The 53,625-nt window shown below is 67.0% G+C and carries 55 protein-coding genes (1 of these 55 running past the window's edge); 14 read left to right on the plus strand and 41 right to left on the minus strand.

The genetic code is table 11. The features are described from left to right. From PIJ50_RS11680 to PIJ50_RS11695, 4 genes are all read right to left on the minus strand, one after another. On the minus strand, positions 1-905 hold the 5' portion of the coding sequence (locus PIJ50_RS11680) for an aspartate aminotransferase family protein (RefSeq protein ID WP_271975458.1). The gene continues 469 nt to the left of window position 1, outside the view; 905 of the gene's 1,374 nt are visible here — the first part of the coding sequence; it begins with the start codon at positions 903-905; its stop codon lies off the left edge, out of view. Positions 906-920: 15 nt separating this feature from the next. Beyond that, positions 921-1,733: a GNAT family N-acetyltransferase gene (locus tag PIJ50_RS11685; RefSeq protein WP_271975459.1), complete on the minus strand. Its 813-nt coding sequence runs from the start codon at positions 1,731-1,733 to the stop codon at positions 921-923. A gap of 115 nt (positions 1,734-1,848) precedes the next feature. After that, entirely contained in the window at positions 1,849-2,955 is a 1,107-nt protein-coding gene (argE, locus tag PIJ50_RS11690; protein WP_271975461.1) for an acetylornithine deacetylase, read from the minus strand. Further along, positions 2,939-3,301, minus strand: a complete 363-nt coding sequence (locus PIJ50_RS11695) for a cupin domain-containing protein (RefSeq protein WP_271975462.1) — start codon at positions 3,299-3,301, stop codon at positions 2,939-2,941. The genes argE and PIJ50_RS11695 overlap by 17 nt, the downstream gene beginning before the upstream one ends. A gap of 211 nt (positions 3,302-3,512) precedes the next feature. Here PIJ50_RS11695 and PIJ50_RS11700 point away from each other — a divergent pair, with 211 nt between their 5' ends. Together PIJ50_RS11700 and PIJ50_RS11705 are read left to right on the plus strand one after the other, a co-directional pair. Further along, a complete protein-coding gene (locus PIJ50_RS11700) occupies positions 3,513-4,178 on the plus strand; it encodes a haloacid dehalogenase type II (protein ID WP_271975464.1) in 666 nt (221 codons plus the stop codon). 3 nt (positions 4,179-4,181) lie between these two features. Continuing rightward, positions 4,182-5,471 (plus strand): NAD(P)/FAD-dependent oxidoreductase, encoded by a 1,290-nt coding sequence (locus tag PIJ50_RS11705; RefSeq protein WP_271975465.1) that lies wholly within the window; start codon positions 4,182-4,184, stop codon positions 5,469-5,471. Here the strand turns inward: PIJ50_RS11705 and PIJ50_RS11710 are convergent. Beyond that, positions 5,468-6,409, minus strand: coding sequence for a GNAT family N-acetyltransferase (locus PIJ50_RS11710; protein ID WP_271975466.1), 942 nt, complete (start codon positions 6,407-6,409; stop codon positions 5,468-5,470). The two genes, PIJ50_RS11705 and PIJ50_RS11710, sit on opposite strands and share 4 nt — an antisense overlap. A 290-nt stretch (positions 6,410-6,699) precedes the next feature. On the opposite strand from PIJ50_RS11710, the gene PIJ50_RS11715 reads away from it, so the two are divergent. Continuing rightward, positions 6,700-7,854, plus strand: a complete 1,155-nt coding sequence (locus tag PIJ50_RS11715; RefSeq protein ID WP_271975467.1) for an ROK family transcriptional regulator — start codon at positions 6,700-6,702, stop codon at positions 7,852-7,854. Here PIJ50_RS11715 and PIJ50_RS11720 read toward each other — a convergent pair. Together PIJ50_RS11720 and coaD are read right to left on the minus strand one after the other, a co-directional pair. Continuing rightward, a complete protein-coding gene (locus PIJ50_RS11720; RefSeq protein ID WP_271975469.1) occupies positions 7,851-8,876 on the minus strand; it encodes a sensor histidine kinase in 1,026 nt (341 codons plus the stop codon). The two genes, PIJ50_RS11715 and PIJ50_RS11720, sit on opposite strands and share 4 nt — an antisense overlap. Continuing rightward, entirely contained in the window at positions 8,873-9,355 is a 483-nt protein-coding gene (gene coaD, locus PIJ50_RS11725) for a pantetheine-phosphate adenylyltransferase (RefSeq protein ID WP_271975471.1), read from the minus strand. The genes PIJ50_RS11720 and coaD overlap by 4 nt, the downstream gene beginning before the upstream one ends. A 133-nt stretch (positions 9,356-9,488) precedes the next feature. On the opposite strand from coaD, the gene PIJ50_RS11730 reads away from it, so the two are divergent. After that, positions 9,489-9,899, plus strand: a complete 411-nt coding sequence (locus PIJ50_RS11730) for a hypothetical protein (RefSeq protein ID WP_271975473.1) — start codon at positions 9,489-9,491, stop codon at positions 9,897-9,899. On the opposite strand, the gene uvrA is transcribed toward PIJ50_RS11730, so the two are convergent. Both uvrA and PIJ50_RS11740 read right to left on the minus strand, forming a co-directional pair. Beyond that, the gene (uvrA, locus tag PIJ50_RS11735) at positions 9,900-12,758 is read right to left on the minus strand and encodes an excinuclease ABC subunit UvrA (RefSeq protein ID WP_271975475.1); all 2,859 of its coding nucleotides are present in this window, start codon (positions 12,756-12,758) and stop codon (positions 9,900-9,902) included. It abuts the gene before it with no gap. An 80-nt stretch (positions 12,759-12,838) separates the two neighbouring features. Continuing rightward, positions 12,839-13,285, minus strand: coding sequence for a hypothetical protein (locus PIJ50_RS11740; protein WP_271975477.1), 447 nt, complete (start codon positions 13,283-13,285; stop codon positions 12,839-12,841). 75 nt (positions 13,286-13,360) lie between these two features. Between PIJ50_RS11740 and moaA the strand changes: the two genes are divergently transcribed. Next, positions 13,361-14,347 carry a GTP 3',8-cyclase MoaA gene (gene moaA / locus PIJ50_RS11745; protein WP_271975479.1) on the plus strand — a complete coding sequence of 329 codons (987 nt, stop codon included), beginning with the start codon at positions 13,361-13,363 and terminating at the stop codon, positions 14,345-14,347. A gap of 3 nt (positions 14,348-14,350) precedes the next feature. On the opposite strand, the gene PIJ50_RS11750 is transcribed toward moaA, so the two are convergent. From PIJ50_RS11750 to PIJ50_RS11770, 5 genes are read right to left on the minus strand one after another with little or no spacing between them, the layout of a single operon-like run. Next, positions 14,351-14,878, minus strand: a complete 528-nt coding sequence (locus PIJ50_RS11750; RefSeq protein ID WP_271975480.1) for a nucleotidyltransferase family protein — start codon at positions 14,876-14,878, stop codon at positions 14,351-14,353. After that, on the minus strand, positions 14,875-15,735 hold the full coding sequence (locus PIJ50_RS11755; protein ID WP_271975482.1) for an XdhC family protein: 861 nt from the start codon (positions 15,733-15,735) through the stop codon (positions 14,875-14,877). The genes PIJ50_RS11750 and PIJ50_RS11755 overlap by 4 nt, the downstream gene beginning before the upstream one ends. Beyond that, on the minus strand, positions 15,736-17,913 hold the full coding sequence (paoC, locus tag PIJ50_RS11760; protein WP_271975483.1) for an aldehyde oxidoreductase molybdenum-binding subunit PaoC: 2,178 nt from the start codon (positions 17,911-17,913) through the stop codon (positions 15,736-15,738). Positions 17,914-17,917: 4 nt separating this feature from the next. Continuing rightward, positions 17,918-18,868, minus strand: a complete 951-nt coding sequence (locus PIJ50_RS11765) for an FAD binding domain-containing protein (protein WP_271975485.1) — start codon at positions 18,866-18,868, stop codon at positions 17,918-17,920. Next, the gene (locus PIJ50_RS11770; RefSeq protein ID WP_271975487.1) at positions 18,865-19,401 is read right to left on the minus strand and encodes a 2Fe-2S iron-sulfur cluster-binding protein; all 537 of its coding nucleotides are present in this window, start codon (positions 19,399-19,401) and stop codon (positions 18,865-18,867) included. Before PIJ50_RS11770 ends, PIJ50_RS11765 begins: the two co-directional genes overlap by 4 nt. 245 nt (positions 19,402-19,646) lie before the next feature. Here PIJ50_RS11770 and PIJ50_RS11775 point away from each other — a divergent pair, with 245 nt between their 5' ends. From PIJ50_RS11775 to PIJ50_RS11790, 4 genes are read left to right on the plus strand one after another with little or no spacing between them, the layout of a single operon-like run. Then, entirely contained in the window at positions 19,647-20,024 is a 378-nt protein-coding gene (locus PIJ50_RS11775; protein WP_271975489.1) for a response regulator, read from the plus strand. A gap of 60 nt (positions 20,025-20,084) precedes the next feature. Next, on the plus strand, positions 20,085-20,867 hold the full coding sequence (gene surE / locus PIJ50_RS11780; RefSeq protein WP_271975491.1) for a 5'/3'-nucleotidase SurE: 783 nt from the start codon (positions 20,085-20,087) through the stop codon (positions 20,865-20,867). After that, on the plus strand, positions 20,864-21,517 hold the full coding sequence (locus tag PIJ50_RS11785; RefSeq protein WP_271975493.1) for a protein-L-isoaspartate(D-aspartate) O-methyltransferase: 654 nt from the start codon (positions 20,864-20,866) through the stop codon (positions 21,515-21,517). The genes surE and PIJ50_RS11785 overlap by 4 nt, the downstream gene beginning before the upstream one ends. A gap of 37 nt (positions 21,518-21,554) precedes the next feature. After that, positions 21,555-22,601 carry a M23 family metallopeptidase gene (locus PIJ50_RS11790; protein ID WP_271975495.1) on the plus strand — a complete coding sequence of 349 codons (1,047 nt, stop codon included), beginning with the start codon at positions 21,555-21,557 and terminating at the stop codon, positions 22,599-22,601. Here the strand turns inward: PIJ50_RS11790 and PIJ50_RS11795 are convergent. The 5 genes from PIJ50_RS11795 to PIJ50_RS11815 all read right to left on the minus strand — a co-directional run bounded on the left by PIJ50_RS11795 (position 22,595) and on the right by PIJ50_RS11815 (position 25,914). Then, on the minus strand, positions 22,595-23,431 hold the full coding sequence (locus PIJ50_RS11795; RefSeq protein ID WP_271975496.1) for an ATP-binding protein: 837 nt from the start codon (positions 23,429-23,431) through the stop codon (positions 22,595-22,597). The genes PIJ50_RS11790 and PIJ50_RS11795 overlap by 7 nt on opposite strands. Beyond that, positions 23,428-24,288, minus strand: coding sequence for a twin-arginine translocase subunit TatC (tatC, locus tag PIJ50_RS11800; RefSeq protein WP_271975497.1), 861 nt, complete (start codon positions 24,286-24,288; stop codon positions 23,428-23,430). The genes PIJ50_RS11795 and tatC overlap by 4 nt, the downstream gene beginning before the upstream one ends. Then, positions 24,285-24,809 carry a Sec-independent protein translocase protein TatB gene (gene tatB / locus PIJ50_RS11805; RefSeq protein ID WP_271975498.1) on the minus strand — a complete coding sequence of 175 codons (525 nt, stop codon included), beginning with the start codon at positions 24,807-24,809 and terminating at the stop codon, positions 24,285-24,287. The genes tatC and tatB overlap by 4 nt, the downstream gene beginning before the upstream one ends. A 12-nt stretch (positions 24,810-24,821) precedes the next feature. After that, positions 24,822-25,040, minus strand: a complete 219-nt coding sequence (locus tag PIJ50_RS11810) for a twin-arginine translocase TatA/TatE family subunit (protein ID WP_271975499.1) — start codon at positions 25,038-25,040, stop codon at positions 24,822-24,824. Between the two features lie 97 nt (positions 25,041-25,137). Then, complete coding sequence (locus tag PIJ50_RS11815; RefSeq protein WP_271975501.1) at positions 25,138-25,914, minus strand: SDR family NAD(P)-dependent oxidoreductase; 777 nt, start codon at positions 25,912-25,914, stop codon at positions 25,138-25,140. A 50-nt stretch (positions 25,915-25,964) separates the two neighbouring features. Between PIJ50_RS11815 and PIJ50_RS11820 the strand changes: the two genes are divergently transcribed. Together PIJ50_RS11820 and PIJ50_RS11825 are read left to right on the plus strand one after the other, a co-directional pair. Further along, the gene (locus tag PIJ50_RS11820) at positions 25,965-27,563 is read left to right on the plus strand and encodes a peptide chain release factor 3 (RefSeq protein WP_271975502.1); all 1,599 of its coding nucleotides are present in this window, start codon (positions 25,965-25,967) and stop codon (positions 27,561-27,563) included. A gap of 173 nt (positions 27,564-27,736) precedes the next feature. After that, positions 27,737-29,128, plus strand: coding sequence for a DEAD/DEAH box helicase (locus tag PIJ50_RS11825; RefSeq protein ID WP_271975504.1), 1,392 nt, complete (start codon positions 27,737-27,739; stop codon positions 29,126-29,128). Positions 29,129-29,244: 116 nt separating this feature from the next. On the opposite strand, the gene PIJ50_RS11830 is transcribed toward PIJ50_RS11825, so the two are convergent. The 22 genes from PIJ50_RS11830 to PIJ50_RS11935 form a co-directional block, all read right to left on the minus strand. Beyond that, on the minus strand, positions 29,245-30,921 hold the full coding sequence (locus tag PIJ50_RS11830) for a ribonuclease J (RefSeq protein WP_271975507.1): 1,677 nt from the start codon (positions 30,919-30,921) through the stop codon (positions 29,245-29,247). Beyond that, positions 30,918-31,694 (minus strand): type III pantothenate kinase, encoded by a 777-nt coding sequence (locus PIJ50_RS11835; RefSeq protein ID WP_271975509.1) that lies wholly within the window; start codon positions 31,692-31,694, stop codon positions 30,918-30,920. Before PIJ50_RS11835 ends, PIJ50_RS11830 begins: the two co-directional genes overlap by 4 nt. Beyond that, positions 31,678-32,430, minus strand: coding sequence for a biotin--[acetyl-CoA-carboxylase] ligase (locus PIJ50_RS11840; RefSeq protein ID WP_271975511.1), 753 nt, complete (start codon positions 32,428-32,430; stop codon positions 31,678-31,680). Before PIJ50_RS11840 ends, PIJ50_RS11835 begins: the two co-directional genes overlap by 17 nt. Positions 32,431-32,433: 3 nt before the next feature. Further along, positions 32,434-33,870, minus strand: coding sequence for an NADH-quinone oxidoreductase subunit NuoN (gene nuoN, locus PIJ50_RS11845; protein WP_271975513.1), 1,437 nt, complete (start codon positions 33,868-33,870; stop codon positions 32,434-32,436). A gap of 9 nt (positions 33,871-33,879) precedes the next feature. Next, positions 33,880-35,418 carry an NADH-quinone oxidoreductase subunit M gene (locus tag PIJ50_RS11850; RefSeq protein ID WP_271975515.1) on the minus strand — a complete coding sequence of 513 codons (1,539 nt, stop codon included), beginning with the start codon at positions 35,416-35,418 and terminating at the stop codon, positions 33,880-33,882. After that, positions 35,418-37,370, minus strand: a complete 1,953-nt coding sequence (nuoL, locus tag PIJ50_RS11855) for an NADH-quinone oxidoreductase subunit L (protein ID WP_271975517.1) — start codon at positions 37,368-37,370, stop codon at positions 35,418-35,420. The genes PIJ50_RS11850 and nuoL overlap by 1 nt, the downstream gene beginning before the upstream one ends. A gap of 4 nt (positions 37,371-37,374) precedes the next feature. Next, positions 37,375-37,680, minus strand: coding sequence for an NADH-quinone oxidoreductase subunit NuoK (nuoK, locus tag PIJ50_RS11860; RefSeq protein ID WP_271975519.1), 306 nt, complete (start codon positions 37,678-37,680; stop codon positions 37,375-37,377). Position 37,681: 1 nt separating this feature from the next. After that, a complete protein-coding gene (locus PIJ50_RS11865; RefSeq protein ID WP_271975520.1) occupies positions 37,682-38,290 on the minus strand; it encodes an NADH-quinone oxidoreductase subunit J in 609 nt (202 codons plus the stop codon). A 7-nt stretch (positions 38,291-38,297) separates the two neighbouring features. Further along, positions 38,298-38,795, minus strand: a complete 498-nt coding sequence (gene nuoI, locus PIJ50_RS11870) for an NADH-quinone oxidoreductase subunit NuoI (RefSeq protein ID WP_271975521.1) — start codon at positions 38,793-38,795, stop codon at positions 38,298-38,300. Between the two features lie 2 nt (positions 38,796-38,797). Beyond that, a complete protein-coding gene (nuoH, locus tag PIJ50_RS11875; RefSeq protein ID WP_271975523.1) occupies positions 38,798-39,835 on the minus strand; it encodes an NADH-quinone oxidoreductase subunit NuoH in 1,038 nt (345 codons plus the stop codon). A 9-nt stretch (positions 39,836-39,844) separates the two neighbouring features. Then, positions 39,845-40,255: a YNQ4 family lipoprotein gene (locus tag PIJ50_RS11880; protein ID WP_271975524.1), complete on the minus strand. Its 411-nt coding sequence runs from the start codon at positions 40,253-40,255 to the stop codon at positions 39,845-39,847. Continuing rightward, positions 40,252-42,261: an NADH-quinone oxidoreductase subunit NuoG gene (gene nuoG / locus PIJ50_RS11885; RefSeq protein WP_271975526.1), complete on the minus strand. Its 2,010-nt coding sequence runs from the start codon at positions 42,259-42,261 to the stop codon at positions 40,252-40,254. Before nuoG ends, PIJ50_RS11880 begins: the two co-directional genes overlap by 4 nt. A gap of 25 nt (positions 42,262-42,286) precedes the next feature. Then, positions 42,287-42,619 carry a hypothetical protein gene (locus tag PIJ50_RS11890; protein WP_271975528.1) on the minus strand — a complete coding sequence of 111 codons (333 nt, stop codon included), beginning with the start codon at positions 42,617-42,619 and terminating at the stop codon, positions 42,287-42,289. Beyond that, positions 42,616-43,911 carry an NADH-quinone oxidoreductase subunit NuoF gene (gene nuoF / locus PIJ50_RS11895; RefSeq protein WP_271975530.1) on the minus strand — a complete coding sequence of 432 codons (1,296 nt, stop codon included), beginning with the start codon at positions 43,909-43,911 and terminating at the stop codon, positions 42,616-42,618. Before nuoF ends, PIJ50_RS11890 begins: the two co-directional genes overlap by 4 nt. Positions 43,912-43,915: 4 nt before the next feature. Beyond that, entirely contained in the window at positions 43,916-44,134 is a 219-nt protein-coding gene (locus PIJ50_RS11900; RefSeq protein WP_271975532.1) for a DUF5337 family protein, read from the minus strand. After that, complete coding sequence (gene nuoE / locus PIJ50_RS11905) at positions 44,134-45,045, minus strand: NADH-quinone oxidoreductase subunit NuoE (protein WP_271975535.1); 912 nt, start codon at positions 45,043-45,045, stop codon at positions 44,134-44,136. Before nuoE ends, PIJ50_RS11900 begins: the two co-directional genes overlap by 1 nt. Further along, positions 45,045-46,265: an NADH-quinone oxidoreductase subunit D gene (locus PIJ50_RS11910; protein ID WP_442900734.1), complete on the minus strand. Its 1,221-nt coding sequence runs from the start codon at positions 46,263-46,265 to the stop codon at positions 45,045-45,047. The genes nuoE and PIJ50_RS11910 overlap by 1 nt, the downstream gene beginning before the upstream one ends. 1 nt (position 46,266) lies before the next feature. Beyond that, a complete protein-coding gene (locus PIJ50_RS11915) occupies positions 46,267-47,100 on the minus strand; it encodes a sulfotransferase (RefSeq protein ID WP_271975537.1) in 834 nt (277 codons plus the stop codon). After that, positions 47,097-47,699, minus strand: coding sequence for an NADH-quinone oxidoreductase subunit C (locus PIJ50_RS11920; RefSeq protein ID WP_271975538.1), 603 nt, complete (start codon positions 47,697-47,699; stop codon positions 47,097-47,099). The genes PIJ50_RS11915 and PIJ50_RS11920 overlap by 4 nt, the downstream gene beginning before the upstream one ends. Before the next feature lie 12 nt (positions 47,700-47,711). After that, a complete protein-coding gene (locus tag PIJ50_RS11925) occupies positions 47,712-48,245 on the minus strand; it encodes a NuoB/complex I 20 kDa subunit family protein (protein ID WP_271975539.1) in 534 nt (177 codons plus the stop codon). After that, entirely contained in the window at positions 48,236-48,601 is a 366-nt protein-coding gene (locus PIJ50_RS11930; RefSeq protein WP_271975541.1) for an NADH-quinone oxidoreductase subunit A, read from the minus strand. Before PIJ50_RS11930 ends, PIJ50_RS11925 begins: the two co-directional genes overlap by 10 nt. A 199-nt stretch (positions 48,602-48,800) precedes the next feature. Beyond that, positions 48,801-49,457, minus strand: coding sequence for an HAD-IA family hydrolase (locus tag PIJ50_RS11935; protein WP_271975543.1), 657 nt, complete (start codon positions 49,455-49,457; stop codon positions 48,801-48,803). A 93-nt stretch (positions 49,458-49,550) separates the two neighbouring features. Between PIJ50_RS11935 and glmU the strand changes: the two genes are divergently transcribed. From glmU to PIJ50_RS11950, 3 genes are read left to right on the plus strand one after another with little or no spacing between them, the layout of a single operon-like run. Continuing rightward, positions 49,551-50,894: a bifunctional UDP-N-acetylglucosamine diphosphorylase/glucosamine-1-phosphate N-acetyltransferase GlmU gene (gene glmU, locus PIJ50_RS11940; protein WP_271975544.1), complete on the plus strand. Its 1,344-nt coding sequence runs from the start codon at positions 49,551-49,553 to the stop codon at positions 50,892-50,894. 3 nt (positions 50,895-50,897) lie between these two features. Further along, positions 50,898-52,706, plus strand: a complete 1,809-nt coding sequence (gene glmS, locus PIJ50_RS11945) for a glutamine--fructose-6-phosphate transaminase (isomerizing) (RefSeq protein WP_271975546.1) — start codon at positions 50,898-50,900, stop codon at positions 52,704-52,706. Then, on the plus strand, positions 52,703-53,368 hold the full coding sequence (locus PIJ50_RS11950) for a DNA alkylation repair protein (RefSeq protein WP_271975548.1): 666 nt from the start codon (positions 52,703-52,705) through the stop codon (positions 53,366-53,368). Before glmS ends, PIJ50_RS11950 begins: the two co-directional genes overlap by 4 nt. Positions 53,369-53,625 lie beyond the last annotated feature (257 nt).

Below are 53,625 nucleotides of genomic sequence, written 5' to 3' on the forward strand. Positions count from 1 at the left end.
ACGTGGTCGCGCATGAACACCGCGCCCATCGGTACATAGCCGGAGGTGAGGCCCTTCGCGACCGTCATCAGGTCGGGAACGATCCCCTCCTCCTCGGACGCGAAGAGGGGGCCGGTGCGGCCGAAGCCGGTGATGACCTCGTCGGCGATGAACAGGATCTCCATCTCGGCGCAGACGTCGCGCATGGCCTTGACCCAGCCCTTCGGCGGAACCAGCACGCCGCCCGACCCCTGGATCGGCTCCAGATAGAAGGCGGCCACGCGTTCGGGGCCCAGCGCCTCCACCTTGGCGCGCAGCTCCGCGACCGAGGCGTCGATGATGGCCTGCGGGTCCCTTCCCACCGGATTGCGGTAGATGTAGTGCGAGGAGATCTTGTGCTGCCAGTCGTAGGGCACGCCGAAACCGTCATGGAAGCCCGGCAGCGCCGTCAGCCCCGCGCCCATGGTGGTTGACCCGTGATACCCCTGCTGGACCGAGATGAACTGGTCCCGCTGCGGCTGCCCCTTGGCGTGCCAGTAATAGCGGACAAAGCGGATGGTGCTGTCCACCGCGTCCGACCCGCCCAGGGTGAAGTAGATGTGGTTCAGATCGCCCGGGCTGCGGTCGGCCAGCACTGCGGCCAGCCGGATCGGCGCCTCGGCCCCCAGGTCGAAATAGCCGGTGGCGTAAGGCAGCCGGCGCATCTGGTCGGCCGCGGCCTCCACCACGCTTTCGTGCCCGTATCCCGCGTTCACGCACCACAGGCCGGCAAAGCCGTCGATCAGCGTGCGGCCCTGGGCGTCCGTCACCGTGGCCCCTTTCCCCGATGTCAGGACGCGGACGCCCCGCGCCTCGTGCCCCCGGAACGAGGAGACGGGATGGATCAGGTGGCGGCGGTCAAGCTCGACAAGCGAATTGGTCAGCATGGGAAACTCCGTGGATCAGCCCAGGGCCTGCGAGACGAGGGCGTAGGTTTTGGCGGTGGCGGCGGGCATGGGACGGGCGTTCTTCACCATGGCGGTGCCGCCCCCGGCGGGGGCAAGGCCCAGATCCGTGGCAAGGGGCACCAGCCCCGGATCGCGCAGGTCGACGCGCAGGAAGCGTCCCTCGTGGCGGCGGGCGGCCTCGGTCAGCAATGCGCGCGCGGTGTCCGGATCGTCGGCCACGATGGGGCCGACCACATCCCCGCGCCCGAAGGGGCGGATCAGCGCAAAACCTCCTTCGGCCAGCAGAACCTCGCCCTCTTCCGCGATGCGGCGCAGAAGGGAGTCGCGCTGCAGGCCGCTGGCGGCCGTGTCCAGGGCGGCGTGCCGGGCCGCGTCGTCGGGCGTGCCGCTGCGCACGGCAAGGGCCGGAACGCCGCCCTGGGCAAGGCCCTGATGCTGGTGAACCCGGCCGACGCTGCGAAAGCCCAGCTTTTCATACAAGGGCAGCCCGTCGGTCGTGGCCACAAGGCGCATCTCGCGCTCCTCGGCCAGCGCCATGGCGGCGTCCATCAGGCGGCGGCCCAGACCGCGGCCGCGCATCGCCTCGTCCACGATGATCATGTTCAGCGTGGCGACATCCCCCAGAAGAGAGCAGAGCGCGGTGCCCACCACCTGCCCGTCCGCCCGCGCGACGACCCCGCGCGAAGTGGAGAGCGTCAGCGCCCAATCCTCGGCCCGGTGGGGCCAGCCGGCCTGAACGGACAGGCGCCGCGCGTCCGGCAGGTGGGCGGGGGCGAAGGGTTCGATGGTGATCGTGTCGGTGGTCATGCGGCCTCCCCTTTTCCCGACTGTGGCACAGGGCGAACGGCAGGATGCGGCATGCGGCAGGCCGCTGCCGCAATTTCGCGCCTATCCGCCCGTCTGCACCGCAGAAAATGCCGCATCATGCCGACAGCCGTTCGCCCAACGTCCGCAGCATCCGGCCGGTCGCCTCCAGTTCCGGGCGCGTCAGATATTCCTCAGGGCGGTGGGCGCGGGCGATGTCGCCGGGCCCGCAGATGATCGAGGGGATTCCGGCAGCCTGATACAGCCCTGCTTCCGTGCCGAAGCTGACGGCGCCCAGCGCGGTGTGGCCGGACGCCGCTTCGGCCAGCGCGGCCAGCGGATGATCCCGGTCCAGCGCCAGCGCGGGATAGAAGGACAGCCATTCGACCTCCAGCCCGCCCGCCGCATCCACCACGGGTTCTAGGATCGCCTTCGGATCGACGCCGTGGATGGCGCGCGCTTCCAGCGACGCTTCCGCCCGGTCGGGGATGATGTTCACGGCCTGCCCGCCGCCCACGGTGCCGATCTGAAGGCTGGACCACGGCGGCGCGAAGCGTGCGTCCTGCGGCCCCCCTTGCAGCGCCACCGCCTGCGCGGCCGCCGCCTGCAACGCGGGCAGCAGCGCGTGGATCGCGTTCACCCCCAGATCGGGGCGCGAACTGTGTCCCGACCGCCCCTGCGCCACCAGACGCAGCGCGGCCTTGCCCTTGTGGGCCAGCACGGGCACCAGACCGGTCGGTTCCCCCACGAAGCAGCCGACGGGGCGCGCGCAAAGATCGGGCAGCGCCACGATCAGGTGCGGCACGCCGCGGCAGCCCGCCTCCTCGTCATAGGACAGGGCGATGTGGATGGGGGAGGACAGGCGCATCCGCAGCAGGTCCGGCACGGTGGCCAGAACGGCGGCGACGAAGCCCTTCATGTCGCAGGCGCCGCGCCCGATCAGGCGGTCGCCGTCCGTCCGCAGGGTGAAGGGATCGGCGCGCCATTCGGCCTCCCCCGCCGGAACCACGTCCACGTGGCCCGACAGGATGTGGCCCGGCACCGAGGGATCGCCGATGGTCGCGAACAGGTTCCAGCGGTCGCCTTCCGGCCCCGCGATGCGGTGGCAGGGCACGCCAAGGTCGCGCAGATACCCTTCGATGAACCCGACGATGTCACCGTTGGGCGTGCCGACGACGCTGGGAAACCCAACGAGGCGGGCCAGAAGATCAGTCGGCGAAGACATAGATCTTCCGCACCGTTTCGATCGTCTTCCAGACGCCGGTGAAGCCGGGCTTCATCAGGAACGTGTCGCCGGCCGTGAAGCGCCGGGTCTCGCCCCCGTCCTCGGTCAGTTCGACCACACCGGACAGGATGTGGCAGATCTCCAGCGCTTCGCCCTTGGCCGAACGGGTGGTGCCGGGGGTCGCCTCCCAGACGCCGGTGCGGATCTTCGACCAGTTGCCCAGCGGCACCTCGTCCAGCGCCCAGGTCTTGAACGTGGGCGCGCCCTCGATCAGCTTTTCGGGAACGGCCACATCCTCGCGCGGGGCGAAGGTGGGATGGGTGTCGATGGGGATCAGAAGGGCCATGGCGGATGCTCCGTCCTTTTGAAGGTGTGTGTGGGGCCCAGCATGGCCGCACCGCCCCGCCCCGTGGCACCGTTCTTCCGGGCGCGGCGGCACGGCCTGCCGTGATCCCCGGCGAATACGCAATTTCCTGCCTCTGACAGGGCGACTGCCGCACGCCCTGTGGCCCGGGTGGCGCGAAGATGACAGGAACATGACCTTTCAGGAGCGCGCGATGACCTTCCGTCCCAAATTCATCACCTTCGACTGCCACGGCACGATGATCTTCTTCGACATGGCCGGTGCGGCACGCGACCATTACGGCGCGCAGCTGTCCGGCGCGGCCATGGACACCTTCATCGCCGACTTCTCCGCCTATCGGCTGGACGAGGTTCTGGGCGCCTGGAAACCCTATGCCGAGGTGGTGCACAACGCGCTGGAACGGACCTGCAAGCGCAACAACGTCGCCTTCGATCCCGCCGTGGCCGAAGACATCTACAACCGCGTGCCGACCTGGGGCCCGCATCCCGACGTGCCGGCGGGCCTGGCCCGGATCGGGGACAAAATCCCGCTGGTGGCGCTGACGAATTCCATGAACGTGCAGATCCCGCACAACATCGCCCGGCTGGGCGCCCCCATCGCCCATACCTTCACAGCCGAAAGCGCGGGTGCCTACAAGCCGCAGATGCAGGCCTTCGAATATATGTTCGACCAGCTGGGCTGCGGGCCCGAGGATGTGCTGCACGTCTCCTCCTCGTTCCGCTACGACCTGATGACGGCGCACGACCTAGGCATCCGCAACAAGGTCTGGATCAACCGCGGCCATGAACCTGCCAACCCCTATTACGGCTATACCGAAGTGAAGGACGCGTCCGGTCTGGCCGCGGTCGTCGGGCTCTAGGACATGGAATACGCATCCTACTGGCACGCCACCTCCACCCCCTTCGCCCATGCGCAGACGGAGCCCGTGGGCGGAGAGGTGGACGTGGCGGTGATCGGCGCGGGTTTCACCGGCCTGAACGCGGCGCTGAAACTGGCCAGGGCCGGCCTGCGGGTGGCGGTGCTGGAGGCGGGTCATGTGGGTGCGGGCGCCTCGGGCCGCAATGGCGGGCACCTGAACAACGGCATCGCGCATGGCTATGCCAGCGCGAAGGCCCATCTGGGCGCCGACCGCGCGCACGCCCTGTATCACGCCTATGACCGGTCGATCGACCTGATCGAGGCGACGGTGCGCGAGGAAGGCATCGACTGCGACTTCCGCCGGTCGGGCAAGCTGAAGCTCGCCTCCAAGCCCAGCCATGTGGACGGGCTGCGCGCCAACTTCGAGCTGATCCACCGCGAGGTCGATCCCGACACCCGCTGGCTGGACAAGTCCGACCTGAAAGGGGAGATCGGGTCGGATAGCTTCCATGGCGGGATGCTGTATGAAAAATCGGCCATGGCCCATATGGGCCGATACGTGAACGGTCTGGCCGAGGCCGCGCACCGCCACGGCGCCCGCATCTGGGAAGGCACCCCCGTCACCGACCGGAACAGGACGGCGGGCGGCTGGGAACTGGTGACCCCGCGCGGGCGCATCCGCGCCGCCCGGGTGATTGCCGCGACGGACGCCTACAGCGGAACGGTGAAGGGCGCGCCGCTGAAGCATTTCCGCCAGCGCATCATTCCCGTCGGCTCCTTCATCATCGCCACCCGCCCGCTGACCGAGGCGGAGGTGGCGGCCACCCTGCCCGGCGACCGGACCTGCGTCACCTCTCTCAACATCGGGAACTACTTCCGGCTGTCGCCCGACCGGCGGCTGATCTTCGGCGGGCGGGCAAGGTTCTCGGCCGTGTCGGACCAGACCTCGGACGCGAAGTCGGGGCGGATCCTGCAACGGTCCATGGCCAGCATCTTCCCGCACCTGGCCAATGTGGAGATCGATTATTGCTGGGGCGGGCTGGTGGGGATGACGAAGGACCGCTTCCCGCGTGTGGGAGAGGCGGACGGGATGCTCTATGGCATGGGCTATTCCGGCCATGGCGCGCAGATGTCCGCCCTGGTGGGGCAGGTTCTGGCCGACATGGCGATGGACATCCGCGACACCAATCCCTTGGAGGGGCTGGAGTGGTCCGCCATCCCCGCCCACAGCGGCAAGCCTTGGTTCCTGCCGGTGGTGGGGCTGTGGTTCGGGCTGAAGGACCGCCTGTCCTAGCCCAGCGAATGCGCGGCCAGCGCATAGGTCACGGCCCCTTCCGTCGCACGGCGGTGGGGGCCGATCCGCATCTCGGTCACTGTGTCGAAGTCGATCAGGCCCGCCCCGCGAAGGAAGTCGACAAAGGCCGGGCTGGTCACGGGCGTGTCCAGACGGGTGAAGCGTCCCGTGTTCCGCGCGATCAGGGGCGCCGCCAGCCGCAGGGCCATGTCGTCGTCCTCCGCCACCAGCGGGCCGACCACGGTGCCGCGCCCGAAGGGGCGGGACAGCGCATAACCGCAGAGCTGCCCTTTCCGTTCGGCCACCATGCCATGCGAAAGGGGCAAAAGCGCATCAAGCACCCGCGCGCGGGTGGCGCCGAAGGCGTGGGTGTCCAGCGCCCGGATCGCAACCTCATCCCCCGGCCGCGCGGGACGGATCCGAAGGCCCGGCAGGTCGGCGGGCGGGTCGAAGGCGGTGGCGATGCCCTGCTGCTGGCGGATCAGCCCCACCGGCACGAAACCCGCCGCCTGATACAGCCGATAGCCGGAGCGTGTCGCGCTCAGCCTCAGGTCCCGCTCTTCGGTCGCGTGCAGCAGGTTGCGCAAAAGCCAGCGCCCCGCGCCGCGCGATTGCAGGCGGGGCACCGTCACCATCATGCCCAGCATCGCGAAATCCTCGCCCATCGGGAACCACATGGCCGAACCAAGGGCGCGCCCGATCTCGTCCGTGGCCAGATACCCCTGCCCCAGCGACAGGAAGAGGTCGAGGTCATGGTCGCGATGAGGCCAAAGGACGCTGACCGTCAGCTCGTGCAGCGATCGCCGTTCGGCAGGGCCAAGCGGCCGGGTACGCGCGTCATAGGCGTCAATCCTCAGCTGAGGCGAGAGGTCCCGCTCCGGCGCCGGCGCCGGCGCGCCCCGGTCGCGGATCTCGGGGACGGGATCGTCGCTTGTCATGGCGGGCGGGTCCTTCACGGCTTCGGCGATGCGGCCATTATCGCCGCGCCTTTGCCCCATTTGGTGCCGTATGCGCCCTTGCCACGCACAGATTATGCCGTGTTGGCGGATATATCACAGCGGGGGCCCCACAACGGCCGACTGTGCATTTTTTGTTGGACCGGCAAGTTTCCGCCTATATGTTATCACGCGTCGAGCGTGGTAAAAATATTTATTCTGCTGCTTCACAAGTGAGCTCGCAACGCTTTGATATCTGCGGCCCAATTCCAGAAGCAACAGTCAGGGATGTGATGGTTTACGATCCGAGCCGGCTCATCGACCGCAGGTTCCACCGTCACCCCGACGGCCCCGTCGTGTCAACGAACGAACGTCATGTCCTTCGCGCCCTTCAGCGCGAACCGGGCCTGTCGCGCGCCGACCTGACAGGGCAGTTCGACCTGACCCAGCAATCCCTGCACCGCATTGTGGAGCAGTTGGCCAATCGCGGCATGATCCGCATGGGCCCGCCCAAAAGCAGCAGCGGCCGGGGCCAGCCCAGCCCGACGCTGTTTCTGCAGCCCTCCTTCGCGCACAGCTGGGGCATCTCGCTGAATGCGGAAACGCTGGGGATCGCGCTGATGGATTTCGCGGGCAACCTCGTGGCCGACGAACTGCATGTGCTGCGCAGCCACAGCCAATCGGCGGTGCTGACGCTGGCTTCGCAGCGGATGGCCGAGTTGTCCCTGCGGCATCGTCTGGACCGCGAGGCTTGCCTTGGCGTGGGCTTCGGGATCGTCGGCTATTGGGTGGAAGGGACGCGCTTTGCCCCGCCCCTGACGCTGCGCGACTGGGCGATGGTGGATCTGGGGCCGCTTCTGTCGGGCTGGTTCAACCGCCCCGTCTGGGTGGAGAACACGGCCAACACTGCCGCCGTAGCCGAGGCGTTCCTAGGCGCGGGCCGCCGCATTCCGACCTTTGCCCATATCTCCATGAACCACTGGCTGGGCAGCGGGCTGATCCAGAATGGGGAATTGTGGTCCGGCGGCAACAACAACGCGGGCGAATTCTTCAGCCTGTATGAAAGCGAACCCCGCGTCCGCCACCCGGCCCTGAAGCGGCTCATGGAGCTGATGCACGATGACGGGCTAAAGGTGGACACCATGTCCGACATCCTGCAAGGCGTGGATGCAAGCCGCCCGGCCGTGACCCGCTGGATCACCGAAGCGCTGCCGGGCTTCAATCGCCTGTTGGCGGCCCTCTGGTCGGTTTTCGATCCGCAGGCCGTGGTGCTGGGCGGCCAGCTTCCGCCCGTGCTGGCGCAGATGCTGATCGACGGGGCCAAGCTGCCGATCCTGCGCCGCTACGACATCCCGCGCCGGGCGCCGAAGCTGCTGATCTCGGATCTGGGGCCTAATGTGGCGGCGCTGGGGGCGGCGGTGTTTCCGCTGCGCGTGTCGGCCTTCTAGACCTCTTTCGGAAAGACCAGTTCCGACAGTGTGCCGCCCGTAGGGCTGGCCGCCATGCGCAGCCGGCCGCCCATCTGCTGGGCGAACTGGCGCGCGATCGTCAGGCCGAGGCTGGAGGACTCCTCCACCCGGAAAGTATCCGGCAGGCCGTGGCCGTCATCCTCGATCCGCAGCACGACATCGCCGCCCTCCTGCGACAGGCGCAGGGCGATCCGGCCGCTGCGGTCGCCGGCAAACCCATGCTCGATCGCGTTGCTGAGGAGTTCGGTCGCGATCAGCCCCAAGGGCACCGCGTGATCGCGGGGGATGGCCAGCCGGGGGCAATCGAGCGTGACGCCGATGCGCCCCTCGGCCCCGGCGGTGGCGATCATGTCGTCCGTCATGTTCTTCAGAAAGGCACCGAAATCGACCTCCTGCGCCGTGGGGTCGTGCAGCAGGCGCTTCATCCGCGACACGGCGTTGATGCGGGCGACGGCGTCGTCCAGCGCCTTGCGGGCCACCTCGTCCCGGACGGCGCGGCGCTGGATGGACAAAAGGCCCGCCACCGTAGCCAGGTTGTTGGACACCCGGTGCTGCAATTCATGGAACATCAGGCGGCCCTGTTCGGCCATGGTGGCGCTACGGCGGCGCTCCTCCTCCAGATCCTGCACGGCGCCGGTCATGATGTCGATCAGCAGGATGTCGGTGATGGCGATGAACGCAAAGAAGCCCATCGCGGTCAGGGCCGCCGGCGACAGGTTCAGGGTGCCGGGTTCGGACACGAACAGCAGCCACGACGCGAAGAAGGACGCGACCGACACCGCGATCCCGGGCCACCGTCCGCAGAAGAAGGCCGTCAGGATGATCGCCGGAAAGAAGGTCAGAAAGGGAAAACCAGAGGCCAGCGCGCCGTTCAGCGTCCAGCGCAGCGAAACCGCGATCGCAAAGGACAGGGCCGCGAACCCCCACCGGAATGCCGGCCCCCGCTGGACGAGGATCAGGTGGCTGACCGTGCGGAACACCCGCGATACGCCGGGGGTCATGCGAAACGGTGGCGCAGCGCGTTGGCCACGGCCGGGGTCACAAATTTCGACACGTCGCCGTTCAGGCGCGCGATCTCCTTGACCAGCTTGGACGCGATGGCCTGCCGCCGCGCGTCGGCCATCAGGAACAGGGTCTCAATCTCGTCGTCCAGCTGGCGGTTCATGTGGACCATCTGGAATTCGTATTCGAAATCGGCCACCGCGCGCAGGCCGCGCACGATCACCTGCGCGCCCACGTCGCGGGCGCAGTCGATCAGCAGGTTCTCGAACGGGTGCACCACGATCTCGGCGTCGACGAAGCGGTCGGCCTCGGCCTGCACCATGGCCACGCGCTCCTCAAGGCTGAACAGCGGGTTCTTGTCGCGGTTGATCGCGACGCCCACCACCAGCCGGTCCACGAGGCGCGAGGCGCGCTGCAGGATGTCGATATGCCCCAGCGTGATCGGATCGAAAGTGCCCGGATAAAGTCCTATCCGCATGTCGTGCCGTCCCCCCTTTGGTGTCCGAGGGAAACAGGATTGCGCGGATTTCCGCAAGACGGAAACAAGCCCCCTGACGGAATCCGCGCCGACCTGCGTTATATGCCTCGCGACGACATGTGAGGACATTTCGATGAAACGCACCATCCTGGCACTTCTGGCCGCCTCTCTGGCCACCCCGGTGCTGGCTGACCCAAAGGACCACCACGACCGGCGGGACCCGCCCGGGCACACCCGCATCCCCCCGGGGCATGACAAGGACCGCAAGTGGGACCGCGACCACGACCGGCACAATGATCGCGACCGGCAGCATGCGCGCGAGCATGACCGTGACCGGGATCGACGCCACGACCGTGGTCTGCATGTCGGCGAATACGCGCGCCACGGCCACGCCCTGTCACGCGACCAGCTGCGGCGGCTTCCGCCCCTGCCCCGGGGTCAGGAATATCGCCGCATCGACGACAACATCGTGCGCATCGACAGCGACACGCTGAAGATCGTCGCCGTTCTGGGCCTTGTCAGCGCGCTTCTGGCGATGCGCTGATCATTCAGCCGCCACGCGCCGGGGCTTCAGCATCGGTGCGAGGTAGCGGCCCGTGTGGCTCTCGGCCACGCGGGCCACGTCCTCGGGCGTGCCCTCGGCCACGATCCGGCCACCGCCGTCGCCGCCTTCGGGGCCGATGTCGATGATCCAGTCGGCGGTCTTCACCACGTCAAGGTTGTGTTCGATCACCACCACCGTGTTGCCCTGATCGACCAGCTCGTGCAGCACCTCCAGCAGCTTCTTCACATCTTCGAAATGCAGGCCCGTGGTGGGCTCGTCGAGGATGTAGAGCGTGCGGCCCGTGGCCCGGCGCGACAGTTCCTTCGACAGCTTCACGCGCTGCGCCTCGCCGCCCGACAGCGTCGTCGCCTGCTGACCCACCTTGATGTAGCCAAGGCCCACGCGCACCAGCGCGTCCATCTTCTCGCGGATGGATGGGACCGCCTGGAAGAAGCCCTGCGCGTCCTCCACCGTCATATCAAGGACTTCGGCGATGCTCTTGTCCTTGAACTTGATCTCCAGCGTTTCGCGGTTGTAGCGGGCGCCCTTGCAGGTTTCGCAGGTCACGTAGACGTCGGGCAGGAAGTGCATTTCGATCTTGATGACGCCGTCGCCCTGGCACGCCTCGCACCGCCCGCCCTTTACGTTGAAGCTGAACCGCCCGGGGCCGTAGCCGCGCGCCTTCGACTCCGGCAGGCCCGCGAACCAGTCGCGGATCGGGGTGAAGGCGCCGGTATAGGTCGCGGGGTTGGACCGCGGCGTCCGCCCGATCGGGCGCTGGTCGATGTCGATGACCTTGTCCAGATGCTCGAACCCCTTGATCGTCTCGCAGGGGGCGGGCGTCTCATGCGCGCCGTTCAGCTTCAGGGCCGCCGTCTTGTACAACGTCTCGATCGTCAGGGTGGACTTGCCGCCGCCCGACACGCCCGTCACGCAGACGAACTTGCCCAAGGGGAATTCGGCCGTCACGTCGTGCAGGTTGTTGCCGGAGGCCTTCACCACCGTCAGGCTCTTGCCGTTGCCCTTGCGCCGTTCGGGGTTGACCGGGATTTCGCGCCGGCCGCTCAGGTACTGGCCGGTGATGCTGTCGCGGTTCTTGATGATCTGCGCCGGCGTGCCATGCGCCACCACCGAACCGCCATGCACGCCCGCGCCCGGACCCATGTCGAAGACGTAATCCGCCTCGCGGATCGCGTCCTCGTCATGCTCCACCACGATGACCGAGTTGCCCTGGTCGCGCAGGTTCTTCAGCGTGGTCAGCAGGCGGTCATTGTCGCGCTGGTGCAGGCCGATGGAAGGTTCGTCCAGCACATACAGCACGCCCGTCAGGCCCGACCCGATCTGGCTGGCCAGCCGGATGCGCTGGCTTTCCCCGCCCGACAGCGTGCCGGCCGCACGGCTCATCGACAGATAGTCGAGGCCGACGTTCACGAGGAAGCCCAGACGCTCACGTATCTCTTTCAGGATGGCGCGGGCGATCTCGTTCTTCTGGACGCTCAGCGCGGCGGGAACGGTGTCCATCCACGCATAGGCGTCCTTGATGGACATCTGCACCACCTGCCCCACATGCAGGCCCGCGATCTTCACGGCCAGCGCTTCGGGTTTCAGGCGGTAACCGTGGCAGGTGCCGCAGGGACGGTTGTTCTGGTAGCGCTCCATCTCCTCGCGCGACCAGGCGCTGTCCGTCTCGCGATACCGCCGTTCCATGTTGGGGATCAGCCCCTCGAACGTGCGGGCGATCTGGTAGACACGGCCCGCCTCATCATAGCGGAAGGTGATCTCCTCGGCACCCGAACCGTGGATAAACACGTCCTGCACCCGCTGGGGCAGGTCCTTCCACTTCGTCTTGCGGTCGAAGCCGAAATGGGCCGACAGCGCCTCGATCGTCTGCGTCACGTAGGGGGATTTAGACTTCGCCCAAGGCGCGATGGCCCCCTGCGCGATGGACAGGTTCTGGTCGGGCACGATCAGGCGCGGGTCGAAGAACAGCTCCACCCCCAACCCGTCGCAGGCCGGGCAGGCCCCGAAGGGCGCGTTGAAGGAAAACAGCCGCGGCTCGATCTCCGGGATGGTGAATCCCGACACCGGACAGGCGAACTTTTCCGAGAAGGTCGTGCGCTCGGCCTCCTCGCCCTCGGGCGCCGCCGTCTCAAAGATGGCGATGCCGTCGGCAAGGTTCAGGGCGGTGCGGAAGCTGTCGGCCAGACGGGTGGCGATGTCGCCGCGCACGACGATCCGGTCCACCACCACGTCGATGTTATGGCGGAACTTCTTGTCCAGCGTCGGCGGCTCGTCCAGTTCATAAAACTGGCCGTTCACCTTCACGCGCTGGAACCCCTGTTTGCGCAGGTCCAGAAACTCCTTGCGGTATTCGCCCTTCCGGTCGCGCACGATGGGCGCCAGAAGATAGCCGCGGGTGCCTTCCGGCATCGCCATGACGATGTCGACCATGTCCTGCACCTGCTGCGCGGTGATCGGCAGGCCGGTGGCGGGCGAATAGGGCGTGCCCGCGCGGGCATAGAGAAGGCGCAGGTAGTCGTAGATCTCGGTCACCGTGCCGACGGTGGACCGGGGGTTCTTCGACGTGGTCTTCTGCTCGATGGAGATGGCGGGCGACAGGCCCGAGATGTGGTCCACGTCCGGCTTGCCCATCATGTCGAGGAACTGGCGCGCATAAGCGCTCAGGCTTTCGACATACCGCCGCTGCCCTTCGGCATAGATCGTGTCAAAGGCGAGGCTGGATTTCCCCGACCCCGACAGCCCGGTGATCACGACGAACTGGTCGCGCGGAATGTCGACGTCCACGCCCTTGAGATTGTGCTCGCGCGCGCCGCGAACCTCGATGAACTTCTGTTCCATGCCATTCCCCGGATCGGTCGGCGTCTAGATAGGCACTGGCACCGGCCGTGCCAAGCGCAAACGTGAACGATGGGTGAACGTCAGTTGGCGTAGACGGTCACCTGCGGCAGCGCCGTAAGCGGCAGGTCCAGCGCGCGATAGCCCGCCAGCGACAGTTGCGCCGATCCGGCACCCGGCAGCAGGTCCACGGCGACGGACTTGCCGTTCACCTCCACCCGCCCCTTGCCCACGCTCTTCACCAAAGAGGAGCGGAGCCAGAAGCCCGGTTCGGCCGCGTTGCCAAGGGTCACGACCGCCTCGCCCAGCGCCTTGGCGCCCGGATCGGGGGTGGTGGCCAGCGCGCGCTGGCGCTCAGCCTCGGACGTCAAGTCGAGACTTTCGGCCGGGCGGGCCGCGCTTTGGCCAATGGCCGCCGCGGGGGCCGCCGCCGGCACGGGTGCGGGCGCCGCCTTTGTGCGGAACGGGTTCGGCACCTGCGAACAGGAGGCGAGGATCAGGAGCGGGGCAAGAAGCAGGAGCGTGCGCATGGATCAATGTTAGACCGGCGCACTTCCGCGTCAATCGCACTTGAGCGTGACCGGCCCCGGCCCTATCTTCCGGGCATGAAAGCCCCCCTGATCGATCCGTTCCAGCGAGCCATCTCCTACCTGCGCATTTCGGTGACGGATCGTTGCGATTTCCGCTGCCTCTACTGCATGTCGGAACAGATGACCTTCCTTCCGAAGTCCGAGCTTCTGTCGCTGGAGGAGCTGGACCGTTTGTGTTCCACCTTTGTGGGCATGGGCGTCCGCAAGCTGCGGGTCACCGGGGGCGAACCGCTGGTGCGCCGCAACATCATGGACTTCTTCCGCGCTATGTCCCGCCATCTGGACAGCGGCGCGCTGGAGGAGCTGACGCTGACCACCAACGGCTCCCAGCTTGCGAAATACGCGGCCGATCTTGCGGCCTGCGGGGTGCGGCGGATCAACGTCTCCCTCGACACGCTGGACGAGGCGAAGTTCGCCCACATCACCCGCTGGGGCCGCCTGTCGCAGGTGCTGGAGGGCATCGCCGCCGCCAAGGCCGCCGGACTGCGCGTGAAGATCAACACGGTCGCGCTGAAGGGCTTCAACGAGGATGAGTTGTTCCGCCTTCTGGACTGGTGCGCCGGCGAGGGTCACGACCTGACCTTTATCGAGGTGATGCCCATGGGGGAAACCGGCGACCGGCTGGACCAGTACTGGCCGCTGACCGACCTGCGCCGCCGCCTTGGCGAACGGTTCAGCCTGATCCCGCTGACCGAACGCAGCGGTGGGCCCGCGCGCTATGTGCAGGTGTCGGAAACGGGCCAGAAGATCGGCTTCATCACGCCCCTGACCCACAATTTCTGCGAAAGCTGCAACCGCGTGCGCCTGACCTGCACCGGAGAGTTGTACATGTGCCTGGGCCAGGAAGACCGCGCCGACCTGCGCGCGCCCCTGCGCGACGGCTCCGATCTGGAAGAGGCAATCCGGGCGGCGATCCTGCAGAAGCCCAAGGGCCATGATTTCGACTATTCGCGCCAGAACACCGGCCAGATGCCCCGGCACATGAGCCATACGGGCGGCTGACGCTCAGCCCAGATCCCCCGGACGGTCGATGTCGCGCAGGGAGGCGGCGGGCAGCGGGCAATGCGCCCCGGGATGATCGCGCAACAGCCGCCCCGCCCCCTCGTCACCGCGCAGGGCCAGCAGGCGCGGGAACCACGCCTTCGGAAACAGCGCCGGGGGGGAGACATGGCCTTCGGCCACGGCGCAACGCGGGCCGTCGCCGTCAAGGATCAGGGCCAAATCGTCGTCCCGCAGATACGGCATGTCGCCCAGCGCGATCAGCAGATGCGTCGTCTGGGGCGGCAGGTGTCGGATTGCGGCGACAAGGCTGTCGGCCTGCCCGCCACCTGCGGGGATCCGGACCGTCTCCATCCCCACCGCCTGCGCCACCGTGTCCGAGGATACGACGGCAAAGCAGCAGTCCAGCGGGGCCCGCGCCAACCGTTCGGCCGCATGGGCCACCAGCGGGCGCTCTTTCAGAGTGGCCAGCAGCTTGTCCTGCGGCCCGAAGCGGCGCGAGGCGCCCGCCGCCAGCAGCGCCCCGACGATCATGCCTTGGCCCGCGCCAGAACGTCCGCCAGCACCGCCACCGCCAGCGTCCGCGCGTCGCGGGCCGAGGGGATCAGGCCGAACGGATCGGCCAGACGCTCGATGGCACGGTCCGGAACCCCGATCGCCTCCAACGCCGCGCGGCGCGCCTGCCGCGCACGGTGGCTGCCCTGCGCCCCGACATACAGCGCGGACGAGGACAGGGCCGCGGCCAGCAAGGGCGGCTCCCAATCATGGTCGTGAAAAAATAGGGTCACGGCGGTGCGCGGATCAATCGCCACGCCTTCCGGCCATCGGGGCGACACCAAGGGGGTGGCGGTGACGCCGGACGGCACGTCCATCGCCTCGGGCGAGAACAGCTCCACCCCGAACCCGGTCAGGCGGGCCAGATCGGCAAAGGTCGCGGCCTCGGGTCCCTTGCCGAAGACCAGAAAGCGCAGTTCGGGCTGGATGTGCAGGGCCACCCCCTCCAGATCCAGCCGCGCAGGCTGCCGTGCCGCCAGTTGGTCCAGCGCCTTGCGGATGGAACCCCGGTCGGGGCGCGGCAGGATCAGGATGTCCAGACCGCCCCCGCAGGGCAGTGCCAGATCGGCAAAGGGCGATCCGGCGCCGTAACGCAGCTGCCGCGCCTCCCTGTCCTCCAGCGCCTGACGGGCGTGCAGGGCCACATCCTCGTCAATACAGCCCGAGGACAGGTTGCCCGTCCGGCGCCCTGCCCCATCCACGGCCATGGCCGCGCCAAGGGGACGGTAGGAGGTCCCCTCCACCCCCACGATCACGGCCAGCGCCCGGTCCTCCCCCACCAGCGCCGCAAGGGGGAAGTCCCCTTCGGACACGGTGGCAAGAACGTCACTCGTCACTCAGACCTCCGGCAGGCGATCAAGATAGCGGTCCAGCGTGATGGGATAGTCGCGCACCCGCACCCCCGTCGCGTTGTAGACGGCGTTCGCCACCGCCGCCGCCACGCCGCAGACGCCCAGTTCGCCCACGCCCTTGGCCTTCAGGGGCGTGGAATAGGGATCGTCCTGCTGCATGAAGATCACCGTCTGTTCGGGGATGTCCAGATGCACCGGCACCTCGTAGCTGGCCAGATCGTGGTTGGCGAAGAAGGCGCGGCCCGAATCCACCTCCAGATGCTCCATCAGTGCGGCGCCGACGGCCATGGTCATCCCGCCGATCACCTGGCTGCGGGCCGTGATCGGGTTCAGGATGCGCCCGGCGTCACAGACGGCCAGCATCCGGCGCAGCCGCACCTCGCCCGTATAAGCGTTGACCGCCGTTTCCACGAAATGCGCGGCAAAGGTGGCGAGTTCATATTCCTTGCTGCGGAACTCGCCGAACTCGATCTTGTCCTCGGCCACCAGTTCCCCGTCCGACGCGAGGCTGGCCAGCGAGACGCTGCGCGTGCCGTCATGAACCTCCCCGTCGCGGAAATCCAGCGTGGCGGCGTCGGCCTGAAGACGTTCCGCGATCTGGGCGCGCAGGGCCACACAGGCGGCATAGAGCCCGGCGGTGGAGCTTGCGGCCCCGAACTGACCGCCCGACCCCGACGACACGGGATAGCGGGAATCGCCGAGGCGGACCTCCACCTTCTCGATCGGCAGGCCCATCATCTCGGCCGCGGTCTGGGCCAGGATGGTGTAGCTGCCGGTGCCGATGTCGGTCATGTCGGTTTCCACGATCACGCGGCCATCGGCCTGCAATCGTACGCGCGCTCCCGAGGTGGAGGCCGGCGATCCGCGATAGGCGCCCGCCATCCCCTGCCCGATCAGCCAGTGCCCTTCGCGGCGCGAGGCGGGGGCCGGGTTGGTCCAGCCGAACTCCTTCGCGCCGTGGCGCAGACAGTCCACGAAGTTGCGGTGCGAGAATTTCTGCTTCGGATTGCTGGGCACCACCTGAGTGTCGTTTAGGGCCCGGAACTCCACCGGGTCCATGCCCAAACGCTCTGCCATCTCGTCCATGGCGATTTCCAGCGTCATCAGGCCCGCCGCATCGCCCGGCGCGCGCATGGAGTTCGACTCGGGCATCTTCATTTCCGCGACGCGGTTGACGATGCGCATGTTGGGCGCGCCATAGAAGCTGAGGCTCTGGCTCGTCGCATCCTCTCCATCGCCACCGGGAGGGGTGTTCGACAGGTTGTCATGACCCAACGCGATCAGCTTGCCATCGTTGTCGGCCGCCAAGCGGATGCGCTGGATGGTCTGGGCGCGGTGGGTCGTGTTGTTGGTCATCAAGGGGCGCGGCAATGCCAGCTTCACCGGCCGCCCCGTGGCCTTCGATCCCAGCGCCGCCAGCACCGCATCGGCGCGCAGGAACAGCTTCCCGCCAAAGCCGCCGCCGATATAGGGGCTTTCGACGCGCACATCCTCCACATCAAGGCTGAGGGTCTTGGCCAGCGCGTCCCGCCACCACTTGATCATCTGGCTGGAGGTCCAGACCGTCAGCTTGCCATCCTTCCATTCCGCGACCGAGGCGTGCGGCTCCATCATGGCATGCGTCTGGGCGGGGGTGGTGTAGATCTCGTCCAGCGTCACCGGGGCGTTGGCGAAGGCCGTGTCGAAATCGCCGGTGTCGGCCGCGGGCTCCGTTTCGGGCGGCGTCACCTCCGACAGGTCCAGGGTCGCCTGTTCGGCGTGGTATTCGACCTTGATCAGGTTCGTCGCCGAACGAGCCTGTTCGAAGGTGTCGGCCACCACGACGGCGATGGCCTGATGGTAATGCTCCACATCCGCGCCGCCGAACAGGCGGTTCACGTTGTGGCTGTCCTTGGGCAGCGGGTCCATGTCCAGTGTCGTCACGACGGCGCGGACGCCGGGCGCGGCGGTGGCGGCCTCGGTGTCCATCGACAGGATGCGCCCGCGGGAAATCGCGGCCCCCAGCGGATAGCCGTAAAGCTGCCCTTCGGCGACATCCTGGCGTTCATAGGCGTAGGGCGCGGCGCCCGTGGTCTTCAGGCGGCCTTCGACGCGGCTGTGGGGCTGGCCCAGAACCAGCAGACGGTCGGAGGCGTTGGCTTCGGCGGGACGGTCGAACTTCATGGTCTCACTCCTTCGCTTCGGCGAGGACCAGCGCGAGGGTCCGTTCGGCCAAAGGCAGTTTGAAGGCATTGTCCGGGCGCGGCGCGGCGTCGGCAAAAACGCGCGCGGCGACGGCGCGGGCTCCGTTCGGCATCTCGGCCTCGGCCTCCTCCACCCGCCACGGCTTGTGGGCGACGCCGCCAAAGGCGACGCGTCCCGTGCCGTCGGGATGGATGATGGCCGCAACCGACACCAGCGCAAAGGCGTAGGAGGCGCGGTCCCGCACCTTGTGATAGATCTGGCGTCCGCCCACGGGGGCCGGCAGCGTGACGGCCGTGATGAACTCGCCGGTGTTCAGCACGGTGTCGCGTTCGGGCTCGTCCCCCGGCAGGCGGTGGAACTCGGCCATGGGGATGGCGCGGGTGGCGCCTTCGGCGTCCACCGTCTCCACCACCGCGTCCAGCGCGCGCATGGCCACGGCCATGTCGCCCGGATGGGTGGCGATGCAGGCGTCCGACCCGCCGATCACGGCCAGCTGGCGGCTGACGCCGGTCAGTGCGGCGCAGCCCGAACCGGGGTTGCGCTTGTTGCAGGGCATGTTCGTGTCATAGAAATACGGGCAGCGCGTGCGTTGCAGCAGGTTGCCGGCCGTCGTGGCCTTGTTGCGCAACTGCCCCGAGGCGCCGGCCACCAGCGCGCGCGACAGCAGCGGATAATCCCGCCGCACCTGCGCGTCGGCCGCCAGATCGGTGTTGCGGACCAGCGCGCCGATGCGCAGGCCGCCGTCATCCGTCGGCTCCACCGTGTCCAGCCCAAGGCCGTTCACGTCGACCAGATGGGTCGGGGCCTCGATCTCCAGCTTCATCAGGTCCAGAAGGTTGGTGCCCCCGGCGATGAACTTGGCGTTCGGCGTGGCGACCGCGGCGGCGGCGGCGGCTTCGGGCGTGGTGGCCCGTTCGTAGCTGAAGGCCCTCATTTCCCGGCCTCCACTTCGCGGATCGCGTTCAGCATATTGGAATAGGCCCCGCAGCGGCAAAGGTTTCCGCTCATGCGTTCGCGCACCTCGGCGTCGCTGAAGGTCACATGGTCCAGATCGGCGGTGACATGGCTGGGGATGCCCTGACGGATCTCCTCCAGCACGGCTTTGGCGGAACAGATCTGGCCGGGGGTGCAATAGCCGCACTGGTATCCGTCGTGGCGGATGAACGCGTCCTGCATCGGGTCCAGCGCGTCGGGGGTGCCGATCCCCTCGATCGTCGTGATCTCATCCCCTTCGTGCATCACGGCGAGGGAGAGGCAGGAGTTGATGCGCCGCCCGTTCACCATCACCGTGCAGGCGCCGCACTGGCCGTGGTCGCAACCCTTCTTGGACCCGGTCAGCCCGATATGTTCGCGCAGCGCGTCCAGAAGGGTGACGCGGTGGTCCAGCGTCAGGTTCACCGTCTTGCCGTTGACCACGAAGCGGACGGCCCCGTCGGTTCGGCCCTTGGGCATGTCGTGGATGGTCATGGCTGGCCTCCTGAAGCTGGCTTGCTGTCTGACGCGGAAACCTAGCCCGAACACCCCGCCCCGACAGCCCGGACCCCCGACAAAATAGTGACGGAACCATCTGGCGTTTTTCGCGTTTGCCGCACGGTCCGCACCAAAAAATTCATAATGGCGGACTATGACGGGGCAAAGGCGGCACAAGGCGATCGCGGGTCATCAGGCACGGGCCCGCCGCGCGTTCCGCGTGATTTCGAGTGGAGACGGACATGAACGCAACCGCAGCTTTCCGTGCGGCCCGCGTCCTCGTGGTGGAGGACGAGCCGCTGATGGCGATGACAGTCGGGGATTACCTTCGCGATCTGGGCTATGACGTGGTGGGACCCGCCACGCGGCTGGAAACCGCGCTGGATCTGGCCCGGAGCGAGGCGATCGACTTCGCCCTTCTGGACATCAACCTGCGGGACCGGCTGTCCTTTCCCGTGGCCGACGCGCTGGCCGACCGGGGCATCCCCTTCATCTTCGCCACCGGCAACGGGCGCGACGTGGTGACAGAACGCCATGTCCGCGCCGTCATGCTGCGTAAGCCTTACGATCTGTCGGATCTGGAACGCGCGCTGGGTGCGGCAGAACTGCACCGGGTCTGAGGCGCGGCTTGTCGCGGGGGATATCGTCGTCTAAGCAAGGGGTCAAAGGAAAGGGCCCCCATGCGTATCCTGATCACGAACGACGATGGCATCAACGCCCCCGGTCTGGCCGTGCTGGCTGAAATCGCGCAGGAACTGGCCGGTGCGGAGGGCGAGGTCTGGACCGTCGCCCCCGCGTTCGAGCAGTCGGGCGTGGGCCACGCCATCAGCTACACCCACCCCACCCTGTTCGCCCAGCTGGGCCAGCGCAGCTTTGCCGCCGAAGGCAGCCCGGCCGATTGCGTCCTGGCGGCCATCCACGAGGTGTTTCAGGGCCAAAAGCCCGACCTGATCCTGTCCGGCGTGAACCGCGGCAACAACGCGGGCGAAAACGTCCTTTATTCCGGCACGATCGGCGGCGCCATGGAGGGCGCGCTTCAGGGCGTGCCGTCGATCGCGCTGTCGCAATACATGGGCCCCGAAACGCGCCTCCTGGAAGACCCGTTCGCGGCCGCGCGCGTGCACGGCGCCGCCACGATCCGCCGTCTTCTGGACCGCGGCCTGTGGGACGACGTGCCCTACCGGCTGTTCTACAACATCAACTTCCCGCCCTGCGCGGCGGCGGACGTCAAGGGCGTGCGCGTGGCGCCGCAGGGCTTCCGCCCCGGGCCCGGCTTCTCGACCGAGCCGCACATCTCCCCCTCAGGCAAGCGCTTCCTGTGGGTGCGCGGCGGCGAACAGGGACCGGCCGAACCCGGCAGCGACGTGACGCTGAACCTGGAAGGCTTCGTGACGGTGACCCCGCTGCGCTGCGACCTGACCGCCCATGACCGGCTGAGGGAGCTTGAGGCCGCCTTCGCATGACCGAGGACGAGGACAGCCTGGCCGAACGGAAGATGCGCTTCCTGTATGCCCTGCGGTCGCGCGGGATCACGGACGGCCGCGTGTTGACGGCGATGGAGGCAATCGACCGCGGCGCCTTCGTGAAGGGCATCTTCGCCGACCGCGCCTATGAGGACACGCCCCTGCCCATCGCCTGCGGGCAGACGATCAGCCAGCCGTCCATCGTGGCGCTGATGACGCAAGCCCTGTCCCTGAACCCGCGCGACCGGGTGATGGAGATCGGGACCGGTTCCGGCTATCAGGCGGCGATCCTCAGCCAGCTGGCGCGGCGCGTCTACACCATCGACCGCCACCGCCGCCTTGTGCGCGAGGCGGAGGAGGCGTTCCAGGCGCTGGGCCTTCCCAACATCACCGCCTTCACCGGGGATGGCAGTCACGGCCTGCCGGATCAGGCGCCGTTTGACCGCATCCTGGTGACGGCGGCCGCCGAAGACCCCCCCGGCCCCCTGCTGGCGCAGCTGAAGGTGGGCGGGATCATGGTCGTGCCTGTGGGCCAGACGGATGCGGTGCAGACGCTGGTCAAGGTCGTCCGGACCGAAGACAGTTTCGAATACGAGGAGCTTCGCTCCGTCCGGTTCGTGCCGCTGGTCGAAGGGCTGGCGGCGGAATGACAGGCGGCGATCGCGTCGCAGAAGGAATGAGGATGTGATGAGCAAGCGCATAGCGATGGTGCTGTCGGGAACGGTCCTGCTGGCGGCCTGCAACAATCCGATGGATTTCGATCTGCGGAACGGCCTGAACACCGGCTCGGCCGCGATCGGCGCGTCGGACGCCCGGCCCCAGCCCGACGCGCGGGGCGTGATCCAGTATCCCACCTATCAGGTGGCGGTGGCGCGACCGGGCGACACGGTCATCTCGATCGCGACGCGGGTGGGCGCCGATCCGAACGCGCTGGCCCAGCACAACGCGCTGGACCCCCGCACCGTTTTGCGCGGGGGCGAGGTGATCTCCCTGCCCCAGGGCACCGGCACACTGGCCACGGCCAGCACGGCACCGATGGCACCCGTCGCGACAGCAATCCAGACCAGCTCCATCGACGTGACGACGCTGGCCTCCTCCGCGATCGCCACTGCGCCGATCAGCAGCGCGTCGGCCAGCGGATCGCAGCCCGCCCAGCACCGCGTTCAGCGCGGAGAGACGGCCTATTCCATCGCGCGGACCTACAGCGTGTCGCCCAAGGCGCTGGCCGAATGGAACGGGCTGGACGCCAACCTGTCGCTGCGCGAAGGCCAGGTCCTGATGATCCCGACGGGCGGCGCCGTGCCGGCCGCGACGCAGACCGCTGCCGCAGCACCGGCCCCCGCCGCCAGCGCTCCTGCAGCCGCGCCTGCGCCCAACACGTCGGGCACGCGCTTTGCGATGCCCGCCTCGGGCAGCATCATCCGGCCGTATCAGAAGGGCAAGAACGAAGGCGTGGACATCGGCGCCCCCGCGGGCAGCCCGGTCGTGGCGGCGGCGGACGGCACGGTGGCGGCCATCACCAAGGACACGGATCAGGTCCCGATCCTGGTTCTGCGCCATCCGGACAACACGCTGACGGTCTATGCCGGCATTGATGCGGTGTCGGTCGCCAAGGGCGCCAGCGTGACGCGCGGCCAGACCGTGGCGAAGATCCGCGCGACCAACCCCGCCTTCCTGCACTTTGAAGTGCGCAAGGGGTTCGAAAGCGTCGATCCGGCCCCCTACCTTCAGTAAAGGCGGATGCCCTTCCGCGCGGCCAGGTCGGTGAAGAACTGCCAGGCCACGCGGCCCGAACGCGATCCGCGCGTCGCCTGCCATTCGACGGCTTCGGCCCGCAGCGTGTCCTCCACGGGCACGCCATAGGCCTGGCAATAGCCGTCGATCATCGCAAGGTAATCGTCCTGCGAACAGGGGTGGAAGCCCAGCCACAGCCCGAAGCGGTCGGACAGGGAGACCTTCTCCTCCACCGCCTCGGCCGGGCTGATGGCGGTGGACCGCTCGTTCTCGATCATGTCGCGCGGCATCAGGTGGCGGCGGTTGGACGTGGCGTACAGGATCACGTTGTCCGGCCGCCCCTCGATCCCGCCGTCCAGCACGGCCTTCAGCGATTTGTAGTGCTGGTCGTCATGGCTGAAGGACAGATCGTCCAGAAACAGCACGAAGCGATGATCGGACTGCCGCAGATGGCCCAGCAGCCGCTGGACCGAGGGCAGATCTTCGCGCGCCAGCTCCACCAGCTTCAGGGGCAGCCCTTCGGCCCGCAGCGCGCCGTGGATCGCCTTCACCAGCGAGGATTTGCCCATCCCCCGCGCGCCCCAAAGCAGCGCGTTGTTCGCGGGCAGCCCTTTGGCAAAGTGGCGGGTGTTTTCCAGAAGAATGTCGCGGGCGCGGTTCACGCCGACCAACAGGCCCAGATCGACGCGCGCCACCTTCGTCACAGGCTCCAGCCGGTCCGGGGCGGTGTGCCAGATGAAGGCGTCGGCGGCGTCCAGATCCGGCGCGGCGGGCGCCGGAGGTGACAGACGCTCCAGCGCCTCGGCGATGCGGATCAGGGGGTCGTTCATTTCTTGGCGCTGTCCTCGGCCTCTTGATCCTCGACCCACAGGCCCTCGGCCCGCAGCTCGGCTTCGCGCCGCTTCTCGATCCGGCGGATCAGGAAGATCGATACCTCGTACAGCGGGTAGACGGCGCAGAAGAGAATGATCTGGCTCATCATGTCGGGCGGGGTCGCCACGGCGGCCAGAACCAGGATCGCCACGATGGCGTATTTGCGGACCGAGGCCAGACCGTCGGCCGAAATCAACCCCGCCTTGCCCATCAGCGTCAGCAGCACCGGCAGCTGGAAGCACAGGCCGAAGGCCAGGATGAACTTCATCGTCAGGCCCAGATATTCCTGCGCCGACCCTTGGAACACGATCCCCGCATGGACGGCGCGTTCCGCCACCTCGGCCGCGACGGGCGTTTCCTGCGCCTGCTGGAAGCTGAGGAAGAAGTCGAACGCCATCGGCAGCACGACGTAGTAACTGAAGGCCGCGCCCAGAAGGAACATCGCCGGCGAGGCGAGCAGGAAGGGCAGGAACGCATTCTTCTCGGACTTGTAAAGGCCCGGCGCCACGAAACGCCACATCTGGTAGCCGATGATCGGAAAGGCCAGCACAAGCCCCCCGAAGAACGAGATGTTGACCGAGATGAAGAAGCCTTCCTGCAGCTTGATCATCACAAGGCCGCAATCCTGCCCGCGCGAGTTCAGCGCCGTGCAGACGGGCTGCGACAGGAAGTTGAACACGCTTTGCGCGAAAGGGAACACCACGCAAACCGCCACCACATAGGCGCCCAGCGACCACAACACGCGGGTGCGGAGTTCCTTGAGATGTTCGATCAGCGGGGCGCTGCTGTCCTCGATCGTGTCTTCGCGGCTCATGTCTCGGGCTTCTTGGGCGTCGAACGACGGGGAACGGGCTTGCGCACCGGGGCCGAGGCGTCGACCTTGCGGCGACGCACGGGTTCGGGGCGCGGACGGACCAGCTTCGGTTCCGCCACGGACTTCGCAGGAACGGCGGGCAGAACGGGCTTCAGCGCCTCGGCCACCGGCGGGGCGGCGGTGACGGAGGCGGCCGAGTGGCGCACCTCATCAGCCTTGGTGTCGCCGAAACGGGTAGAGCGCATGGGGTCCCAGTTCTCGAACTTGGTGGCCGCCGTCTTCACCGCATCCAGCCCCAGCGCGCGGGGCGAGGTCATCTTCTTCAGATCGCCCGCCACGTCGCCCACGCCGGATTCTTTGGCCGCATCCTCCATCGCGTTGGAGAATTCGCGCGCCATGGACCGGGCCTTCGAGGTGAAGCGGCCCATCTGCCGGAACATGTCCGGCAGGTCCTTGGGACCGACCACGATCAGCGCGATCGTTCCGATCAGGATAAGTTCACTCCAGCCGATATCGAACATCTGTGCGGCCGATCAGACTTTCTTGCGCTCGGCCTCTTCGGGCGTCACGTCGCGGGCCTGATCCACGCGGTGCTGGTCGCCTTCCTTGTCGCCTTCGTGCACGCCCTTCTTGAAGGCGGTGATGCCCTTGCCGACTTCGCCCATCAGCGAGGAGACCTTGCCGCGCCCGAACAGCACCAGAACGATCACAGCGATAAGAAGAAGGCCCGGAAGGCCGATATTGTTGAGCATGACGCCACTCCTTCACGCCGCCGGAACGGCGGTTTTCTCTTATCTAGGCGATTCAGGGGCGTGTTCAAACCCCCTTTCGCCCCGCCCGGCATCACATTCACATTGTCAGATTGACGTTGCCGCCATCCACAAGGATGTTCTGCCCCACGATGAACCGGGCCTGCTGCGAACACAGGAAGGCGCAGATCGCGCCGAAATCGCCCGCATCCCCGTAATGGCCTGCGGGAATTTCCGCCTCACTGCGGCGGCGCGCCTCGGCCTCGTCCACGCCCTCGCGCGCGGCGCGGCCCTTGTCCAGCGACTCCGACCGGGCGGTGGCGTGGGTGCCGGGCAGAAGGTTGTTCACGATCACCCCATGCGGCGCCACCTGCCGCGAGGTTCCGGCGACATAGCCCGTCAGCCCCGTGCGCGCCGCGTTCGACAAGCCCAGCTGCGCGATCGGCGCCCGCACCGATTGCGAGGTGATGTTGACCACCCGCCCCCAGCCCTTTTCGATCATCTTCGGCATGATTGCCGTCATCATCGCAATCGGGGCCAGCATGTTGGCGTCCAGCGCCTTCTGGAAATCCGCGCGGCCCCAGTCGGACCAGACGCCGGGGGGCGGCCCGCCCGCGTTGTTCACCAGGATATCCACCTCGCCCGCCACCGCCAGCACGGTGCGCTGGCCCTCCTCGGTCGCGATGTCGGCGGCCACGGTGCGCACCTCGACGCCGTGGCGGCGCAGCCGTTCCGCCGCTTCTTCCAGCGGGCCTTCGGTGCGGGCGTTCAGGATCAGGTTCACGCCGGCCGCGGCCAGCGCCTCGGCGCAGCCATAGCCCAGCCCCTTCGATCCCGCGCAGACCAGCGCCGTTTTGCCGTGAATACCCAGATCCATCCCATCTCTCCCTGTGGACGCGCGTTGCGCGCTGATGTAAACCGCCGCCCATGCTGGACAACCGCCCCACCCTTCCGCCCGAGATCGCCCGCCGCCGGACCTTTGCGATCATCTCGCATCCCGACGCCGGGAAAACCACGCTGACCGAAAAGTTCCTGCTGTTCGGCGGCGCGATCCAGATGGCCGGACAGGTCCGCGCCAAGGGCGAGGCGCGGCGCACCCGGTCCGACTTCATGAAGATGGAACAGGATCGCGGGATCTCCGTCTCCGCCTCGGCCATGTCGTTCGAGTTCGGGAAGTATCGCTTCAACCTGGTGGACACGCCCGGCCACAGCGACTTTTCGGAAGACACCTACCGCACCCTGACGGCGGTGGACGCGGCGATCATGGTCATCGACGGCGCGAAGGGCGTGGAATCCCAGACCCGCAAGCTGTTCGAGGTGTGCCGCCTGCGCGACCTGCCGATCCTGACCTTCTGCAACAAGATGGACCGCGAATCCCGCGACGTGTTCGAGATCATCGACGAGATCCAGGAGAACCTGGCCATCGACGTGGCCCCGGCCTCGTGGCCCATCGGCGTGGGGCGCGACTTCATCGGCGCCTATGACCTTCTGCACGACCGGCTGGAGATCATGGACCGCGCCGACCGCAACAAGGTCGCCGAATCGGTGAAGATCAGCGGGCTGGACGATCCGCGGCTGGCCGACCACATCCCCGCCGACCTTCTTGCGAAGTTCCGCGAGGAGATCGAGATGGCGCGCGAGCTGCTGCCGACCTTCGACCGGCAGTCCTTCCTTGAAGGGCACATGACGCCGATCTGGTTTGGTTCTGCGATCAACTCCTTCGGCGTGAAGGAGCTGATGGACGGCATGGGCGAATACGGGCCCGAGCCGCAGCCCCAGACCGCCAAGGAACGCCAGCTGGACGCGTCCGAAAGCAAGGTCGCGGGCTTTGTGTTCAAGGTGCAGGCCAACATGGACCCCAAGCACCGCGATCGCGTGGCCTTCGTGCGCCTCGCCTCTGGCCACTTCGAACGCGGCATGAAGCTCTTGCACGTGCGGTCCAAGAAGCAGATGGCCGTGTCGAACCCGGTCCTGTTCCTCGCGGCCGACCGCGAACTGGCGGAGGAAGCCTGGGCCGGCGACATCATCGGCATCCCGAACCACGGCCAGCTTCGCATCGGCGACGCGCTGACCGAAGGCGAAAGCCTGCACTTCACCGGCATCCCCTCTTTTGCGCCGGAACTGCTGCAGGGCGTGCGCGCGGGCGACCCGATGAAGGCCAAGCATCTTGAGAAGGCGCTGATGCAGTTTGCCGAGGAGGGCGCAGCCAAGGTCTTCAAGCCCATGATCGGGTCCGGCTTCATCGTGGGCGTCGTGGGCGCCCTGCAATTCGAGGTTCTGGCCTCCCGGATCGAGCAGGAATATTCGCTCCCCGTCCGGTTCGAGGGGTCACAGTTCTCCTCGGCCCGCTGGGTGCAGGGGCCGAAGGCGGCGGTGGAAAAGCTGATTGCCGTCAACAAGGGCCACATCGCGCAGGACAGCGACGGCGACACTGTGTTCCTCACGCGCCTGCAATGGGACATCGACCGCGTCCAGCGCGACCATCCCGACGTGAAGCTGACCGCGACCAAGGACATGATGGTCTGACAGGCGGGCCGGCGGGGCCCTGCCCCGCCCGCAACCCTGTGCAACCTTGACCTTTTCACGCCTTTGCGATAATGCCGCATCAGGACCGGCAATGGTCCGCCGACGCCGGGACGCCCGGAGGATATGCGTCCCCTATTTTTCATGCGGTCCGATACCGCATTCACAGGACGCCGATGACGAAATTTTCCGACCTCGCGCTTGACCCCCGCGTGCTGAAGGCCGTTCAGGAAGCGGGTTACGAGTCCCCTACGCCCATTCAGGCGCAAGCCATTCCGCACGCGCTGGAAGGCAAGGATGTGCTGGGCATCGCGCAGACGGGCACCGGCAAGACCGCCAGCTTCACGCTGCCGATGATCACCCTGCTGGGCAAGGGCCGCGCCCGTGCGCGCATGCCGCGCAGCCTGGTGCTGGCACCGACGCGCGAACTGGCCGCGCAGGTGGCCGACAACTTCGACACCTATGCCAAGCACACCAAGCTGACCAAGGCCCTGCTGATCGGGGGCGTGGCCTTCGGGGAACAGGACAAGCTGATCGACCGCGGCGTGGACGTGCTGATCGCGACGCCGGGCCGCCTGCTGGACCATTTCGAACGTGGCAAGCTGCTGCTTCAGGGCGTGCAGATCATGGTCGTGGACGAGGCCGACCGCATGCTGGACATGGGCTTCATCCCGGACATCGAGCGGATCTTCTCCCTTACCCCGTTCACGCGGCAGACGTTCTTCTATTCAGCCACCATGGCGCCCGAGATCGAACGCATCACCAACACCTTCCTGCAAGGCGCGGTGAAGATCGAGGTGGCGCGCCAGAACTCCACCTCCGCCACGATCGAGCAGATGCTGGTGCCGGTCACGCCGTCGCGCAAGGACCGCAGTTCGGCCGACAAGCGCAACGTGCTGCGCGACCTGATCCGCGCCGAGGGCGAGAGCTGCACCAACGCCATCATCTTCTGCAACCGCAAGATCGAGGTGGACGTGGTCGTGAAGTCGCTGAAGGCGCACGGCTTCAACGCCGGGGCGATCCACGGCGATCTGGACCAGCGCGTTCGAACGGCGACGCTGGACGGCTTCCGCGAAGGAACGATCCAGCTTCTGGTCGCCTCCGACGTGGCGGCGCGCGGGCTGGACGTGCCTTCGGTCAGCCACGTGTTCAACTTCGACGTGCCGACCCACCCCGAGGATTACGTGCACCGCATCGGCCGCACGGGCCGCGCGGGCCGCAAGGGCAAGGCCTTCACCCTGGCCACCCCGTCGGACGACAAATACGTGGCGGCGATCGAGGCCCTGGTCGGCCAGCCGATTCCCAGAGGAGAAACGCTCGTGGTTGCCGAAGACACGCCTGCGGCTGCTCCGGCGCCCGCACCCGCCCCACGCGCCGAGCGTGAGCCGCGCGCCGAACGCGAGCCCCGCCGTGGCCGCAACAGGCGCGAAGACCGGGAGCGCCCGGAACTCGCCGCCGCCGGGCCCGTGGGCCGGGACGGTCCGGTGGTCGGGATGGGGGATCACATGCCCGACTTCCTGACCCGCAGCTTCGCGCTGCCGAACGCGACGCCCGCCACCGAGGACTGATCCCAAGGCCGCGACACGTTAGCGGCCTTCTTCATTGCCGGGCATGAAAAAGGGTCGATGCGCTTGGCAACGACCCTTTTCCATTGGTAAACGGCGCCCGAAGGCGCCGTCGATCCTTATTCGTCCTGCAGACGGGAGATGACGACCGTCACCTCGGGCTTCTTGCCGATCTCGTCCTGGCCGACCTGCCGCGCCATCCGACGCAGGCCTTCCTCCAGACGATCATCGTCGCGCAGCAGCTTGGAGCCTGCGCCTTCCAGATATTCCGTCAGCTCCTTCTCCAGCGTGTCGGAGAAGGGGGCACCGTTCCGGCCCTTGGCCGCCAGACCCATGACCTCGACCCAGACCTCGCCCAGCAGCTCGTCGGACTCGTCCAGCAGCAGCGTCACCAGCACATGGCCGTTCAGTGCCAGACGGATCCGGTCGCGCACCACACCATCGAAGGCGCCGATCAGCATGCCGCCGTCCAGATAGATGCGCTTGGGCTCCACCCGCTCCACCGGAACCGGGGAGTTGCCGGTGATATCCACCATCATGCCGTTGGTCACGACCGCGCTGCGGATGCCCGCGTCGGTGCCCAGACGGGCGTGCTGGCTCAGATGCCGGTGTTCGCCGTGCATCGGGATCAACATCTGCGGCTTCACGATCGAATGCACCGCCACCAGATCGGGACGGTTCGCGTGACCCGACACGTGATAAAGGCCGCCCGCATCGTCCTGCAGGTTCACGCCCATTTCCGAAAGCTGGTTCATGATCCGGCCCACGGGCCGTTCGTTTCCCGGAATGGTGCGCGAGGAGAAGAGGAACGTGTCCCCCGCCTTCAGCTCGATCCCCAGATACTTGCCACGTGACAGTTGCGCCGTCGCGGCGCGCCGTTCGCCCTGCGATCCGGTGACGATCAGCAGCACGTTGTCGCGCGGCATCTCCAGCACCTGCTCGGGGCTGATGGTGGGCGGGAAGTCCGTCAGGATGCCGGTTTCCTGCGCCGTGGCGACCATGCGGCGCATGGCGCGCCCCAGAAGGCAGATCGACCGGCCCGACGCCTGCGCCGCATCCGCCAGCGTCTTCAGCCGCGCCACGTTGGACGCGAAGGTGGTCGCCACGACCATGCCGCGGGCGTTGCCGATCAGCTCTCGCAGCGGGCCGGCCAGCGTGCTTTCCGAACGGCCGGGATGCAGCGTGAACACGTTGGTGGAATCGCACATCAGCGCCTTCACCGGGCGTTCCGACGCGATCGCCTCGAACGAGGCGGGATCCCACGGTTCCCCCACCACGGGGGCCGGGTCCAGCTTGAAGTCGCCCGAATGCACGATCCGGCCGGCCGGCGTGTCGATCACGAGGGCGGAGCTTTCGGGGACCGAATGGCTCAGCGGGGCGAACTGGACCTGGAAGGGCCCGGCCTCCACCACATGGGGGCGCGGCTCCACGATGGTGATCGTGTCGCGCGGCAGACCCTGATCCTGCAGCTTGTGCTGACCGATGGCGGCCGTGAAGCGGCGGGCGTAGACGGGCGCGTTCAGCTTGGGCCACAGATGGGCCAGCGCGCCGATGTGATCCTCGTGCGCGTGGGTGATGAAGATCGCCTCGATCCGGTCGGCGCGCGCTTCCAGCCACGACACGTCGGGCAGGATCAGGTCCACGCCCGGCGTCGTGTCCATGTCGGGGAAGGTCACGCCCAGGTCGACCACGATCAGCCGTTCGCGCCCCGGGGCGCCATAGCCGTAGACGTAACAGTTCATGCCGATCTCGCCCGCGCCGCCAAGGGGGAGGTAGATCAGCCGCTCGTTCGTCATGCCTTGTCCAGTTCCATGTTGTAATGGTGTATGAGGACCAGACCGTGCATGGTCAGATCGTCTTCCACCGTGTCAAATAGGTCGAACCCCTGATCAAACAAAGGGGCAAGCCCGCCGGTTGCGATAACCTTCAGCGGACGTTCGCGTTCCAGGCGTATCTGGCGCACGATGCCTTCCACCAGGCCGATATACCCCCAATACACGCCCGACTGCATGCAGGCCACCGTATTCGTGCCGATCGCCTGGGCCGGGCGGCTGACATCCACGTGGGGCAAGGCGGCCGCCGCCATGTGCAGGGCCTCCAGGCTCAGGTTCACGCCGGGGGCGATCACGCCGCCGATATAGGCGCCGTCATGGTCCACCACGTCGAAGGTGGTGGCGGTGCCGAAGTCGACAACCACCAGATCGCCCCCGTGCCGCTGAAAGCCCGCCACGGTGTTCACCAGCCGGTCCGGCCCCACGGTGACGCCCTGATCCACGCGGGGGGCGACCGGCAGGCGGCATTCGGGCTTGCCCACCACCAGCGGGCGGCAGTTGAAGTAGCGGTTGCACAGGACGCGCAGGTTGAACACCACCCGCGGCACGGTGGAGGAGATGATCGCCTCCGTCACTTGCGGTTCCACCCCCGTCAGGCGCATCAGGCCGGTCAGCCAGACGAAGTATTCGTCCGCCGTCCGCGTGTGGTCGGTGGAGATGCGCCACGTGCCAAGGAACTTGCCGTCCCAGAGCGAGAAGACGGTGTTGGTGTTGCCGCAGTCAATGGCCAGAAGCATCGCTTCGCCTCCCAAAGAAGATGTCGGCGGCGGGTATGGGCAAGGGCCCCTCCGCCGTGTCGAGGATCAGCGCGCCCGAGGCGTCGATGGTGCGGAACACGCCTTCATGCGTGGCCGACATGGTGCGGGCGGTGATGGGTTCCCCCACGCGCGCGGCATGCGACAGGAAATCGTGGCGGATCGTGTCAAAGTCGGCGGCCAGTTGCGCTTCCCGCGCGGCAAAGGCCGGGGCCAGCCGGTCCAGAAGCTGCAGGGGCGTGATGTGCAGGCCGGTTTCGCCCTTCAGACTGACCGGCGGCAGCGCCCGCGGTTCCACCGACGCCGCGGGCGGCGCCCCGATCAGGTTGACGCCGATGCCGATGGCCAGCCGCCCCGCCTGCCCTTCCAGAAGGATACCGGACAGCTTGCCGCCGTTCAGAAGCACGTCGTTGGGCCATTTCAGAGCGAACACCTGCGGCAAGCCGGTCAGCGCCACCAGCGCGTCCCGCAGCGCCAGCGCGGCCACGAAGGACCGCAGCGCCATGCGTTCCGGCGGATCGTCCGGGGCAAGGATCAGGCTGCCATAGAAGTTGCCGGGGGGGCTGGACCAAGCGCGGCCGCGCCGTCCGCGCCCCGCCGTCTGTTCGGCCGCCACCACCCATGCGGGCACCTCCGTCAGCCGGAAGCCAAAGGCGTTGGTGCTGTCGACGGTGTCGAGCGTGTGGCGCCCGACACCGGTGGGCCAGTCCGCGGACACGCGTCAGCGGACGAGGGATTGGGCCGCGACCGCCGCGGCACCCTCGATCCCGAAGAGGTTCACGACACCCACCAGCATGATCGCCGCCGAGGCCATGAGGAAGACCCACTGCGTGCGCCCCATGCCGGCGTCGAGGGTGCTTTCCTCTTTCCCGAAATACATCAGGAACACGACGCGCAGGTAATAATAGGCCGCGACCACCGAGCCCAGCACCCCCAGAAGCGCCAGCCAGGTCAGACCCGCATCCACCGCTGCCTTCAGCACGTAGAACTTCGCGAAGAAGCCGATGAAGGGCGGCACCCCGGCCATGGACATGAACAGCGCCAGAAGGGCCAGCGCCTTGCCCGGCTCTTTCCTTGCATACAGGCTCAGGCTGTCGATGCGGGTGGTGGACACGCCGTCCCGCGCCATCGTCAGCATGAAGGCGAAGGTCCCCACGCTCATCACGACATAGATCGCGATGTAGATCAGCATGGCCTGCACGCCCTGCGCGGTTCCGGTCGCCAGCCCCATCAGCGCGAACCCCATGTGCGAGATGGAGGAGTAGGCCATCAGCCGCTTCAGGTCCGTCTGCCCGATCCCCGCGACGGAGCCGATGAAGATCGACAGCACCGCGATCACCGCCAGCACCTGCCCCCAGTCGCCCGGAACGCTTCCGAAGGCGTCGAAGACCAGACGGGCCAGGAAGGCGAGGCCCGCCACCTTTGGCGCGGTGGCGAAGAAGGCCGTCACGGGCGTGGGCGCGCCTTCATAGACGTCGGGCGTCCACATGTGGAACGGCGCGGCCGATATCTTGAAGGCGATCCCCGCCAGCATGAACACCAGACCGAACAGCAGTCCGATCGGCATCCCCTGCCCCAGCGTGGACAGGATGCCCGCGAACTGCGTCGTGCCGGCATAGCCGTAGGTCAGCGACGCGCCGTAAAGCAGCATCCCCGACGACAGGGCGCCGAGGACGAAATACTTCATCCCCGCCTCGGACGATTTGGGGCTGTCGCGCCGCAGGCTGGCCACGACATAAAGGGCAAGCGATTGCAGCTCGATCCCCATGTAGAGCGCGATCAGGTCGCCCGCCGACACCGTGATCATCATCCCCACGATCGAGAGGGAGATCAGGATCGGGTATTCGAACAGCATCAGCCCGCGCCGGGTCAGGTAGCTTTGGCTGATCACCAGCACGGCCGCGCCCGACAGCAGGATCATGACCTTGGTGAAGCGCGCGAACTCATCCTCCACGAACATGCCGAAGAAGGCGACATGGGCATTCGGGCCTGAGAGGGAGACCAGGAACGCCAGCAGCACGTAGACGGCCGCCGTCGCCCACATTAGCACGGGCGCCGTGCGATCCTTGCCCGCGAACGCCCCCACCAGAATGGCGCCGAGCGAGAAGAGCGTGAGCAGGAACTCGGGGAGGATGGCGGAAAAATCGGCGTGGGTCATCGTCGTCCCCTAGTTCGCTGCGGCCTGGATGCCCGCATCGGCGGGCAGCGCGGCCTGATAGGTCTGCGTCAGTTGCGCAGTGGAAGCCCCGATCACGTCGGTGACCAGCGCCGGATACAGTCCCAGCAAAAGCACGAACAGCACCAGCGGGGCGAACAGCGCCTTTTCGCGGCCGCTCAGGTCGGTCACGGACTTCAGCGCCTCCTTGATCAGGTCGCCCAGCATCACGCGGCGGAACAGGCGCAGCCCGTAGCCGCCGGCGAAGATCACGCCCGAGGTGGCGACCAGCGCGACCCAGGTGTTGACCTGGAAGGCTCCCATCAGTGTCAGGAATTCCCCCACGAAGCCGGAGGTGCCGGGCAGGCCAACATTGGCCATGGTGAAGAACAGGAACACCAGCGCATAGGCGGGCATGCGGGACTGCAGGCCGCCGAAAGCGTCCACGTCCTGCGCGCGCAGCCGGTCGATCACCACCCCGGCGCACAGGAACATCGCGGCCGAGATGAAGCCATGCGACACCATCTGGAAGATGGCCCCGTCGATCCCCTGCTGGTTGGCCGAGAAGATGCCCAGCGTCACGAAGCCCATATGCGCGATGGAGGAATAGGCGATCAGCCGCTTGATGTCGTGCTGCACGAAGGCCACGAGCGAGGTGTAGACGATCGCGATCGCCGACAGCCACAGCATCAGCCCCTGCATCACGTCCGACCCCACCGGGAACATGCCGAGCGAGAAGCGCAGGAAGCCGTAGCCGCCCATCTTCACGAGGATCGCCGACAGCGCGACAGTCGCCGCCGTGGGCGCCTGCACATAGGCGTCCGGCTGCCAGGTGTGCAGCGGCCACATCGGCAGCTTCACCGCGAAGCTGGCGAGGAAGCCCAGGAACAGCAGCGTCTGAAGCCCGCCCATCACCGTGATCCCGGCCACCGTCAGCGGCGAGGAGGCGAAGTTGTGCTGCAGCAGCGCCACGATGTCCGTGGTGCCGGAGTCGAAATACATGGCGATCATCGCCACCAGCATCAGGACCGAGCCGAGGAAGGTGTAGAGGAAGAACTTGAACGCCGCGTAAAGCCGCTGCTTGCCGCCCCAGATGCCGATCAGCAGCGCGCCGGGGATCAGGGTGCCTTCGAAGAAGACGTAAAACAGCACCAGATCCAGCGCCGAGAAGACGCCGATCATCAGCGTTTCCAGCACGAGGAAGGCGATCATCATCTCCTTGACGCGGTGTTTGACCTTCCAGCAGGCGCCGATCACCACCGGCATCAGCACCGTGGTCAGCAGGACGAACATGACGGAGATCCCGTCCACGCCCATCTTGTAGCGCAGGCCGCCGATCCAGGCGTGATCCTCCACGAACTGGAAGCCGGGGTTGGAGCGGTCGAACCCAAAGTAAAGGAAGAGCGAGATCAGGAAAGTCGCCACCGTGGCCAGCAGCGCCAGCCACTTGGCGTTCTTGCGCGCGGCCTCGTCCTCTCCGCGCAGGAAGACGGCAAGGATCAGCGCCGCGATCGCGGGGATGAAGGTGACGATGGAAAGAAGGCTGTCCATCAGCGCGATCCCCCTGTGAAGCTGACCCAGGTGACCAGGGCGGCGATGCCCAGGACCATGGCGAAGGCGTAGTGGAACACGTAGCCGGACTGCATCCGCTGCGCGAGGCGGGTGATCGCCGGGATGAGGCCGAGCGACACCCCGTTCACCACCCCGTCGATCCCGCGGTCATCGCCGCGCCGCCAGAACCACGACCCCAGACGCTGCGAGGGGCGCACGAAGATCGCCTCGAACAGTTCGTCGAAGTACCACTTGTTCAGCAGGAAGGCGTGAAGTCCGCGCGCGCTGGTCGCCAGACGTGCCGGCATCCCGGGATCGCGCAGATACATCATCCAGGCCAGAACCAGACCCACCAGCATCGCCACGAAGGGCGAGGCCGCGACCCAGGCCGGACCCTCGTGCGCCTCGTGCAGCACGTGGCCGTTCATGGCCAGGCTTTCGCCGAACCAGGCACGGACGGTCGACTCCTCGCCGAAGAAGACGTTGCGCCAGACCACGCCGGCCAGAACCGCCCCGACAGACAGCACCGCCAGCGGGATCAGCATGCTGCGGCCCGCTTCATGGGCATGGGCATGAAGCTCCGGCTTGCGCGGGGTGCCGAAGAAGGTCAGGAACATCAGCCGCCAGGAATAGAAGGCCGTCATCGCCGCCGCGATCACCAGCATCCAGAAGACGAGGCCGGAATTGACCCATGCCACCTCGATGATGGCGTCCTTCGACACGAAGCCCGCAAAGCCGATATAGGTGAAGGGAATGCCCACGCCGGTGATGGCCATGGTGCCGATCATCATCGCCCAGAACGTCGCCGGCATCTTCTTGCGAAGGCCGCCATAGTTGCGCAGGTCCTGATCGCCGTTCATCCCGTGGATGACCGATCCGGCCGCAAGGAACAGCAGCGCCTTGAAGAAGGCGTGCGTCAGCAGGTGGAACATGGCCGCCGAATAGACGCCCATCCCCGCCGCCACGAACATGTAGCCCAGCTGAGACGCCGTCGAATAGGCGATCACGCGCTTGATGTCGTTCTGCACGAGGCCGACGGTGGCCGCGAAGAAGGCGGTCGCGGCCCCGATGACCACGATCAGCGCCTGCGCGTTCGGCGCGACTTCATAAATCGGGGACATGCGGCAGATCAGGAACACCCCTGCGGTGACCATGGTCGCCGCGTGGATCAGGGCGGACACCGGGGTCGGCCCCTCCATCGCGTCGGGCAGCCAGGTGTGCAGGCCCAGCTGCGCCGATTTGCCGGCCGCGCCGATGAACAGCAGCACGCCCACGATGGTGGCGGCGTTCCATTCGATCGACAGGAAGGACAGCGTCGTCGCCGCCATGTCCGGCGCCGCGGCGAAGATGTCGTCGAACCGGACCGAGTCCGTCAGGAGGAAGATCGCGCCGATGCCCAGAAGGAAGCCGAAATCGCCCACGCGGTTCACGACGAAGGCCTTGATGGCCGCGGTGTTCGCGCTCGTCTTGCGATAGTAGAAGCCGACCAGAAGGTAGGAGACGAGACCAACGCCCTCCCAGCCGAAGAACAGCTGCACGAGGTTGTCGGCCGTGACCAGCGCCAGCATGGCAAAGGTGAAGAGCGAGAGGTAGGCGAAGAAGCGGGCCTTGTAGGCCTCCCCCTCGCGGAAATTGTGGTCATGCGCCATGTAGCCGAAGCTGTAGAGGTGCACGAGCGCGGACACCGTGGTGACCACGATCAGCATCACCGCCGTCAGACGGTCCAGCCGGATCGACCAGTCGGTGGACAGGCTGCCGCTTTCGACAAAGCGCATCAGGGTGACGTGCAGCGTGCCGCCGTCGAAGCCGAGGAAGACGATCCAGGACAGCACCGCCGCCAGCGCGACCAGCGCCGTGGCGATGACCTGCCCCGCGAATTCCCCGATCCACCGCCAGGCCAGGCCACAGATCAGCGCGCCCAGAAGCGGCGCCAGAAGGATGATGGTCGTCATCGGATCAGCCCTTCATCACGTTGACGTCTTCGACGTCGATCGTGCCCTTGTTGCGGAAGAAGGTCACGAGGATCGCAAGACCGATCGCCGCCTCGGCCGCGGCCACGGTCAGCACGAACATGGTGAAGATCTGTCCCGTCAGATCGCCCAGATGGCTGGAAAAGGCGACGAGGTTGATGTTCACCGCCAGCAGCATCAGTTCGATCGACATCAGGATGACGATCACGTTCCTGCGGTTCAGGAAGATGCCGAAAATCCCGACGACGAACAGCGCCGCCGCGACCACGAGGTAATGTTCCAGTCCGACCATGCTACAGCCCCTGCCCCGGTTTCACGTCCTTCAGCTCCATCGCCTTGGCCGGATCGCGCCACATCTGGTGCAGCACGTTCTGCCGCTTCACGTCCGACCGGTGGCGCAGCGTCAGCACGATGGCGCCCATCATGGCGACCAGCAGCACCAGTCCTGCCATCTGGAACAGAAGAAGGTAACGGTCGAACAGCACCATGCCGATGGCGCGCGTGTTCTCCACGTCCGTCGGCGTCACGGTCTGGCGCAGGCCAAGGGCGCCGTCCGCCTGCACCCAGGCGCCCACGCCCAGCACCAGCTGGACCAGCAGGATCAGCCCGATGAAACCGGCGATGGGCACATAGCGCAGCATCCGGCCCTTCAACTCGCCGAAATCGACGTCCAGCATCATGACGACGAACAGGAACAGCACGGCCACGGCGCCGACATAGACGATGATCATCAGCATCGCCACAAACTCGGCCCCCAGCAGGACGAACAGCCCGGCCGAAGACAGGAACGCCGTGATCATCCACAGCACCGCATGCACCGGATTGCGCGAAATGGTCACGCAGATCCCGGCCACGACCGTGACGATGGCGAAAGCGTAGAAGGCGAAGATCGCAAAGGTCATGGCATCCTCACCGGTACGGGGCGTCAAGCTCGAGGTTGCGGGCGATCTCCGCCTCCCACCGCGCGCCGTTGTCGAGAAGCTTCTGCTTGTCGTAGAACAGCTCCTCCCGCGTCTCGACCGAAAACTCGAAGTTCGGGCCTTCCACGATGGCGTCCACCGGGCAGGCTTCTTGGCAGAAGCCGCAATAGATGCACTTCGTCATGTCGATGTCGTAGCGCGTGGTCCGGCGGGATCCGTCCTCGCGCGGTTCGGCGTCGATCACGATGCATTGCGCAGGGCAGACCGCCTCGCACAGCTTGCAGGCGATGCACCGCTCCTCGCCGTTCGGATACCGGCGCAGGGCGTGTTCGCCCCGGAAGCGCGGCGACAGCGGGCCCTTTTCATGCGGGTAGTTGATCGTTTCCTTCGGGGCGAAGAAGTACTTGAACCCCAGCCCGAAGCCCTTGATGAAATCAAACAGCAGCGCGTAACGGGTCGCACGACCCCAGTCGATGGCCTGAGTCATTGTCAGCCTCCCATCGCCCAGCGGGCCCAGAAGCCGCCGAACACTTCGAATTTCGCCAGAAACGCCACCAGAACCACCCAGCCCAGCGACAGCGGAAGGAAGACCTTCCAGCCGATCCGCATCAACTGGTCATAGCGGTACCGCGGCGTGATCGCCTTCACCATCGCAAACAGGAAGAAGAAGAACGCCATCTTCAGCACCATCCAGAACGCGCCGTCCGGCAGGCCCGGGATGGGCGACAGCCAACCGCCGAAGAACAGCAGCGACAACAGCGCGCACATCAGGAAGATCGCGATGTATTCCCCTGCCATGAACAGCAGGAACGGGGTGGAGGAGTATTCCACCTGATAGCCGGCCACCAGTTCGGATTCCGCTTCGGGAAGGTCGAAGGGCGGGCGGTTGGTTTCGGCCAGCGCCGAGATGAAGAACAGCACCACCATCGGCAGGTGCGGCAGCCAGTACCAGTTCAACAGGCCTAGATCGCCATCCTGCGCGCGCACGATGTTCCCGAAGTTCATCGACCCGGTGGAGATGATGATCCCGATGATGATCAGGCCCAGCGACACCTCGTACGAGATCATCTGCGCGGCGGAACGCAGCGAGCCGAGGAACGGATACTTGGAGTTCGACGCCCAGCCGCCCATGATCACTCCATACACCTCCAACGAGGAGGCGGCGAAGACGAAGAGCACGGCCACGTTGATGTTCGACAGCACCCAGCCGTCGGCGAACGGGATCACGGCAAACCCGAACATCGCGAGGATGAAGGACAGAAGCGGCGCGAGGAAGAAGACGAAGCGGTCGGCGCCGGCCGGGACCACGATCTCCTTCACGATGTATTTCAGCGCGTCGGCGAAGGTCTGCAGCAGGCCCCACGGCCCCACCACGTTCGGCCCCCGGCGCATCTGCACCGCGGCCCAGACCTTGCGGTCGCCATAGACCATGAAGATCAGCGCGATCATCACGAAGGCGACCACGCCCAGCGACTGCAGCGCCGTCAGCAGCGTGATGCCCAGTCCCGTTTGAAGAAAATCGGCCATGATGTCCCCCTACACCGTCGGAATCGACTGCGCCTTGCAGTCGGCCACGGTCGGCGCCGCCTCGATGATGGCCCCAGTCTGCGGCCGGTCGGCCGAGATGAGGTAGACCGCGTCGGCCTTCCAGCCGGCCCCGCGGTCGTCGATGTTGGTGCGGATGCGGCGGACATAGCTTTGCCCGCGCACCAGCGCGTATTGTGCCGCCGCGCAATCGGTATAGGCGTCGATGTCGGCCGCGGCGCGCGGACGTTCGATCGCCACGCGGAAGCCCACCAGATCGTCGGAAATCCGCATCGTCTGCACGCCAAGATACCGCGGCGCCGGCAGCGGATCACGCCCTTCCCGCGCCGCAGGAACCTCCTGCGGCAGCGTGGAGGCGCAGGCCGTCAGTCCCATCACCGTCACGAGCGCCACCTTCCTCATTCGGCCGCCATCGGCGCCGCGGCCCGCTGCGCGGCCAGCGACGACAGTTCCGCCATCAGGACGGAGGCGCGGGCGATCGGGTTGGTCAGGTAGAAGTCGCGCACCACCGTGCGGAAATCGGCCTGCGCCGGTTCGCGCCGCTCCAGCGGCTGCCAAGCGTTTTCCGGCACCTGGTCGATCCGGCCCAGATGCGGGACGGCCGCCACCATGCGCTGGCGCAGCTGGCCCAGCGTGTCGAAGGGCATCGCCGCCCCCAGTTCCGCTGACAGCGCGCGCAGGATCGCCCAGTTCTCCTTGGCATCGCCGGGCGGGAAGCCCGCGCGCAGCGCCAGTTGCGGACGGCCCTCGGTGTTCACGAACAGGCCGTTTTCTTCGGTATAGGCGGCGGCGGGGAGGATGATGTCCGCCCGGTGCGCGCCGCGATCGCCGTGGCTGCCCTGATAGATCACGACCGGGCCCGGCGCGATGTCGATCTCGTCCGCGCCAAGGTTGTAGACCACGGCCGCCCCGGTCAGGGCAGCGGTCAGCCCCCCTTCGGTCACCGCGCCCACATCCATCGCCCCCACGCGCGAGGCCGCCGTGTGCAGGACCAGCAGGCCCGCGCCCGTGGCCTTGGCCAAGGCCATGGCCTGGCCCAGAACCGCCGCGCCGTCGGCCTCGGTCAGCGCGCCCTGCCCGACGATGACGATGCCGCCGGCGTCGGCTTCCGCACCGTTCACCAGACGGGTCAGGCTGTCGCGGCCCGTACCCACATGGTCGTAGTCGTAGGTCAGGTCCACCGGTGCGCCGATCAGCGACACGGCGGCCCCGTTCAGCCACGCCTTGCGGATGCGGGCGTTCAGCACCGGCGCTTCCAGACGCGGATCGGTGCCGATCAGCGTGATGCGCTTGGCCGTATCGATATCCTCGATCCGGGCGGTGCCGACATAGGCGGAACGGTTGCCGGCCGGCAGGCGCGCGCCGTCCGTGCGGCATTCCACGCGCCCGTTCTGGTTCTCCAGCATCATCTTCAGCGCAAAGGCGGCCTCGGTCGGGACCAGATCGCCGATCAGGCCGGTCACCGGCTGGTTGCGCATCGCATCCGCGGCGGCGCGCAGCGCCTCGGGCCACGTGGCGCGGCGCAGCTTGCCGTTTTCGCGGATATAAGGCGTGTCCAGACGCTGGCGGCGCAGGCCGTCCCAGATGAACCGGCTCTTGTCGCTGATCCATTCCTCGTTCACGCCGTCATGGTTGCGCGGCAGAATGCGCATGACTTCGCGCCCCTTCGTGTCCACCCGGATGTTGGACCCAAGGGCGTCCATCACGTCCACGGATTCGGTCTTCGACAGTTCCCACGGGCGCGCCGTGTAGGCATAGGGCTTCGACGTCAGCGCCCCCACCGGGCACAGGTCGATGATGTTGCCCTGCAGGTTCGAATCCAGCGTCCGGTTCAGGTAGGAGGTGATCTCCGCATCCTCGCCCCGGCCGGTCTGGCCCATCTGGTCGATACCCGCCACCTCGGTCGTGAAGCGGACGCAGCGCGTGCAGGAGATGCAGCGCGTCATCGCCGTCTTGACCAGCGGGCCGAGGTTCAGCTCCTCCGACACCCGCTTGGGTTCGCGATAGCGCGAGAAGTCGACGCCGTAGGCCATCGCCTGGTCCTGAAGGTCGCACTCGCCCCCCTGGTCGCAGATCGGGCAGTCCAGCGGGTGGTTGATCAGGAGAAACTCCATCACCCCCTCCCGCGCCTTCTTCACCATGGGCGAGTTGGTCTTGACGACCGGCGCCTCGCCGTTCGGACCGGGCCGCAGGTCCTTGATCTGCATCGCGCAGGAGGCCGTCGGCTTCGGCGGGCCGCCCACCACTTCCACAAGGCACATCCGGCAGTTGCCCGCGATGGACAGCCGTTCGTGATAGCAGAAGCGCGGAACCTCGACGCCCGCGTATTCCGCGGCCTGCAGGATCGTCATGGACCCGTCGACTTCGTATTCCACGCCGTCGATGCTGATCTTGCGAAGGTTGCTCATGTCCGGTCCCCCCGGTCAAAACGTGTCATCGGCAAGCCCCCTCGAACACCCAGTTCGGGGCCTGGTATTTCCCGACCACGGTCGGGTCGAAGCGCAGCATCCGGTTCGCACAGGCCCGCGCGGCCACATCCTTGGCCAGCTTTCCGTCATCATAGCCCAGGGGATCCACCGTGTTGTAGATGGCCATGGTCATCCCCTGCACGGGCACGACCCCCTTGCGGGTGATGCTGTGTCCGAGGCCGGCCGGCTGAAGGACCGACACGAAATTGCCGTCCTGAAGGCTGGGCGCGGGCGGCCGCGCCGCCTCGGCCGAGCAGCCCGCCAGCGCCAGCACTGCCATGATGCGGATCGCCTTCATTCGGCCGCCATCGCCCCCATGCGACCGGTGCGCTTGGCCTTGATGCGGTCCTCGATCTCCTCGCGGAAGTGGCGGACGAGGCCCTGGATCGGCCAGGCCGCCGCGTCGCCCAGGGCGCAGATGGTGTGCCCCTCGATCTGCTTGGTGACGTTGATCAGCATGTCGATCTCCTCGACCTCCGCTTCCCCCCGCACCAGCCGGTCCATCACGCGCATCATCCAGCCGGTGCCTTCCCGGCAGGGCGTGCACTGGCCGCAGCTTTCGTGCTTGAAGAACTTCGACAGCCGCCAGATCGCCTTGATGACATCCGTGTTCTGATCCATCACGATCATGCAGGCCGTCCCGAACGAGGACTTGTTCTCGCGCATCCAGTCGAAGTCCATCAGCGCGTCCTCGCACAGATGGGCGGGCAGGATCGGGCAGCTGGCGCCGCCGGGGATCACGGCCTTCAGGTTCTTCCACCCGCCGCGCACACCGCCGCCATAGCGGTCGATCAGCTCGCGCATCGGGATGGACATCGCCTCTTCCACCACGCAGGGCGTGTTGACGTGCCCCGTCATCGCGAACAGCTTCACGCCCACGTTGTTCGGCCGCCCGAAGCTGGAATACCATTCCGGCCCGCGGCGCAGGATCGTCGGCACGACCGAGATCGATTCGACGTTGTTCACCGTGGTCGGGCAGCCGTACAGGCCCGCGCCCGCCGGGAACGGTGGCTTCATGCGGGGCATGCCCTTCTTGCCTTCCAGGCTTTCCAGAAGGGCCGTCTCCTCGCCGCAGATGTAGGCGCCGGCGCCGTGATGCACGAAGACGTCGAAGTCGTAGCCCGACCCGCAGGCGTTCTTGCCCAGGAAGCCCGCGTCATAGGCCTCGTCGACCGCCGTCTGCAGGCTTTCCTTTTCGCGGATGTATTCGCCGCGCACATAGATGTAGGCCGCGACCGCGCCCATCGCGAAGCCCGCGATCAGCGCGCCTTCCACCAGATGGTGCGGGTCGTGGCGCAGGATCTCGCGGTCCTTGCAGGTGCCGGGTTCGGATTCGTCGGCGTTGATGACCAGATAGGACGGACGCCCGTCCGACTTCTTGGGCATGAACGACCACTTAAGGCCTGTGGCGAAGCCCGCCCCGCCCCGGCCGCGCAGGCCGCTGGCCTTCACCTGGTCGATAATCCAGTCCCGCCCGTTGGCAAGGATGGCCCCCGTGTTGTCCCAAAGGCCACGCTTCTGCGCGCCCGCAAGCGTGCGTTCGTGCATGCCGTAGATATTCTGGAAGATCCGGTCCTGATCCTTCAACATCTTCTCACTCCTTCCGGCGCTTGCGCCAGATGCGGACGGTCAGCACCGCCCCCCAGATGAAACCGGCCAGCGCCAGCAGATCGAACACCAGCATCAGCGGCGGCGACCAGCCGAGGCCCCGTCCCACCCACTGAATCAAGAGCCAGCCAAGCGCCGTGCCGCCAAAGATCAGCGCCGCACGGCGTGCGGCCAGATCCTCGGACAGGCGTGGGCCGGTCTCCATCAGACGTCATCCTTCTTCGGAGCGTCTTCGTTCACCTGCTGGCCGGGTTCGGCCGTGGCCGTGCCGCCGGGGGCCGTGCCCTTGTCGTCCATGCGTGCGGCCGACTTTTCGGACGATTCCTCCAGCGTCAGGCCGGTGTCGTCGATCGGATGCCCGCCGCTCAGCGTCGGTTCGCCCTGCAGCGGGGCCTCGTCGACCTCCTCCTGCACCTGCCACGGGGTGCGCAGCGGCACCTCGGTGCCGTCGATGCGCTTGATCGTGTCGCCGATCTCCAGCGCGCGCTGGACGGACCAGTTGTAGGGGGCGCGATCCTCGATGCCTTCGGCCAGCGCGGTCGGGCCGCCCTTGGCCTCGGCGCCGTAGCGGCCGTTCTGCGGACCGGGCTGCGGAACCTCGCCCGCGGCGAAGCGGTCGATCAGGTCGCGCAGCACCTCGGGCGTCAGATCCTCGTAGTTGTCCTTGCCGATCTGGGCCATGGGCGCGTTGGAACAGGCGCCCAGACACTCCACCTCCTCCCACGAGAAGCGGCCGTCGGCCGACAGCTGGTGGGAATTCGCGGCGATCTTTTCCTTGCAGACGGCGATCAGCTCCTCGGCCCCGCAAATCATGCAGGTGGTGGTGCCGCAGATCTGGATATGCGCCACCGTGCCGATCGGCGCCAGATGGAACATGAAGTAGAAGGTCGCCACTTCCAGCGCACGGATGCGCGGCATCTCCAGCATGTCGGCCACGTATTCGATCGCCGGACGGGTCAGCCAGCCTTCCTGTTCCTGCGCGCGGAACAGCAGCGGGATGATGGCCGAGGCCTGACGCCCTTCGGGGTATTTGGTGATCTGGCCACGGGCCCAGGCCAGGTTCGCCGGGGTGAAGGCGAAGCTGGCGGGCTGTTCAGTGTGCAGGCGGCGCAGCATCAGCGGTCGACCTCTCCGAAAACGATGTCCATGGTGGCGATGATGGCCGCGACGTCGGCCAGCTGGTGGCCTTTGGCCAGCATATCCATCGCCTGAAGATGCGGGAAGCCCGGGGCGCGGATCTTGCAGCGATAGGGTTTGTTCGTACCGTCGGACACCAGATACACGCCGAACTCGCCCTTGGGCGCCTCCACCGCGCAGTAGATCTCTCCCGCCGGAACGTGGAAGCCTTCGGTGTAGAGCTTGAAGTGGTGGATCAGCGACTCCATCGACCGCTTCATGTCGGCCCGCTTCGGCGGGGTGATCTTGCCGCGCGCCAGCACGTCGCCGGGCGTCGCCCGCAGCTTGGTGCAGCACTGCTTCACGATCTTCACCGACTCCACCATCTCGGCCATGCGGCACAGATAGCGGTCGTAGCAGTCGCCGTTCTTGCCCACGGGGATCTGGAAGTCGAACTCGTCATAGCATTCATACGGCTGCGAACGACGCAGGTCCCAGGCCAGCCCCGAGCCGCGGGCCATGATGCCCGACATCGACCAGTCCATCACCTGCTGCTGCGACACGACGGCGATGTCCACCGTCCGCTGCTTGAAGATGCGGTTTTCGGTGATCAGCTCGTGGAAGCGGTCCAGCACGGCGGGGAACGTCTCACACCACGCCTCGATGTCGTCGATCAGCTGTTCGGGAATGTCCTGATGCACGCCGCCGGGCCGGAAATAGGCCGCGTGCAGGCGCGCGCCGCTGGCGCGTTCATAGAACACCATCAGCTCCTCGCGCGGGACGAAGGTCCAGAGGGGGGCGGTCAGCGCGCCCACGTCCATCCCGCCGGTGCCCACGTTCATCAGGTGGTTCAGAAGCCGACCCAGTTCGGCGAACATCACCCGCAGCAACGACGCACGCCGCGGCACGACCGTGCCCGTCAGCGCCTCGATCGCAAGGCACCAGGCGTGTTCCTGGTTCAGCGGGGACACGTAGTCCAGCCGGTCGAAATACGGCAGGTTCTGCAGGTACGTCCGGCTTTCCATCAGCTTCTCGGTGCCGCGATGCAGAAGGCCCACATGGGGGTCGCAACGCTCCACGATCTCGCCGTCCAGCTCCAGCACAAGACGCAGCACGCCGTGCGCCGCAGGGTGCTGCGGGCCGAAGTTCAGGTTGAAGTTGCGGATCTTCTGCTCGGCCGTCTGGCCGCCGCCATGAAGCTCGTTCGCGCCGTCCATCATGTCAGAACCCCACCATGCTGCCGTGCCACGCGGCGGGCACCCGCCCGACGCGCTGCTGGACATATTCGTATTGCGGCGTCAGGACCCTTCTGGCCCGCGCCCGCATCGACGAAGGAAGCCATGCGGCCACCCCGCCATTCACCCGCTTGCCCATATCGACGGACAGGTCGGAAATTCCCAGAAACGCGGCCAGCCGGGCCAGGGCCGTTGGCTGCGTCATTTCCTCGTAGAACATCACGTGCAGCCGGTCTGGGCCTATCGCCCGGTCCAGCCGCGTCAAAGCGCCCGCATAGTCGCTGCGCGCCCAGGATGGCCCCCGCCCCGACAGCGCGTTTTCCATCCCCCGGCGGGCCAGAAGCCCTGCCATCCATGGCCAGCGCGCGGTCCGCGCGGCCTCCATCCGCACATTGCTCCACAACCGCTCCACCGGGTCGCGCAGCATGTAGATCATCTTCACGTCTGGCAAAAGGGCCAGTCGCGACAACATCCGCTGGGGCAAAAGCCCATAAGCCGGCGTGAAATCGGCCACGACCTTCTGCCCTTCCCGCCCCTTGCACAGGTATCCGGCATAAGCGCGCAGATTCAGCCGGTTGTGACGCAGCACCGCCAGCCAGTCGGAAAGGTCATCGCGCAGCGCACCGACCGACCGCGCGACCCGCGCCTCGATCCGCCGAACCTGCAACGCCCAGCGATCATGAAGCGCAGTGTTGAAGTAATGCAACTCCTTGATCCCGCGCAGGTGGCAGTCGCGATGCCCGGCCAGCTGGTCGAACAACCAGCTGGTCCCGGCCTTCGCGGCCCCCATGCCCAGAACAAGTGTCGGCGCTTGCGTCACGGTTTCGCCTTGTCGTCGCCCGGAAGGATGTAGTTGGCACCCTCCCACGGACTCATGAAGTCGAACTGCCGGTATTCCTGCGTCAGGCGCACGGGTTCGTAGACGACGCGCTTCTGCACCTCGTCATACCGAACCTCGGTATAGCCGCTGGTGGGGAAGTCCTTGCGCAGCGGATGACCACGGAAGCCATAGTCCGTCAAAAGGCGCCGCAGGTCCGGATGCCCCGAGAAGAGAATGCCGAACATGTCGAACACCTCCCGCTCGTACCAGTTTGCAACCGGGAAAAGCGAGGTCAGCGAGGGGACCATCTCCTCCTCGTCGATCGCGACCTTCAGGCGGATGCGCTGGTTCTGGTGCATCGACAGGAAGTGATACACCATGTCGAACCGCTTCGGCCGTTCGGGATAGTCCACGGCCGTGATGTCGGTCAGCACGCCAAAGCGCAGGGCCGGGTCCTGCTTCAGCTGCTCGGCCAGCCGTACAAGACTGTCCAGCGTGACATCAAGGCTCAGCACGCCAAAGCTGATGGACCGGTCCAGGACCGCGCCCTTGGCGCGGGCCTGGATCGTGAGGGCGAGTTCTTCGAGGGCTTCGTTCATAGTGGCTCCTCCTTACCGGGTCAGCGTGCCGGTTCGGCGGATCTTCCGCTGAAGCTGCAGAAGGCCGTACAGCAACGCTTCGGCCGTGGGCGGGCAGCCGGGGACGTAGATGTCCACCGGCACGATCCGGTCCACGCCCCGCACCACCGAATAGCTGTAGTGATAATAGCCGCCGCCATTGGCGCAGCTTCCCATGGAGATGACATAGCGCGGCTCCGGCATCTGGTCGTAGACCTTGCGCAGCGCGGGAGCCATCTTGTTCGTCAGCGTGCCCGCGACGATCATCAGGTCCGACTGGCGCGGCGAGGCACGCGGCGCGATCCCGAACCGTTCGACATCATAGCGCGGCATGGAGGTCTGCATCATCTCCACCGCGCAGCAGGCAAGGCCGAACGTCATCCAGTGGAGCGAGCCGGTGCGCGCCCAGTTGATCACATCCTCGGTGGAGGTCAGCAGGAAGCCCTTGTCCTGCAGTTCACGGTTCAGCGACTGGGTCGCGACCTCCCGGTCGCCGCCCGCGCTGTTGGTTCCGGTGCTCACGCCCATTCCAGAGCCCCCTTCTTCCATTCATAGATGAAGCCGACCGTCAGGACGCCCAGGAACACCATCATCGACCAGAACGCCATCATCGACAGCCCGCCGAAGGCCACAGCCCAGGGGAACAGGAAGGCGACTTCCAGATCGAAGATGATGAACAGGATCGACACCAGATAGAAGCGGACGTCGAACTTCATCCGGGCGTCGTCAAAGGCGTTGAAGCCGCATTCGTAGGCCGACACCTTTTCGGGGTCGGGATTGCGCACGGCCAGCAGCACCGCCGCGAGGATCATCACCAGACCCAACGCCACGACGATGACAAGAAAGACGACGAGCGGAAAATACTCTCGGAGAAGTCCGTCCACGAGTGGCTCCTTCGGCCAGCGGCCTTTGCGGCGCGCGCGAAAAGTTGCTGCCCTCCATGTATCCTCGCACAGGCCCACGGTCAACTGACGGGCCTGCGGAACGAGGTCAATAAAACAAGGATGTCACAGCAAGACGTTCAAAATATTCGAAACCCGTGCATGCCTTCGGATGCCATGGCATACCATCGAGTCGCGGCGGTCAGATCAGCGAGGCGACCACCGCCCCAAGGTCGTGATAGGATTCCAGCAGGGCGTCGGGTTCCAGCCGCCGGACCCCCTGCCCTTCGGGCCCGAAGGTGACCAGCGCAATCGGCACGCCGGCCGCCCGGGCCGTCAGAAAATCGGTTTCGGTGTCGCCCACCAGCATGGACGCCGTTCCGCCGACGCGGCGCACCGCCTCGTGATACGGAAATGGGTGCGGTTTCCTTTCCGACAAGGTGTCGGCGCCGATCATCGCGCCGAACAGATCGCGAACGCCCAGCTTCGCCAGCAGCGTCTCGGCCAGCCCTTCGGGCTTGTTGGTGCAGATGGCCGTGGCATAGCCGTCGCGCCGCAAGGCCTCCACCGCCTCGGCCGCGCCGGGGTAAAGCTTCGTGTGCACCGCGATGGCCTGCCCGTAATAGTCCAGAAGCAGGGGATACTGGTCCTCCACATCCACCTCGGTCCAGTCGATGCCCACGCGTTTGAAGCCCAGCCGCAGCATCGGCCGTCCGCCGCGCAGGGCGGTGCCGGAATCCGTGGCCATCGCCAGCGGCTCCCCATGCCCCAGCGCGCGGAAACAGGCGTTGGCCGAGGCGAGGAGATCCGCCGCCGTGTCGGCCAGCGTCCCGTCCAGATCGAAGACCACCGTGCGCATTGAAACCTCCGGAAAGAGAGTGTGACCGGTCCGCCCCTTGCGGCGGTCTGCCCAAGGGGTAAAACCACCGGCACAAGAAGACCAGAGGGACACATGGCCGGCACATCGCTTATCATCCTTGCTGCGGGGCTCGGCTCGCGCATGAATTCGGATCTGCCGAAGGTGCTGCACCCGCTGGCGGGCGCGCCGCTTTTGCATCACGCGATGCAGGCGGGCCGCGCGCTGGACCCCGTCCGCACCGTCATCGTGACGGGCCATGGCGCGGCCGAGGTCGAGAAGGCCGCCCGCGCCTACGACCCGGAGGTGGAGGTCGTGCTTCAGGCCGAACAGCTGGGCACCGGCCACGCCGTCGCACAGGCCGCGGGCCTTCTGGCGGGCCAGACGGGCGACGCCGTCGTGCTTTATGGCGACACTCCGTTCATCCGCCCCGAGACGCTGGAGGCGATGCAGGACGCCCGCGCCCGTCATGCGGTCGTGGTCCTCGGCTTCCGGCACGACGGCCCCGGCCGCTACGGCCGCCTTGTCACGCAAGGCGAGGCGCTGGAACGGATCGTTGAATACAAGGACGCGACCGAGGCGGAGCGGGCCATCCCCCTGTGCAATTCCGGCGTGATCTGCGCCCAGACCTCGGTCCTCCTGGATCTGGTCGCGGCGGTGGGCAACGACAACGCGTCGGGCGAATACTACCTGACCGACATCGTGCAGATCGCACGCGAACGCGGCCTGACCGCCGGCGTGGTGCTGTGCGATGAGGCCGAGACGCTGGGCATCAACACCCGCGCCGAACTGAGCCAGGCCGAGGCGGCCTTCCAGACCCGCGCCCGGGCCGAGGCGCTGGAGAACGGCGTGACCCTGACCGCGCCCGAAACGGTGTTCCTTGCGCTGGACACGGTGATCGGCCGCGACGCGGTGATCGGGCCGAACGTGGTCTTCGGCCCCCGCGTCACCATTGAAAGCGGGGCCGAGGTGCGCGCCTTCTGCCACCTGGAAGGCTGCCACATCTCTCGTGGTGCCACCGTCGGCCCGTTCGCCCGCTTGCGCCCCGGCGCCGAATTGGCCGAGGACGTGCATGTCGGCAACTTCGTGGAGATCAAGAACGCCGTTCTGGACGAAGGCGTGAAGGTCGGCCACCTGTCCTATCTGGGCGACGCCCATGTGGGGGAGCGAACGAACATCGGCGCAGGCACCATCACCTGCAACTATGACGGCGTGAACAAGCACCACACGGAAATCGGCCCCCGCGTCTTCATCGGGTCGAACACCATGCTGGTGGCCCCCGTGACCGTGGGCCGCGACGCCATGACCGGGTCGGGATCGGTTATTACTGAGGATGTGCCCGCCGAAGCGCTGGCCCTTGGCCGCGCCCGTCAGGTAACAAAGCCCGGCATGGCCGTCCGCCTGATGGACCTGTTCCTGTCCAAGAAGAAGAAAGGCTGACACATGTGCGGAATCATTGGCATTCTTGGAAAGAACGAAGTCGCCCCCCAACTGGTGGAGGCGCTGAAGCGGCTGGAATATCGCGGCTATGATTCCGCCGGGATCGCCACGGTGGACGGCACGGCGCTGGACCGGCGCCGGGCGGTCGGCAAGCTGGTGAACCTGTCGGACCTGCTGGTGCACGATCCGCTGCGCGGCAAGTCCGGGATCGGCCACACCCGCTGGGCCACGCACGGCGCGGCGACGGTGGAAAACGCCCACCCCCACAAGGCAGGCCGCGTCGCCGTCGTGCACAACGGCATCGTGGAGAACTTCCGCGAGTTGCGCGAGGAGCTGGCCGACGACGGCTACACCACGACCAGCCAGACCGATACCGAGGTCGTGGCCCTTCTGGCCGCCCGCGCCATGGACTGCGGCGCCTCCCCCCGTGATGCGGCCTTCGCCACGGTGGACCGGCTGCACGGGGCTTTCGCCCTCGCCTTCCTGTTTGACGGCGAGGATGACCTGATGATCGGCGCGCGCAAGGGCTCCCCCCTTGCTGTCGGGCATGGGGACGGGGAGATGTTCCTCGGCTCCGACGCGATCGCGCTGGCGCCCTTCACCAACCGCATCACCTATCTGGAGGAAGGCGACCGCGTCGTCCTGACCCGCGCGGGGGCCGAGATCACGGACGCCGCCGGCCGCCACGCCAACCGCGCGCTGGCCCGGATCGAGGTGGGGGCGACCCAGATCGACAAGGGCGGCTTCCGCCACTTCATGGCGAAGGAGATCGCCGAGCAGCCGGCGGTCCTTGCCGACGCGCTGGCCCATTACGTGCGCGACGGGCAGCTTCAGATGCCACTGGACTTTTCCGACACGGACCGCCTGACGCTGGTGGCCTGCGGCACCGCCCATTACGCCTGCCACGTCGCGAAATACTGGTTCGAGCAGATCGCCCGCCTGCCGGTCGAAATCGACATCGCGTCCGAGTTCCGCTACCGCGATCCCGTCCTGACGGACCGCCAATGGGCCGTCTTCGTCAGCCAGTCGGGCGAAACGGCCGACACGCTGGCCGCCCTGCGCCACGCCTCGGGTCAGGTGGGGAAAACGGTGGCGGTGGTGAACGTCGCCACCTCCTCCATCGCGCGGGACGTGGACGTGGCCCTGCCCATCCTCGCGGGGGTGGAGGTGGGCGTCGCCTCCACCAAGGCGTTTTCCTGCCAGCTTCTGGTTTTGCTGCTGATGGCGCTGAAGGCCGCGCATGACCGGGGCCGCCTCAACGACGCGGGGCTGACCGCGCATCTGGCCGATCTGGCCACCCTGCCCGGCCTGATGAACCAGACCCTGGCCGTGGCCGATCCCATCGCCGCGCTGGCCGACGGCCTGGCCGAAGCGCAGGACATCCTGTTCCTCGGCCGCGGCCCGATCTACCCCCTCGCCCTTGAAGGCGCGCTGAAGATGAAAGAGCTGAGCTACATCCACGCCGAGGGCTACGCTTCGGGCGAGCTGAAGCACGGCCCCATCGCCCTGATCGACGCGCATGTGCCGGTGATCGTGTTGGCCCCGCGCGACGCGCTGTTCGAAAAGACCGTGTCCAACATGCAGGAGGTGATGGCCCGCCACGGCCGCGTTCTCCTCATCTCGGACGAGACGGGATTGCAGGAGGCGGGCGGGGATTGCTGGCGCACGCTGCGGATGCCGGACGTCCCCGCCTTGCTGGCCCCGCTGATCTATGCCATTCCCGCGCAACTTCTGGCCTATCACACGGCCGTGGCGAAAGGGACCGATGTGGATCAACCGCGCAATCTTGCCAAATCGGTGACGGTCGAATGACCCCGCTGGACGCCCTGCGCGCCGGGGGCAGCCCCGACCGCGCCGCCGAAGCCGCCGCGCGGCACGAAACGGACCGCGAATATCTGGGCACCCCCCTTCCCGCGATCGACGCGCTGGTGGCCGAATGGCGGGCCGAACTGTCGGTGGAGGAGCGCGTGGCGCTGGCCGGCTCCCTTTGGCACAGCAACGTGCACGAGGCGCGGATCGCCGCCGCCCGCCTGCTGCTGCAGGCCCGCCTGCGCCCGGACGAGGCCGCGTGGCGGCTGGTGCAGGACTGGATCGGGCAACTGGACAACTGGGCCATCGCCGACGCCGTGGGCAAGGCCGCCGAAAAGCGCGTCATGGCCGATCTGGCCCGGTTGGAAGAGGTGACGCAATGGCTCGCCTCGGAAAACGCTTGGGCCCGTCGCAGCGCGCTGATCGCCACCAACCCGCTGGCCAAGAAGAACAACGCCAAGCCCGAGGAGTTGGACGCAAGGGAAGAGGTGCTGGACTGGCTGGTGGACCTGCTGGCCGATCGCGATTGGCATGTGCAGAAGGCCATCGCGACCTGGCTGCGGGACCTGTCGAAGCACGATCCCGAGCGGGTGCAGGCCTTTCTGGCCGAACATGGCGAGGTCATGCGCGGTTTCACCCGCAAGGATGTCGCCAAGGCCGTGTGACGCGAAGGTGTTCTGCGGAATGTGACCTTTGGCCATGCAAGCAGGAAACGCCCTTTAAAGCATGTCGCCGGGATGCCGCAGGGCATGAGGACGTGGCATGTCGCCCGTGCCGCTCGGAGGGGAACGGGCGTTGCGGCAGCGCAGCCGGCGCTGCGGAGCAGTGAGCAGTGAGCGGATGACCGGTCACGGTCACGGTCACGGTCACGGTCACGGTCACGGTCACGGTCACGGTCACGGTCACGGTCACGGTCACGGTC

This window comes from Falsirhodobacter sp. 20TX0035 (assembly GCF_028307215.1).
Classification (GTDB): domain Bacteria; phylum Pseudomonadota; class Alphaproteobacteria; order Rhodobacterales; family Rhodobacteraceae; genus Falsirhodobacter.

Coding starts and splice junctions, on each gene's coding strand:
- PIJ50_RS11685 (WP_271975459.1), bottom strand. CDS start 1,733: ATGACCACCGACACGATCACCATCGAACCCTTCGCCCCCGCCCACCTG.
- argE (WP_271975461.1), bottom strand. CDS start 2,955: ATGTCTTCGCCGACTGATCTTCTGGCCCGCCTCGTTGGGTTTCCCAGC.
- PIJ50_RS11695 (WP_271975462.1), bottom strand. CDS start 3,301: ATGGCCCTTCTGATCCCCATCGACACCCATCCCACCTTCGCCCCGCGC.
- PIJ50_RS11700 (WP_271975464.1), top strand. CDS start 3,513: ATGACCTTCCGTCCCAAATTCATCACCTTCGACTGCCACGGCACGATG.
- PIJ50_RS11705 (WP_271975465.1), top strand. CDS start 4,182: ATGGAATACGCATCCTACTGGCACGCCACCTCCACCCCCTTCGCCCAT.
- PIJ50_RS11710 (WP_271975466.1), bottom strand. CDS start 6,409: ATGACAAGCGACGATCCCGTCCCCGAGATCCGCGACCGGGGCGCGCCG.
- PIJ50_RS11715 (WP_271975467.1), top strand. CDS start 6,700: ATGGTTTACGATCCGAGCCGGCTCATCGACCGCAGGTTCCACCGTCAC.
- PIJ50_RS11720 (WP_271975469.1), bottom strand. CDS start 8,876: ATGACCCCCGGCGTATCGCGGGTGTTCCGCACGGTCAGCCACCTGATC.
- coaD (WP_271975471.1), bottom strand. CDS start 9,355: ATGCGGATAGGACTTTATCCGGGCACTTTCGATCCGATCACGCTGGGG.
- PIJ50_RS11730 (WP_271975473.1), top strand. CDS start 9,489: ATGAAACGCACCATCCTGGCACTTCTGGCCGCCTCTCTGGCCACCCCG.
- uvrA (WP_271975475.1), bottom strand. CDS start 12,758: ATGGAACAGAAGTTCATCGAGGTTCGCGGCGCGCGCGAGCACAATCTC.
- PIJ50_RS11740 (WP_271975477.1), bottom strand. CDS start 13,285: ATGCGCACGCTCCTGCTTCTTGCCCCGCTCCTGATCCTCGCCTCCTGT.
- moaA (WP_271975479.1), top strand. CDS start 13,361: ATGAAAGCCCCCCTGATCGATCCGTTCCAGCGAGCCATCTCCTACCTG.
- PIJ50_RS11750 (WP_271975480.1), bottom strand. CDS start 14,878: ATGATCGTCGGGGCGCTGCTGGCGGCGGGCGCCTCGCGCCGCTTCGGG.
- paoC (WP_271975483.1), bottom strand. CDS start 17,913: ATGAAGTTCGACCGTCCCGCCGAAGCCAACGCCTCCGACCGTCTGCTG.
- PIJ50_RS11765 (WP_271975485.1), bottom strand. CDS start 18,868: ATGAGGGCCTTCAGCTACGAACGGGCCACCACGCCCGAAGCCGCCGCC.
- PIJ50_RS11770 (WP_271975487.1), bottom strand. CDS start 19,401: ATGACCATCCACGACATGCCCAAGGGCCGAACCGACGGGGCCGTCCGC.
- PIJ50_RS11775 (WP_271975489.1), top strand. CDS start 19,647: ATGAACGCAACCGCAGCTTTCCGTGCGGCCCGCGTCCTCGTGGTGGAG.
- surE (WP_271975491.1), top strand. CDS start 20,085: ATGCGTATCCTGATCACGAACGACGATGGCATCAACGCCCCCGGTCTG.
- PIJ50_RS11785 (WP_271975493.1), top strand. CDS start 20,864: ATGACCGAGGACGAGGACAGCCTGGCCGAACGGAAGATGCGCTTCCTG.
- PIJ50_RS11790 (WP_271975495.1), top strand. CDS start 21,555: ATGAGCAAGCGCATAGCGATGGTGCTGTCGGGAACGGTCCTGCTGGCG.
- PIJ50_RS11795 (WP_271975496.1), bottom strand. CDS start 23,431: ATGAACGACCCCCTGATCCGCATCGCCGAGGCGCTGGAGCGTCTGTCA.
- tatC (WP_271975497.1), bottom strand. CDS start 24,288: ATGAGCCGCGAAGACACGATCGAGGACAGCAGCGCCCCGCTGATCGAA.
- tatB (WP_271975498.1), bottom strand. CDS start 24,809: ATGTTCGATATCGGCTGGAGTGAACTTATCCTGATCGGAACGATCGCG.
- PIJ50_RS11810 (WP_271975499.1), bottom strand. CDS start 25,040: ATGCTCAACAATATCGGCCTTCCGGGCCTTCTTCTTATCGCTGTGATC.
- PIJ50_RS11815 (WP_271975501.1), bottom strand. CDS start 25,914: ATGGATCTGGGTATTCACGGCAAAACGGCGCTGGTCTGCGCGGGATCG.
- PIJ50_RS11820 (WP_271975502.1), top strand. CDS start 25,965: ATGCTGGACAACCGCCCCACCCTTCCGCCCGAGATCGCCCGCCGCCGG.
- PIJ50_RS11825 (WP_271975504.1), top strand. CDS start 27,737: ATGACGAAATTTTCCGACCTCGCGCTTGACCCCCGCGTGCTGAAGGCC.
- PIJ50_RS11830 (WP_271975507.1), bottom strand. CDS start 30,921: ATGACGAACGAGCGGCTGATCTACCTCCCCCTTGGCGGCGCGGGCGAG.
- PIJ50_RS11835 (WP_271975509.1), bottom strand. CDS start 31,694: ATGCTTCTGGCCATTGACTGCGGCAACACCAACACCGTCTTCTCGCTC.
- nuoN (WP_271975513.1), bottom strand. CDS start 33,870: ATGACCCACGCCGATTTTTCCGCCATCCTCCCCGAGTTCCTGCTCACG.
- PIJ50_RS11850 (WP_271975515.1), bottom strand. CDS start 35,418: ATGGACAGCCTTCTTTCCATCGTCACCTTCATCCCCGCGATCGCGGCG.
- nuoL (WP_271975517.1), bottom strand. CDS start 37,370: ATGACGACCATCATCCTTCTGGCGCCGCTTCTGGGCGCGCTGATCTGT.
- nuoK (WP_271975519.1), bottom strand. CDS start 37,680: ATGGTCGGACTGGAACATTACCTCGTGGTCGCGGCGGCGCTGTTCGTC.
- PIJ50_RS11865 (WP_271975520.1), bottom strand. CDS start 38,290: ATGACCTTTGCGATCTTCGCCTTCTACGCTTTCGCCATCGTCACGGTC.
- nuoI (WP_271975521.1), bottom strand. CDS start 38,795: ATGACTCAGGCCATCGACTGGGGTCGTGCGACCCGTTACGCGCTGCTG.
- nuoH (WP_271975523.1), bottom strand. CDS start 39,835: ATGGCCGATTTTCTTCAAACGGGACTGGGCATCACGCTGCTGACGGCG.
- PIJ50_RS11880 (WP_271975524.1), bottom strand. CDS start 40,255: ATGAGGAAGGTGGCGCTCGTGACGGTGATGGGACTGACGGCCTGCGCC.
- nuoG (WP_271975526.1), bottom strand. CDS start 42,261: ATGAGCAACCTTCGCAAGATCAGCATCGACGGCGTGGAATACGAAGTC.
- PIJ50_RS11890 (WP_271975528.1), bottom strand. CDS start 42,619: ATGAAGGCGATCCGCATCATGGCAGTGCTGGCGCTGGCGGGCTGCTCG.
- nuoF (WP_271975530.1), bottom strand. CDS start 43,911: ATGTTGAAGGATCAGGACCGGATCTTCCAGAATATCTACGGCATGCAC.
- PIJ50_RS11900 (WP_271975532.1), bottom strand. CDS start 44,134: ATGGAGACCGGCCCACGCCTGTCCGAGGATCTGGCCGCACGCCGTGCG.
- nuoE (WP_271975535.1), bottom strand. CDS start 45,045: ATGCTGCGCCGCCTGCACACTGAACAGCCCGCCAGCTTCGCCTTCACC.
- PIJ50_RS11910 (WP_442900734.1), bottom strand. CDS start 46,265: ATGATGGACGGCGCGAACGAGCTTCATGGCGGCGGCCAGACGGCCGAG.
- PIJ50_RS11920 (WP_271975538.1), bottom strand. CDS start 47,699: ATGAACGAAGCCCTCGAAGAACTCGCCCTCACGATCCAGGCCCGCGCC.
- PIJ50_RS11925 (WP_271975539.1), bottom strand. CDS start 48,245: ATGGGCGTGAGCACCGGAACCAACAGCGCGGGCGGCGACCGGGAGGTC.
- PIJ50_RS11935 (WP_271975543.1), bottom strand. CDS start 49,457: ATGCGCACGGTGGTCTTCGATCTGGACGGGACGCTGGCCGACACGGCG.
- glmU (WP_271975544.1), top strand. CDS start 49,551: ATGGCCGGCACATCGCTTATCATCCTTGCTGCGGGGCTCGGCTCGCGC.
- glmS (WP_271975546.1), top strand. CDS start 50,898: ATGTGCGGAATCATTGGCATTCTTGGAAAGAACGAAGTCGCCCCCCAA.
- PIJ50_RS11950 (WP_271975548.1), top strand. CDS start 52,703: ATGACCCCGCTGGACGCCCTGCGCGCCGGGGGCAGCCCCGACCGCGCC.